General features: G+C 34.6%; 57 protein-coding genes (2 of these 57 running past the window's edge). 9 read left to right on the top strand and 48 right to left on the bottom strand.

What is annotated here, in order from left to right:
- Positions 1 to 36: the end of a DEAD/DEAH box helicase gene (locus BLV35_RS07665; RefSeq protein ID WP_091087401.1), read on the top strand. It extends 1,314 nt beyond the left edge of the window; only the last 36 of its 1,350 coding nucleotides appear in the window; its start codon lies off the left edge, out of view; it ends in the stop codon at positions 34 to 36.
- A 261-nt stretch (positions 37 to 297) separates the two neighbouring features.
- Here the strand turns inward: BLV35_RS07665 and BLV35_RS07660 are convergent, their stop codons facing one another.
- From BLV35_RS07660 to BLV35_RS07640, 5 genes are all read right to left on the bottom strand, one after another.
- On the bottom strand, positions 298 to 876 hold the full coding sequence (locus BLV35_RS07660; RefSeq protein WP_091087397.1) for a PhnA domain-containing protein: 579 nt from the start codon (positions 874 to 876) through the stop codon (positions 298 to 300).
- 223 nt (positions 877 to 1,099) lie between these two features.
- Positions 1,100 to 1,555 carry a pantetheine-phosphate adenylyltransferase gene (gene coaD, locus BLV35_RS07655; protein ID WP_091087394.1) on the bottom strand — a complete coding sequence of 152 codons (456 nt, stop codon included), beginning with the start codon at positions 1,553 to 1,555 and terminating at the stop codon, positions 1,100 to 1,102.
- A gap of 62 nt (positions 1,556 to 1,617) precedes the next feature.
- Positions 1,618 to 1,959, bottom strand: coding sequence for a DUF5615 family PIN-like protein (locus BLV35_RS07650; protein WP_091087391.1), 342 nt, complete (start codon positions 1,957 to 1,959; stop codon positions 1,618 to 1,620).
- Complete coding sequence (locus BLV35_RS07645; protein WP_091087388.1) at positions 1,956 to 2,180, bottom strand: DUF433 domain-containing protein; 225 nt, start codon at positions 2,178 to 2,180, stop codon at positions 1,956 to 1,958. Before BLV35_RS07645 ends, BLV35_RS07650 begins: the two co-directional genes overlap by 4 nt.
- A 38-nt stretch (positions 2,181 to 2,218) precedes the next feature.
- Positions 2,219 to 3,193, bottom strand: a complete 975-nt coding sequence (locus BLV35_RS07640) for a D-alanine--D-alanine ligase (RefSeq protein ID WP_091087385.1) — start codon at positions 3,191 to 3,193, stop codon at positions 2,219 to 2,221.
- A 382-nt stretch (positions 3,194 to 3,575) separates the two neighbouring features.
- Between BLV35_RS07640 and BLV35_RS07635 the strand changes: the two genes are divergently transcribed.
- The 3 genes from BLV35_RS07635 (at position 3,576) to BLV35_RS07625 (ending at position 9,497) form a co-directional block, all read left to right on the top strand.
- A complete protein-coding gene (locus BLV35_RS07635) occupies positions 3,576 to 4,193 on the top strand; it encodes a PASTA domain-containing protein (RefSeq protein WP_091087382.1) in 618 nt (205 codons plus the stop codon).
- Entirely contained in the window at positions 4,183 to 5,223 is a 1,041-nt protein-coding gene (locus tag BLV35_RS07630; protein ID WP_091087378.1) for an RluA family pseudouridine synthase, read from the top strand. Before BLV35_RS07635 ends, BLV35_RS07630 begins: the two co-directional genes overlap by 11 nt.
- A 236-nt stretch (positions 5,224 to 5,459) precedes the next feature.
- Positions 5,460 to 9,497, top strand: a complete 4,038-nt coding sequence (locus BLV35_RS07625; RefSeq protein WP_091087374.1) for a PAS domain S-box protein — start codon at positions 5,460 to 5,462, stop codon at positions 9,495 to 9,497.
- A 283-nt stretch (positions 9,498 to 9,780) separates the two neighbouring features.
- On the opposite strand, the gene BLV35_RS07620 is transcribed toward BLV35_RS07625, so the two are convergent.
- The 9 genes from BLV35_RS07620 to BLV35_RS07580 form a co-directional block, all read right to left on the bottom strand.
- Entirely contained in the window at positions 9,781 to 10,290 is a 510-nt protein-coding gene (locus BLV35_RS07620) for a hypothetical protein (RefSeq protein WP_091087371.1), read from the bottom strand.
- An 18-nt stretch (positions 10,291 to 10,308) separates the two neighbouring features.
- The gene (locus BLV35_RS07615; RefSeq protein WP_091087367.1) at positions 10,309 to 10,875 is read right to left on the bottom strand and encodes a hypothetical protein; all 567 of its coding nucleotides are present in this window, start codon (positions 10,873 to 10,875) and stop codon (positions 10,309 to 10,311) included.
- A 136-nt stretch (positions 10,876 to 11,011) separates the two neighbouring features.
- The gene (locus BLV35_RS07610; RefSeq protein WP_091087363.1) at positions 11,012 to 11,599 is read right to left on the bottom strand and encodes a hypothetical protein; all 588 of its coding nucleotides are present in this window, start codon (positions 11,597 to 11,599) and stop codon (positions 11,012 to 11,014) included.
- Positions 11,600 to 11,682: 83 nt separating this feature from the next.
- Positions 11,683 to 11,943, bottom strand: coding sequence for a hypothetical protein (locus BLV35_RS07605; RefSeq protein ID WP_091087359.1), 261 nt, complete (start codon positions 11,941 to 11,943; stop codon positions 11,683 to 11,685).
- Between the two features lie 97 nt (positions 11,944 to 12,040).
- Positions 12,041 to 13,885, bottom strand: a complete 1,845-nt coding sequence (locus BLV35_RS07600; RefSeq protein ID WP_091087355.1) for a hypothetical protein — start codon at positions 13,883 to 13,885, stop codon at positions 12,041 to 12,043.
- Between the two features lie 164 nt (positions 13,886 to 14,049).
- On the bottom strand, positions 14,050 to 14,661 hold the full coding sequence (locus BLV35_RS07595; protein WP_091087352.1) for an alpha-ketoglutarate-dependent dioxygenase AlkB family protein: 612 nt from the start codon (positions 14,659 to 14,661) through the stop codon (positions 14,050 to 14,052).
- Positions 14,637 to 14,885 (bottom strand): Ada metal-binding domain-containing protein, encoded by a 249-nt coding sequence (locus BLV35_RS07590; protein ID WP_091087349.1) that lies wholly within the window; start codon positions 14,883 to 14,885, stop codon positions 14,637 to 14,639. The genes BLV35_RS07595 and BLV35_RS07590 overlap by 25 nt, the downstream gene beginning before the upstream one ends.
- A 110-nt stretch (positions 14,886 to 14,995) precedes the next feature.
- A complete protein-coding gene (locus BLV35_RS07585; protein ID WP_091087345.1) occupies positions 14,996 to 15,511 on the bottom strand; it encodes a GNAT family N-acetyltransferase in 516 nt (171 codons plus the stop codon).
- A 3-nt stretch (positions 15,512 to 15,514) separates the two neighbouring features.
- Positions 15,515 to 16,360 (bottom strand): bifunctional helix-turn-helix domain-containing protein/methylated-DNA--[protein]-cysteine S-methyltransferase, encoded by an 846-nt coding sequence (locus tag BLV35_RS07580; RefSeq protein WP_091087342.1) that lies wholly within the window; start codon positions 16,358 to 16,360, stop codon positions 15,515 to 15,517.
- A gap of 225 nt (positions 16,361 to 16,585) precedes the next feature.
- Here BLV35_RS07580 and BLV35_RS07575 point away from each other — a divergent pair, with 225 nt between their 5' ends.
- Positions 16,586 to 19,075, top strand: a complete 2,490-nt coding sequence (locus BLV35_RS07575) for a zinc-dependent metalloprotease (protein ID WP_091087339.1) — start codon at positions 16,586 to 16,588, stop codon at positions 19,073 to 19,075.
- Positions 19,076 to 19,122: 47 nt separating this feature from the next.
- Here the strand turns inward: BLV35_RS07575 and BLV35_RS07570 are convergent, their stop codons facing one another.
- The 4 genes from BLV35_RS07570 to BLV35_RS07555 form a co-directional block, all read right to left on the bottom strand.
- Entirely contained in the window at positions 19,123 to 19,986 is an 864-nt protein-coding gene (locus BLV35_RS07570) for a transglutaminase-like domain-containing protein (RefSeq protein ID WP_245712029.1), read from the bottom strand.
- 303 nt (positions 19,987 to 20,289) lie between these two features.
- On the bottom strand, positions 20,290 to 21,642 hold the full coding sequence (locus tag BLV35_RS07565; protein WP_091087331.1) for a TIGR00341 family protein: 1,353 nt from the start codon (positions 21,640 to 21,642) through the stop codon (positions 20,290 to 20,292).
- A complete protein-coding gene (nhaA, locus tag BLV35_RS07560) occupies positions 21,623 to 22,813 on the bottom strand; it encodes a Na+/H+ antiporter NhaA (RefSeq protein ID WP_218133005.1) in 1,191 nt (396 codons plus the stop codon). Before nhaA ends, BLV35_RS07565 begins: the two co-directional genes overlap by 20 nt.
- Positions 22,814 to 23,134: 321 nt before the next feature.
- Entirely contained in the window at positions 23,135 to 23,659 is a 525-nt protein-coding gene (locus BLV35_RS07555; RefSeq protein ID WP_091087328.1) for a GNAT family N-acetyltransferase, read from the bottom strand.
- 179 nt (positions 23,660 to 23,838) lie between these two features.
- On the opposite strand from BLV35_RS07555, the gene yaaA reads away from it, so the two are divergent.
- Positions 23,839 to 24,597, top strand: a complete 759-nt coding sequence (gene yaaA / locus BLV35_RS07550) for a peroxide stress protein YaaA (protein ID WP_091087324.1) — start codon at positions 23,839 to 23,841, stop codon at positions 24,595 to 24,597.
- A gap of 57 nt (positions 24,598 to 24,654) precedes the next feature.
- Here the strand turns inward: yaaA and BLV35_RS07545 are convergent, their stop codons facing one another.
- The 4 genes from BLV35_RS07545 to BLV35_RS07530 are packed head-to-tail and all read right to left on the bottom strand — an operon-like array spanning position 24,655 to position 29,282.
- Entirely contained in the window at positions 24,655 to 26,241 is a 1,587-nt protein-coding gene (locus tag BLV35_RS07545) for an MDR family MFS transporter (RefSeq protein WP_091087321.1), read from the bottom strand.
- 1 nt (position 26,242) lies between these two features.
- Positions 26,243 to 27,322, bottom strand: coding sequence for an HlyD family secretion protein (locus BLV35_RS07540; RefSeq protein WP_091087318.1), 1,080 nt, complete (start codon positions 27,320 to 27,322; stop codon positions 26,243 to 26,245).
- A 12-nt stretch (positions 27,323 to 27,334) separates the two neighbouring features.
- On the bottom strand, positions 27,335 to 28,660 hold the full coding sequence (locus tag BLV35_RS07535; protein ID WP_091087314.1) for a TolC family protein: 1,326 nt from the start codon (positions 28,658 to 28,660) through the stop codon (positions 27,335 to 27,337).
- The gene (locus BLV35_RS07530; RefSeq protein WP_091087310.1) at positions 28,650 to 29,282 is read right to left on the bottom strand and encodes a TetR/AcrR family transcriptional regulator; all 633 of its coding nucleotides are present in this window, start codon (positions 29,280 to 29,282) and stop codon (positions 28,650 to 28,652) included. Before BLV35_RS07530 ends, BLV35_RS07535 begins: the two co-directional genes overlap by 11 nt.
- Before the next feature lie 222 nt (positions 29,283 to 29,504).
- On the opposite strand from BLV35_RS07530, the gene BLV35_RS07525 reads away from it, so the two are divergent.
- Both BLV35_RS07525 and BLV35_RS07520 read left to right on the top strand, forming a co-directional pair.
- On the top strand, positions 29,505 to 29,909 hold the full coding sequence (locus BLV35_RS07525; RefSeq protein ID WP_091087306.1) for a hypothetical protein: 405 nt from the start codon (positions 29,505 to 29,507) through the stop codon (positions 29,907 to 29,909).
- A gap of 182 nt (positions 29,910 to 30,091) precedes the next feature.
- The gene (locus BLV35_RS07520) at positions 30,092 to 30,643 is read left to right on the top strand and encodes a DUF4494 domain-containing protein (RefSeq protein WP_091087302.1); all 552 of its coding nucleotides are present in this window, start codon (positions 30,092 to 30,094) and stop codon (positions 30,641 to 30,643) included.
- 99 nt (positions 30,644 to 30,742) lie between these two features.
- Here the strand turns inward: BLV35_RS07520 and BLV35_RS07515 are convergent, their stop codons facing one another.
- The 26 genes from BLV35_RS07515 to BLV35_RS07390 all read right to left on the bottom strand — a co-directional run bounded on the left by BLV35_RS07515 (position 30,743) and on the right by BLV35_RS07390 (position 56,511).
- Positions 30,743 to 33,154: a TonB-dependent receptor gene (locus BLV35_RS07515; RefSeq protein WP_091087298.1), complete on the bottom strand. Its 2,412-nt coding sequence runs from the start codon at positions 33,152 to 33,154 to the stop codon at positions 30,743 to 30,745.
- Positions 33,155 to 33,303: 149 nt separating this feature from the next.
- On the bottom strand, positions 33,304 to 34,569 hold the full coding sequence (locus BLV35_RS07510) for a sensor histidine kinase (protein WP_091087295.1): 1,266 nt from the start codon (positions 34,567 to 34,569) through the stop codon (positions 33,304 to 33,306).
- Positions 34,562 to 35,239 carry a response regulator transcription factor gene (locus BLV35_RS07505; protein ID WP_091087292.1) on the bottom strand — a complete coding sequence of 226 codons (678 nt, stop codon included), beginning with the start codon at positions 35,237 to 35,239 and terminating at the stop codon, positions 34,562 to 34,564. The genes BLV35_RS07510 and BLV35_RS07505 overlap by 8 nt, the downstream gene beginning before the upstream one ends.
- Before the next feature lie 134 nt (positions 35,240 to 35,373).
- Entirely contained in the window at positions 35,374 to 36,135 is a 762-nt protein-coding gene (gene trpA, locus BLV35_RS07500; protein ID WP_091087289.1) for a tryptophan synthase subunit alpha, read from the bottom strand.
- 53 nt (positions 36,136 to 36,188) lie between these two features.
- A complete protein-coding gene (locus BLV35_RS07495) occupies positions 36,189 to 36,509 on the bottom strand; it encodes a gamma-glutamylcyclotransferase family protein (protein WP_091087285.1) in 321 nt (106 codons plus the stop codon).
- Positions 36,510 to 36,716: 207 nt separating this feature from the next.
- Entirely contained in the window at positions 36,717 to 37,898 is a 1,182-nt protein-coding gene (gene trpB / locus BLV35_RS07490; protein ID WP_091087282.1) for a tryptophan synthase subunit beta, read from the bottom strand.
- Between the two features lie 17 nt (positions 37,899 to 37,915).
- A complete protein-coding gene (locus tag BLV35_RS07485) occupies positions 37,916 to 38,539 on the bottom strand; it encodes a phosphoribosylanthranilate isomerase (RefSeq protein WP_449403927.1) in 624 nt (207 codons plus the stop codon).
- 137 nt (positions 38,540 to 38,676) lie between these two features.
- The gene (gene trpC, locus BLV35_RS07480; protein ID WP_091087279.1) at positions 38,677 to 39,459 is read right to left on the bottom strand and encodes an indole-3-glycerol phosphate synthase TrpC; all 783 of its coding nucleotides are present in this window, start codon (positions 39,457 to 39,459) and stop codon (positions 38,677 to 38,679) included.
- Positions 39,460 to 39,542: 83 nt separating this feature from the next.
- Positions 39,543 to 40,535, bottom strand: a complete 993-nt coding sequence (trpD, locus tag BLV35_RS07475; protein ID WP_091087275.1) for an anthranilate phosphoribosyltransferase — start codon at positions 40,533 to 40,535, stop codon at positions 39,543 to 39,545.
- Between the two features lie 224 nt (positions 40,536 to 40,759).
- Complete coding sequence (locus BLV35_RS07470; protein ID WP_091087272.1) at positions 40,760 to 41,377, bottom strand: anthranilate synthase component II; 618 nt, start codon at positions 41,375 to 41,377, stop codon at positions 40,760 to 40,762.
- Positions 41,378 to 41,455: 78 nt separating this feature from the next.
- Positions 41,456 to 42,856: an anthranilate synthase component I family protein gene (locus tag BLV35_RS07465; RefSeq protein ID WP_091087268.1), complete on the bottom strand. Its 1,401-nt coding sequence runs from the start codon at positions 42,854 to 42,856 to the stop codon at positions 41,456 to 41,458.
- 333 nt (positions 42,857 to 43,189) lie between these two features.
- The gene (locus BLV35_RS07460) at positions 43,190 to 43,756 is read right to left on the bottom strand and encodes a YceI family protein (protein ID WP_091087264.1); all 567 of its coding nucleotides are present in this window, start codon (positions 43,754 to 43,756) and stop codon (positions 43,190 to 43,192) included.
- A gap of 39 nt (positions 43,757 to 43,795) precedes the next feature.
- Entirely contained in the window at positions 43,796 to 44,428 is a 633-nt protein-coding gene (locus BLV35_RS07455; protein ID WP_091087261.1) for an NAD(P)H-dependent oxidoreductase, read from the bottom strand.
- 10 nt (positions 44,429 to 44,438) lie between these two features.
- Entirely contained in the window at positions 44,439 to 44,894 is a 456-nt protein-coding gene (locus tag BLV35_RS07450) for a MarR family winged helix-turn-helix transcriptional regulator (RefSeq protein ID WP_091087256.1), read from the bottom strand.
- A 573-nt stretch (positions 44,895 to 45,467) separates the two neighbouring features.
- Positions 45,468 to 46,037, bottom strand: a complete 570-nt coding sequence (locus tag BLV35_RS07445; RefSeq protein WP_091087253.1) for a DUF4256 domain-containing protein — start codon at positions 46,035 to 46,037, stop codon at positions 45,468 to 45,470.
- 39 nt (positions 46,038 to 46,076) lie between these two features.
- Complete coding sequence (locus tag BLV35_RS07440) at positions 46,077 to 46,616, bottom strand: GNAT family N-acetyltransferase (RefSeq protein ID WP_091087249.1); 540 nt, start codon at positions 46,614 to 46,616, stop codon at positions 46,077 to 46,079.
- A gap of 252 nt (positions 46,617 to 46,868) precedes the next feature.
- The gene (locus BLV35_RS07435) at positions 46,869 to 47,501 is read right to left on the bottom strand and encodes a nitroreductase family protein (protein WP_091087247.1); all 633 of its coding nucleotides are present in this window, start codon (positions 47,499 to 47,501) and stop codon (positions 46,869 to 46,871) included.
- A 24-nt stretch (positions 47,502 to 47,525) separates the two neighbouring features.
- A complete protein-coding gene (locus tag BLV35_RS07430) occupies positions 47,526 to 47,984 on the bottom strand; it encodes a MarR family winged helix-turn-helix transcriptional regulator (protein WP_091087243.1) in 459 nt (152 codons plus the stop codon).
- 1 nt (position 47,985) lies between these two features.
- Positions 47,986 to 48,417, bottom strand: a complete 432-nt coding sequence (locus BLV35_RS07425; protein WP_091087239.1) for a DoxX family protein — start codon at positions 48,415 to 48,417, stop codon at positions 47,986 to 47,988.
- 137 nt (positions 48,418 to 48,554) lie between these two features.
- Positions 48,555 to 48,791 (bottom strand): hypothetical protein, encoded by a 237-nt coding sequence (locus BLV35_RS07420; protein ID WP_091087235.1) that lies wholly within the window; start codon positions 48,789 to 48,791, stop codon positions 48,555 to 48,557.
- A gap of 71 nt (positions 48,792 to 48,862) precedes the next feature.
- Positions 48,863 to 49,528 carry a hypothetical protein gene (locus tag BLV35_RS07415; protein WP_091087231.1) on the bottom strand — a complete coding sequence of 222 codons (666 nt, stop codon included), beginning with the start codon at positions 49,526 to 49,528 and terminating at the stop codon, positions 48,863 to 48,865.
- Positions 49,529 to 49,955: 427 nt separating this feature from the next.
- The gene (locus BLV35_RS07410; protein WP_091087227.1) at positions 49,956 to 50,141 is read right to left on the bottom strand and encodes a YgaP family membrane protein; all 186 of its coding nucleotides are present in this window, start codon (positions 50,139 to 50,141) and stop codon (positions 49,956 to 49,958) included.
- A gap of 166 nt (positions 50,142 to 50,307) precedes the next feature.
- Positions 50,308 to 50,613, bottom strand: a complete 306-nt coding sequence (locus BLV35_RS07405) for a hypothetical protein (RefSeq protein WP_091087224.1) — start codon at positions 50,611 to 50,613, stop codon at positions 50,308 to 50,310.
- Positions 50,614 to 50,671: 58 nt separating this feature from the next.
- Complete coding sequence (locus tag BLV35_RS07400) at positions 50,672 to 53,917, bottom strand: efflux RND transporter permease subunit (RefSeq protein WP_091087220.1); 3,246 nt, start codon at positions 53,915 to 53,917, stop codon at positions 50,672 to 50,674.
- Between the two features lie 137 nt (positions 53,918 to 54,054).
- A complete protein-coding gene (locus BLV35_RS07395) occupies positions 54,055 to 55,143 on the bottom strand; it encodes an efflux RND transporter periplasmic adaptor subunit (RefSeq protein WP_091087682.1) in 1,089 nt (362 codons plus the stop codon).
- Positions 55,144 to 55,197: 54 nt separating this feature from the next.
- A complete protein-coding gene (locus tag BLV35_RS07390) occupies positions 55,198 to 56,511 on the bottom strand; it encodes a TolC family protein (protein ID WP_091087217.1) in 1,314 nt (437 codons plus the stop codon).
- Between the two features lie 706 nt (positions 56,512 to 57,217).
- Here BLV35_RS07390 and BLV35_RS07385 point away from each other — a divergent pair.
- Positions 57,218 to 57,671: the 5' portion of a PAS domain S-box protein gene (locus BLV35_RS07385; RefSeq protein WP_091087214.1), read on the top strand. The gene runs 5,903 nt beyond the window's last position; 454 of the gene's 6,357 nt are visible here — the first part of the coding sequence; its start codon is at positions 57,218 to 57,220; the stop codon falls past the right edge of the window.

Here is a 57,671-nt window from a genome sequence, read left to right as displayed (position 1 = left end):
GCTAGGAAAGTGATTAAAAAAGAAGAGGAGTCTTAGCGCAGTCTTCATTCTCAGTTGGCAGTATTCAGTGATCAGTTTTATGGAAAGTGATCAGTGATCACTTTTTTTAGTATTCAGTTATTGATTGCGCTGAAATGAAAACGCTCACTTGAAATGATCGAAAAGTATAAAAAAAACGTTAGCAGAAAATGTACTGCTAACGTTTTTTTGTTTTAAAATGTGAATGATCACTATTTTTACTGACCACTGATTACTATGAATTCTTCACTGACCACCAAAAGAGCTGATCACTTAATACTATAGTTTCTTCACGTATTGTGTAATAATCACGATCGTTTGTCCGTCTACTTTACCTTCAATGAATTCCGCATTTTCATGATCCAGTCTGATGTTACGCACTGCAGTTCCCTGTTTTGCTACCATACTAGAACCTTTTACTTTTAAATCCTTGATCAAAACCACTGAATCACCAACTTCTAAAATAACTCCGTTGCTGTCTCTGTGAATGACTTTATTTTCATCTTCTTCGCCTTCACCGGTTGCTTGCGCCCAGGCTAAAGTATCTTCGTCAAAATACATTTGGTCGATTAATTCTTGTGGCCAACCCGCAGAACGCAAACGGCTCAACATTCTCCAAGACACCACTTGTACTGCAGTATGCTCGCTCCACATGCTGTCATTTAGGCATCTCCAATGGTTTAGATCTTCATTACCCGGAGTTTCGATTTGGTCAATACAGGTACTGCAAGCCATTATACTCTCGTCCAATCCACCTTTTTTGGTAGGTAGTACTTCGTATACTTTTAGGTTTTCAGTTGCTGCACAAAGTTCACATTTCGATCCGCTTCTTTTGTTTAATTCTCTTTCTATGCTCATTGTTGAAATTTGTTATGATTGTGCGAAAATACGGTTATTAAGTACTTTCTGCAAGTTTGTGATTTTTAGTATTTGTTTGCGGATTGAAAAAGTAAGCGATATTTTTTTTAAAAAACATAGAATCATAGATTTTGAACCGTGATTAAAGGCATTTCATTTTGTTTAGAAAGCATAGCTTTAGTTGTTTACTATAACCCGAAAGCTGAACACTGCAAACGGAGTATTACTTAACTCTCACGGCTTTTGGAACTAACATTTGGTATTCTCCTCCATTGCGGATTACGTCCCTTACAATACTCGAACTAATGTACGAAGTACGAGCTGCAGTTAGTAAAAACACGGTTTCTATTTTTGATAAATGTCTGTTTGTGTGTGCGATTGCTTTTTCGAATTCAAAATCGGCGGGGTTGCGCAAACCACGCAGAATGAAATCCGCTTTGATTCTATGGCATAAATCAATCGTTAGGCCTTCATAAGTTATCACTGTAACCTTAGGTTCGTCTTTAAATGTTTCCTCGATAAAACGTTTTCGCTCTTCTAGGGAAAACATGTACTTTTTTTCGGCATTGACTCCAATTGCAATCACTATTTCGTCAAAAAGAGAAACCCCTCTTTTTATGATGTCTTCGTGTCCTAATGTTATAGGATCAAAGGATCCAGGAAATATGGCTTTTCTCATTTGATATTGAGTTTCAAGTTTAAGGTTTCAAGTTATTTATCAATATAAGTTTCTTGAAATAATTATTTAATTTCTAAACAAGCAATCTCAGAATAGGAATCGCTGCGAATAAATTCTTTAATTAATATTTTTTTTGAATTGATAATATCCGCTAAATAGTCGGTTTTAGTATTACCAAAACGAAACCAAATTATTTTTGGTGGATGCCCTTTGAGATTGGATAAATCAAAAAAATCAGCATCAAAACTTACAATCGTAAAATCATTCTCTTTTGCGAATTTCCAAATTTCCAAATCGGAGTAGTTTTCAATTCCGAGTTGACGAACTTGTTTTGCTTGTGGAAAATTAGTTTCGATTTTAGAGATGAGTCTAAAAGAGATGTTTTGGTCAAATAATAAGTTCACGATGCAATTTGGATTTTGTGTTCTCTGTCGGCAGCGTAGGCTAGGCAAGCTTTTATTTGAGTTTCATTTAACTCTGGGAAATCTTCAATAATATCATTAAAAGACAGTCCGTTTGCCAACCAATTTAAAACATCAAAAACCGTGATTCTAGTACCTATTAAAATAGGTTTACCAAAACGAATTTCAGAATTAATTGTGATATGTTGTTTGTAGTCAATCATAATGATGTTGTTTTATACAAAGTTAACCAAATTATTAGTTATTTAACCAAAGCCAGTTCTATCGCATTTGCAAACAAATCTTCCAGTGAAATTCCTGCAGCCAAAGCCTGTTGTGGTAGTAAGCTTTCATTAGTCATTCCAGGAACAGTGTTCATTTCTAGCATAAAGGGTTCGTCGTTTACGATGATAAATTCGCTTCTAGAGAATCCTTTCATTTTTAGTAATTCGTATGCGCGTTTTGCAATAGCACCTACTTTCTCTGTCATTTCATCAGAAATACGAGCTGGGGTAATTTCTTGTGATTTACCTAGGTATTTAGCTTCATAGTCGAAGAAATCATTCTCAGAAACAATTTCAGTAATAGGCAAGACGGTTATAACTCCTTTATAATTGATAACTCCTACTGATACTTCAGTACCGTCAAGAAAGCTTTCTATAATGATTTCGTTGTCTTCTTGATAGGCCACTTCAATGGCGATGGGTAGCTCAGCTTCTGTTTTTACTTTTGAAATTCCAAAACTAGAACCTGCTTTATTGGGTTTTACGAAACAAGGTAATCCTACTTTTTTTACAATTTCGTCCGTATAGATTTTGTCTCCTTTATTTAAGTAATAGGAAACCGCACTTTTGATACCGTAAGGTTTCAACACAGAAAGCGTGTCTCTTTTGTTGAAGGTAAGTGCTGCTTGGTAATAGTCACAGGAGGTTTGTGGAATTTCTAGTAATTCTAGATAGGCTTGCATGAGCCCGTCTTCACCTGGAGTTCCATGGATTGCATTGAAAACACAATCAAAATTGATCTTAGTTCCGTCAACAGTTACCGAAAAATCATTTTTATCGATTGGAAATTCGGTTTCGGAATCGTCTACATAAACCCATTTTTCTTTGAATATGTGGATGCAATATCCGTTGTATTTCGTTTTATCCAGATATTGGTGTACGAGATTCCCGCTAATTAATGATATTTTATATTCACTGGAATAACCGCCCATGATAATGGCAATGTTTTTCATTCTTTTTTGTTTAAGGTTTCAGGTTTAAACTTTTAGATTTAAACTCAAATTTAGGATTTATTGTTTTGATAACGAATTGAACTAGCCCCGATAAAAGCGGCATCCTTTTCTTGTTCTCGTTTTTTAACGAGGACAAGAAAAGATATAGCGGATAGCGGGAAATAGCTCCTAATTAATGTCTGCTCTACACAAGTTACAATTTTCTTTGAACTAGTACCACATTAATTAAAATGAAGGGTATTAATCTCGATTTCTTAATGGTTCAAAAGTAGAAATGTTTTTTTACTTTCTCTAAAGACTAACGTTAAATAGTATTAAACAAAATTATCATTTTTTTTGAAACGAATAAGGTATATCTTTGCCGTATTATAAAAATAAATTTATGAGTTTACGTAAATATCTTACTAGCCGTGTGTTTCTTGTTCAAGTATTTCTAGCCGTTTTGATAATTGCCGTACTGGGATTTCTCTTTATGCACTGGTTGACTTTTACGACAGATCACGGAAATGAAATTACAGTTCCTAATTTGAGTAAATTAACAGAGGAGCAAGTCGAGGAAAAACTAGATGAGTTAGATCTTGATTATGTATTGCTGGATAGCGTAAATTATAAAAGCGATTACCCTAAGTTTTCTGTGGTACAGCAAGATCCTTTGCCAGGTGCTAAAGTAAAAGTAGGAAGAAAAGTCTATATTAAAATTAACAGTTCTGGATTTTCGTCAGTGAAAATTCCGGATTTAATCAATAAAACCTATCGTGAAGCGGTTCCTACTTTAAAAGCATTGGGACTGGAAGAAGGAACAATTACCTATGTGCCAAATCTTGGAAAAGACATGGTGCTGGAAATGCGTTTCCAAGGTAGAAACATAAAACCGGGGGACAAAGTCTTGAAGTCTTCTAAAATCGATTTGGTTTTAGGTGACGGAAAAGCGAGTTATGAAGAAGATTTAGGAACGGATGAGAGTGCAAATCCAACAGAAGAATTACCAAATGAACAATAATGTAGAGTCAGTTGACTTAGAAGAAGAATTATACGAACACTTTAAATTTGAAGTTCCTAAAGGGCAAGCGCCTTTGCGAATTGACAAATACTTGATGAGTTTAATTCAAAATGCAACCCGAAACAAAATTCAAATTGCAGCTACGGAAGGGAATATTTTTGTGAACGACGCCACAGTAAAGTCGAATTACAAAGTAAAAGCTTTTGATGTAGTACGTGTGATGCTGACGCATCCACCTTATGAAAATCATATTGTACCGGAAAATATTCCACTGGATATTGTTTTTGAAGATGACACCTTGTTGTTGATTAACAAAAAGCCAGGAATGGTGGTTCATCCCGGACACGGAAATTATACTGGAACTTTAGTTCATGCCTTGGCTTATCATTTTGATAATTTGCCAATGAACAGCAGCGAACGACCGGGACTGGTTCACCGAATTGACAAAGACACTTCAGGTTTATTGGTCATTGCTAAAACGGAAGCTGCGATGTCACATCTGGCTAAACAATTTGAAGCTAAAACATCCGAAAGGGAGTATGTGGCTCTTGTATGGGGGAATGTAGTTGCCGAGGAAGGAACAATTGAAGGAAATGTAGCTCGTCACGTAAAAGACCGTATGCAAATGGCTGTTTTTGCTGATCCTGAAATAGGGAAGCCAGCAGTTACACATTACAAGGTGTTGGAACGCTTTGGTTATGTGACATTGATTTCATGCCAACTGGAAACAGGAAGAACACATCAAATTCGTGTTCATTTAAAGCACATTGGACATACTTTATTTAATGACGAGCGTTATGGCGGTCATTTGATTTTGAAAGGAACAACGTTCACTAAATACAAACAGTTTATAGACAATTGTTTTAAAATATTACCAAGACAGGCTTTACATGCCAAAACGCTTGGATTCGTTCATCCTACAACGGGTGAGATGATGCGTTTTGATACAGAATTACCTCAGGATTTTCAGGACTGTATTGAGAAATGGAGAGGATATTCTAAAACTAATTTATCCGAAGAAGTAGAGTAAGAATCTCACTCTACAATAAAACTGTCTGAGATATTGACATAAATGAAAATCCCTCTTGATTGTAATCGAGAGGGATTTCTTATTTTTTTTTCTTTTGTTATGGGTATCAGTAAAATAGTGGGTTGAGGCAGGAGTTTAAATCTAGGCTGCCAGTTGCTTATTGTTAAAGGTGTTGTATATTTAAACTATATTTACAGATTAGAAATAGCGTTTAATAATAGCAATTGTTAAAGAGCATGAAAGAAGATAAACCAACTTACGAAGCCTTACTCAAAAAAATAAAAGAGCAAGAAATTGAAAATCGACGACTTCTTGAAAATGAGGGGTTCAGAAACGGTTTTGAATTTTATTTTAAAGAATCAGCAGATTTAGTATGTTTCGCTGGGACTGATGGATATTATAAAAAGGTAAATCCTGCCTTTATAAATACTCTAGGCTACTCTAAAGAAGAAATTTTAAGTTCTCCCATAATCTCATTTATACATCCCGAAGATTTAGAGAAATCTATTGCAGAGCTTGCCGTTTTGTCACATGGTGTTACCTCAATAAATTTTGAGAATAGGCTAATTAAAAGGAATGGAGAAGCTGTATTAATCCAATGGTCTACTACTGTAGATGAATCAAAAGAATTTATTTATTCCATTGGTAGAGATAATACCGATCTGGAAAAATCAAAAGACTTACTCAATAAGACATTTGATCGTATAACTGATGCATTTATAGCACTTGATACTAACTTGTGTTATACTTATATGAATAAAAAAGCAGGAGAAATTTTCAAAATAAATTCGGCTGAAATGATTGGTGAAAGCCATAGAAAGATATGTCCAGAAGAGTCAAATCTCCCTTTTTATAAGGCATGTCTTGATGCTATGGATAACCAAAAGTATTTGTACTTTGAAAATTATTATGAGGCTGATGAATTATGGTTTGAAAACCATATTTATCCATCATCTGATGGGTTGTCTGTATTTTTTAGGGATGTAACGGATGAAAAAAAATCAGAGATAAAATTACAACAAAGCGAAAAACGTTTTCACGCTCTAGTAGAAAACAATGAAGCTATTATCTCATTGATTGATAGAGATAAAAGGAGTTTGTTTAGAAGTTCTTCCTCTTCTAAGTTAACTGGATGGACCAATGAAGAATTTGACGAAATCCCTGAAAACGAATTTTTTCACCCAGATGAGTTTGCATATATTCAAGAGTTAAAACGAAAGACATTTACTAGTCCAGGAGTTTTAATACCAGCTTTATTTCGAGTGAAACATAAAGAAGGGCATTATATTTGGCTAGAGGGCACTCTAAACAATATGTTTCAAGATAAGGACCTTAAAGGTATAGTTGCAAACCTAAGGGATGTGACAGAAAGAATTGAAGCAAATCGAAAAGTCATTAAAACAAATCGTCTTTATTTATTTATCAGCCAAATCAACCAAATGCTTGTTCGCACCACTGACGAACAAACTCTTTTCATGGAGGTCTGTGACATTGCTGTAAACATTGGTGGTTTTAAAATGGCATGGGTTGGAATTATTGATGAAGTTAATAAAAAAGTTGTTCCCGTGATGGTTGCAGGAGAACACCAAGGGTATTTTTCAATAATTAACCCTATTCCAATTGATATTGGACCGGAGAGTAAAGGCCCCGTTGGGACTGCTGTTAGAGAAGAAAAGTATATTGTTTGTAACGACATTGAAAATGCATCTTGCATGGATCCATGGAAAGATCCAGCTTCTAAAAGGGGGTACGCTTCGTTAGTGTCGGTTCCTATAATAAAATTTGGAAAAGTAATTGGCGTTGTTTCCTTTTATTCTAAAGAGAAAAACTTTTTTGATGAGGAAGAAGTTGCATTATTGGAAGAGGCAACCAGCGATGTTGCTTTTGCACTTGAGAATTTTGAAAAAGAAGAGGTAAGGAAGAAAGCAGAAGACGCAATCTATGAAAGTGAGAAGAAGTATCAAACCCTTACGGAAGTATCTCCTGTAGGGATATATAGAACAGATGTGTTTGGAAATACTACTTTTGTGAATTCACGTTGGTGTAAAATTTCTGGGTTGACTTATGATGAATGTATAGGTTTAGGTTGGCAAAATGCGATTCACCCTGAGGATCGAGAGTCAATAATAAAAGAGTTTGATCAGGCATTAGAAGATAAGGCAAAAGTTAATTTGTCTGAATATCGTTTTCTTCGTCCAGACGGTAGCACTTCATGGGTAATCGACCAAGCTATACCGGAGCGAAATGTTACTAATGAGATTGTGGGATATATTGGTACCGTAACAGATATTACTGAAAGGAAACTTGCCGAAGAAGAGATTAGAAAAATAAACAAAAAAATGGAGGCGGTCATTGATGCCATTCCTGATTTAATGTTCGAAGTTGATATTGAAGGTAGAATTTATAACTATCATGCTAGAACGGATGATTTATTAGCGGCCCCAGCAGAAATGTTTTTGGGAAAAAAAATTGTAGAAATATTGCCTCGGGAAGCGGCCAATATTTGTCTGGCAGCAATACAAGAAGCCGCAAGAAAAGGATTTTCTTCGGGTACTCACTATAAATTAGATTTACCACAAGGTCAGTTGTGGTTTGAGCTTTCTATAGCGCCAATGGAACGATCTGAGGAACATGATCTTCATTATATATGCCTTTCACGTGACGTTACTGCCGTTAAGCTTGCTGATGAGATCGTTCATAAAAGTGAAGAAAGGTATCGTGGACTTTTAAATAATCTCGATGCTGCAATTATCGTTTTTGCAAAAGACGGGTCAATAATTGCCCATAATCCTAAATCCAATCAAATATTTAATTTACAAGAAGAAAAATTAATAAGTAAAAAAGATATCTATTCAAACGGCGAATTTTATAGTGAAGAAGGTGATTTAGTAGGAGAAAGAAATTCTCCATTTATGAGGATTCGTTCTAATCAAGAACCTATTAAAAATTTAACGTTAGGATTTAAAAATTTTAGAGCAAATAAATTATTTTGGATTTTAGTAAATGGATACCCCATTTTTGATAAAAAAGGGAATGTTATTGAGATTGTTATTAGTTATATTGATATAACCGAAAGGAAATCGATGGAAATCGAAATCATTAATAGTAAGAAACAAGCCGAAGCAGCAAACAAAGCTAAATCAGATTTTCTGGCAAATATGAGCCACGAAATTAGGACTCCCTTAAATGGTATAATTGGTTTTACGCATTTGCTGTTGCAATCAAATCTGGATAAAAATCAATCGGAGTATATGACTACCATTAATGAGTCTGCATTTTCATTAATGCAGATTATTAATGATGTTTTGGATTTTTCTAAAATTGAATCTGGAAAATTAGAATTGAATACTGAAGAACTTGATTTGTATAAATTGACAAACCAAGTTATTGATTTATTTATATACCAGGCAGATTTTAAAAAAATAGAATTAATACTTAATGTAGATAAAAGTGTACCGCAATTTATCGTAGTAGATTCTGTCAGATTAAAACAAGTGCTAGTAAATCTAATAGGCAACGCCTTGAAGTTTACAGATTTTGGGCAAATACAATTGGATATTAGTGAAGTAGCTGTTGCAGATGAAAATTGGTCAACCTTGAGGTTCTCAGTTAAAGATAGCGGTATTGGGATCAAGGACGAGAACAAGAAAAAAATATTTCATTCTTTTGTTCAAGAAGATAGTTCTACGAATCGAAAATTTGGAGGAACTGGTTTAGGCTTGGCAATTTCAGATCAGCTATTGGCTTTAATGGACAGTAAGTTGCAATTGATGAGTATTTATGGAAAAGGAAGCGATTTTTTCTTTGAAATTAAAGTCCAAAAAACAGAACTTAAAGAAAGCGTAGAGCCTGAAATCGCTATTGCAAATGATAGTGAAACTGTTTTTCCGGAGTTTCTCAGTAATTTAAAAATTTTAATAGTTGAGGACAATAAAATTAATATGCTTTTGGCAAAAACACTAATGAAAAAATTAGTGGATAATTGTACGATTTTTGAAGCAGAGGGTGGAAATGAGGCAGTAGCAATTTGCAAAAAAGAAAAGTTGGATATCATTTTGATGGATATTCAAATGCCTAATAAAAATGGTTACGAAGCAGCCCTAGAAATAAGGGAATTAGAGGGTGAAAGTAAAATTCCAATTATAGCAATCACAGCAGGAATAATGCCTGAAGACAAACAGAAATGTTTTGAATCTGGAATGAATGATTATTTGTCGAAGCCAATTGTTGTTTCTGATTTAAAGGACATGTTAATTAAGTGGCTAAAGAAATAATTAAGTAATTAAATAAATGCCAAAAGACAAAAAATCTAACATGGTGTTTTTTTGTCTTTTGACATAAATCTATAAAATAACTGCCCTCTCGTTACTCTATTGATAAGGTTGAATTCAACTATTTTAGTGTTAGATGTTATTCATTTAATGGTGCTGTAAATAGTCTCTAAGAGCTAGAACAACATTCTAACGACTCCGTTTGAATGCTGAAAATGGATTTTTCAACACTATTGCTTTAGTGCAATGGTTTCCTGGCCAGAGCAAAATGATTAGGCGAATTAGGTTATTTTTCTAATTCTTTTAATAATGAGTAATTAGCTATTTTAAAAGTGCGGATTAAATTGTTCTTTTCATTTCCGGCAGTCATATTTTTATAATTGCTGTTTATTGTATGGACTTTAGGATCATTTTTTAAAGTATAGTTTATGGTTGTTTTCATAGTAGCTGACGATAAGTTAAATACCCATAAAATTTCAGTTACTTCGGCATCAACATTCATTTCAGAAGTACTTGTAGTATTGCTTGTTTCTTTGAATTTTAAATCTAATTTCGTTTCGTATGCCAACTCTTCAATTGATTTTTTAAACGCTTCTTTAACGTCAGGTTGACGCTCAAATCCAGCTCTAGGCCCAGAATAACTTACATTCATTTTACTCTTTTCATTCAGAGTAAAAGTGATTGTTTTATTTTTAAAAAAGTCATTTTTTAGATCGTTTTTCGCGAAATTACTTGTCGTTGCACAACTAATTGAAGTAAGGGCGATTAAAAAAGACAGTATTTTTACTGTTTTCATAAGTGTTGTTTTTCTTTTTTATTTAAATCTATATCCAATTCGCAAGTGTAAATTTACGGCAACGTCGCTTTTGTTTTCAGCATACCCAGCGTCCTTGGCAAAGTAATATAAATACCCAATTCCAATTCCAGTTTCGTACGTAAAGTGGTTACCAATATTTCTTCTAATACCCCAAGTAGGAACGATTGAAATATCACTTACAATACTCATGTTGTCGTAGTTGGAAATTACGAACCAATCGGGATGATAACTAGTTTTTAGAGAGATAAAATTCCCGCTGTTTCCATCAATTCGTCTCTCTTTTTTTACACGTTTGTTTAAGTTGTAGTACCAACGAGGCTCCATAGTGATTACTGGTACCAATATAACTCCGGTTTTGTCATAGAAACTTCCGGCCCAAATTCCCGTGTCAAATCCGATTTCAGTTCGTAGAGCAATTTGGTTTGATAATTTCGATTCATTATGTCCCCAAACCCCTAAGAATCCAGTTTGGACTCCAAAAGTTGATTTTTCGACGCTTGTGTTTTGTGATTTTGCAATTGTGGTTAGTCCGCAGCAGATAAGGGTTAAAATAATTTTATTCATTTAGTTCGGTCCGTTTTTATGTTAGATTTTTTATTCAAGTGTTGCATAACTGGTATATAAGCCTGATAAAATCAGAGTTTATTAATAATAAAATAGTACAAAATATCAGAGATGTTTTTATTTGTTGATCGTTTCTTTATAATGCATATCCTATCCTTAAATGCAGATGGGGTGTGTACTGGTTTCTATTATAAGCGCCATCAACATTTTGTACAGTACCACTTTGTTGGTTTTCTTTTAAGTAAACCATGCGATACCCTAAACCAATTGCAGTTTCATACGTAAAATGAGTTCCTATTTGGCGTTTGAGTCCCCAAGTAGGGATAATGGCTAAATCATCAGTTTTAGTGTAGTTGTCTGCTAAGTTTAGCACAAACCAATCTGGATGATAGCTGGTTTTAATGGAAAAGTAATTTCCGCTATTGTTAGTGGTTACTTTTCCGTTTCCGTTTCGTTTTTCTAAATTGTAATAATATCTCGGTTCTACTGTTAGTACGGGTTGAAAAATAAATCCGGCATTATCATAATGATCGCCAACAGTGAAGTCATGTTCGATGCCTATTTCGCTTCTTAAAGCGATGCTGTTAGATAATTTACTTTCATTGTTGAACCAAACTCCAACGACTCCAGTTTGAATACTGAAAATTGATTTTTCGACACTATTGTTTTGTGCGTGTGTACCTATACTAAATCCTAAAATTAGGACAGCTGCGATTCTTTTCATTTAATGATTAAATAAGTTTTGTTTTCGGAACTAAAAGTAGGATTATTTGTAGGTTTAACAACTATTGTTTAGTGCTAATGAACTTATTTGGTTTGTTGTAATTCAACTTTTTTATTGTCAACAAACAGTCTACAGCTTACGGAGAAAAAACCCGAGAGATTGGTTTTAATATTTAGTTCTGCTCCATTTTTAGTCTTTAATTTTCCGGTCATTTGACTTGGAGTTATAAAGTTTAATTGCTCATCCTGCAATTCATTATTTATAAATAGTTTTTCGCCAGTAAACCAGCCATTTGTTACTTTTATTTCAGAACCTTCATAGGTTGCGATCCATTCACTTTTCATAGTTGTTCTATTTATTGAGGTTATTTCTTGGTTAGATTTTCGAGACTTAAATTATTAACATACTTGCGTAATGAAGATGTAATGGAGTGATTAATGTTTATTTATTCAATGCTTTTAAAATACGTTCTTCATTTATGATTATATCTCTAAATAGTACATGTGGAAATACTTGATATTTTGAAGTTTTAAATACGTCAACAATTTTTAATAATGTTGATGCGGTAATAAGAGACAAATTCATTTCAGTGTCCATTTCGCAATCAGTAACAAAATCATCACTAAATTCAGGTGCTATTAATAATATTTTTATAATCCTTAAATCATTGTGTAGTGCTAATTTTTGATATGATTTCAACTGTCTTGATACGGTACTAAATTTATTATAGCCTTTTTCTTTACTTGTTTTACACTCCACAATGATAACTTCATTATTTCCAAGATTTAAAAGTATATCTATCATATCTTTATTAGTATTCAATTTTTGTTTAGATTTTTCATCTACATTGAATCCCAGATTTGAAAAGATAACTTTAGTAAGTTCTTCAAATTTTAAACCTAACTCACTTTCTTTTATCGCAATACCATTTTCTTTTAGTAAGTTAAGATCACGATAAGCTACATTTGCGTAATTTTCCAAGTATAAATTTTCAGCATCTTTATAATGCTCCATAATATTTGCAATATCATCCCCTCTTTGTTTTATACCATTATCTTTTATAAAGTTAGACAAATCAGTTTTTACAATTAAATCTAGAATATCTCTAGGTTTAATATTATAATCAAGTAGAAAATCTGCTTTCATTACAAACTCATCTTGAAGCTCAAATTTATTTTTTAGTAATTTATTTAATGCTGGTAAAGAAGTATTTAGTTCAGTTAGCATTTTATCAAAACCGTCAATAGAAATTCCAACTTTTTCATCTTTTTCAACATTTTCAAAGTATTCAACTAAGCTACTTATTTTTTCTTCTAAAGTACTTCCTTTTAAATTATTGATATTTAAGCTGCTTTCACATAGTTCATTAAGATGTTTTTTCTTATCAGTCAAGGTACTACCTTCTTTATATATATCTGTTGTAAGTAAACTTTTAAATGAAATCCCGCTATTTATGATTTCCTCTATTTTTACTGAATAGTCTAGCTTTCTATCGATATTATGTTTTTTTGCAATTTGATTTAAAATAGGCTCTTTTAATGATTTTAAAGTTCTTCTGTAGAACTTGTCTGCAACATCTTTTTGGCGTAATTTTCTCAAAATCCTTACCATTTCATCTGCAACATAAATTGTATTATCTTTTTTTGAATAAAAAATAACACCAATATTTTTAAGGCTATTGATTACATCATGTATGTCTACCTTTTTAATAGGTAAAATGGAATAGTTTATTAGTTTAACCTCCTCTTGAGAAAGCTGAAGTTCTTTTGCAAGAGTAAGTATTATGGATAATTCATCTGAAGTGATTTTCGCTTCACGATTATTTAGAGCATCATTATTATAGGCTGTTGATAAGCAAGATCTATATATTCTATAATCTCTTTTTCTTTCCTCTCCTAATTCGGATTTTTCATTTTCTAATTCGTTATTTAATTCTTTTATTCGAATTTTTAAATTTTTTATTTCACTTTCGTAAAGTCTAGAAAACCAATCTTGTCTCATGATGCAGTTCCCATCACGAATTATAATGTCAATTAATATATCTAGCTGGGATGTTACCTCTTGAAACTCACATCGTATTTGATTTAAAAAGTCTTCTGAAGTAAGTGAAAAAATATTTGATATGTTTTGATTATCTACAGATTTCAAACCTTTATCAGTAGAGCTTAAAATTTTTTCAATTTCTTTAATACTACTCGGTTTTTTAGAAATAATATTATCAATAATCTTGATAAAAGAATTTTTTTCTATAGAACCAAGTTTGTCTAAGATCTTTTCTAATTTCATGTTTTACTTTTTAAATTGGATTTGTAATTCAGGTTTTAGTTGCCGCTATATAAAATGATTACTAAAAGTTTTTTAGCGTACCCGTAAATAAAAGGATTGTAAAGGTGGAATCCAATACCCACTTTTAGTGATATTATCTATTTTTTCTTACAACATTTAGTAGCTTATTTCAACTCAATTGTTCGAAAAGTAAGGTTCACTCTTGGAGTAGTGACACGGGTAGTAGGAGGTAGGCGGTGCAGCCAGTGTGTTTGGGTTTTGTCTTTCATTACGAGCAAGCTGCCGTGGGCTAAGATTTTTGATACGGTTTCTTTGCTGTCTTTGTGTTTGAAGGCAAATTTTCTTTCCGCTCCAAAGCTTAGGGAGGCAATTGCACCATTCTTCTTTAAGTCTTTCTCTCCATCACTGTGCCAGGCCATTCCTTCGTTGCCGTTATGGTATAAATTGAGTAGGCAGGAATTGTAAGTTTCGCCCGTTTTTTCTTCGACCAATGCTTTTAAGGCTAATAATTCTGGAGTCCAGATTAAGGCTTGTTTGGTCGTGTTAGAATAGGTATAGTTAAAATTAGTGTTGCCATACCAAGCGACTTTTCTTTTGGTGATAATGAGTTTGCCAAAGATGATGGCTTCGTCGTTTTTCCAGGCAATGGTTTGCAGTAAATTTTCCAAGTAGAAGTTGGCTTCCCCAAGCGACATGATGTGGCCGTAATAGAGTACGTTTCCGTCTTTGGGAAGCAAGTTTTGGTTTTCGTCTAGTTCGGTGCTGAATAAATCCATTGTTTGTATGCTGTTTTCATGCAATGACCACAAGGTCGGAAATTGTTTTGAATTGCTTCTGCCTCAGAGGTAAAAAACACTCGATTTTCTTTTTTCATTCGCTTGCCTGATTTGCAGTGCAGGGTTCCGTAAATTTTGAGTTTACTGTTTCCTGCGAAGACAATCTCCTGTTGTTTGATTTTGGATTTTAGTGAGGCGGCTGTTATTTGTTTATGTGCTATCATTGTTTTTGTTTTGCGTGAGGGGTTGCAGTGGAAATCCTCTCTTGTCTCGTTTGTAAAACGAGACAAGAGAGATTGAAACAAAAGACCCGACCCGCAGGGGCACGCCCAACTTATGCTTGCAATTTGATTTCAAATAAACAACAACCTTTAGTCATTTGATAGTGCGCAGGCAATCCCGCTGTGGATTGTAAATCGAATATCCCTAGAAAATCAAAGCCGGCATTGGTATAATGTTCAATAAGTTTGACATTATTGCCCAAGGTGTCTAAACGAACATAATTTTTCTCGATACTTTGTGCATATTCTTTTGCCCATTCGACTAGAATCCCAACAAAATTATGGCCTCTAAAGTCAGGGTTTGTTGCAATGCGATGAATGTATATTGCGGCATCCTGATCTCGTTCTTCCCAGATTTCGGGATCATTGAAAGTTATGGCCCATACACAAGCGATTTGGCCATCGATAAGGAGTTTCCATTGCCGATTTTGGGCTAGTTCTGTCTCGACAAGTTGGCGGTCAAAGTCAGGCCAAACTACGACATTTTTTGTTTTTTGGTATGCCGATGCGATGGCGTACAATCTAAATATTTCATCGATATCTGTAGCAAGGGAGTTTTCTATTTTCATAGTTTAAAGTTTGTTTTTTTGTGCGGATTCCCATCCAATAATTGCTGTTTTGCGGGTTGGTCCCCACATGTAGCCACCCAGTACGCCTGTCGCTTGGATAACACGATGGCAGGGAATTAGAAAGGCTACGGGGTTTTTACCTATTGCGGTACCTACAGCTCTTGAGGCATTGGGTTTTTCTATTTGTTGTGCAATAGCTCCGTAGGTTGCTAACTGTCCCATTGGAATTTTAAGCAACGTTTCCCATACTTTAAGCTGAAAGTCAGTGCCTTTTAAATGTAATTTAATTTGGGGCAGTTGAGAGCCTTTTTGATTAAAAATAAGAAGTGCAGCCTGTTGCAGTGAATCGGTTATTTGCAGAAACTGGGCATTGGGGTAGTGGTGTTTCATCTCTAAGAAAGCGGTTTCCTCGTTAGTATAAAAGGCCATATGGCAGATCCCTTTTTTGGTAGAAGCCACAATGATATCCCCAAACGGACTTTCGGAAAAGCTGTAATTAATAATCAGGTTTTTGGCGCCATTTTTATATTCGGCAGGAGTCATTCCTTCGATGTTGACAAATAGATCATGCAATCTACTGGTGCCGGAAAGTCCCGTTTGATACGCTGTTGCAAAAAGTGTGGTTTGACTCTCTTTTAATAATTGTTTAGCGTGTGCTACACTAATGTATTGTAGAAATTTTTTTGGACTTGTTCCTGCCCATTCCGTAAAAAGGCGTTGAAAATGAAAGGGGCTAAGATTCACTTTGGCAGCGACTACATCAAGATTGGGTTGATCCTTAAAATTTTGCGTGATGTAGGCTATTGCTGCTGCAATGCGGTTGTAATTAGTAGTTTGCTGCTGATTCATTGCATTTCATTTTATAAAGCAAATATCGTAAGTATTTTGTCATTATAAAATCCGAAACTTGCTCTATTGTGTTTTTGAAAAAAATACAATCTGTATAATATATTTTGGCTACGCTAACCATATTCTTGCACAATTGTTAATTCTAAGTTAAATACAGCTATAAAAACGATTAAAGAAAGGGTTACAATTATTTTTGATGCTGATTAATCATTAAACAACCATTAAATGAAGAAAATATTCATTTTGACTACTTTGGCTGCTTTTATTTTTGCGCCAAGTCTAACATTCGCCCAAAAACAGTGGCACAAGGATGAGAAAAAGAATAAAAAGACTGAAGTAGCGCCAGCAGTTACTCCACCAGAAAAAAAACCAGAGGCAACAATTAAACCCTACGATAAGGTAATTACTAAAGGAGCCATCTCTGATGATGGTCTGTTTACAGTACATAAGGTAGATAAAAAATATTATTTTGAAATCCCCAATAAATTATTGAACAAGGACATGCTTTTGGTCAGCAGACTATCGAAGTTGCCTTCTAATTTGGGTGGAGGATATGTTAATGCGGGCTCAGAAACAAATGAGCAATTAGTTGTTTGGCAACGTTTTCAAGATAAAATTTTAATCAAATTAAAGTCGTACACTGCGGTGGCCAATGATAGTTTGCCAATCAGTATCTCTGTAAAAAATAACAATTACGAGCCTACTTTGTATGCCTTTGATATTGCAGCTTTTAGCAAAGATTCAGCCAATACGGTAATTGATGTATCTAAGTTTTACGGAAGTGATGTTAAGGCTATTAGTGGATTATCGGCCAATATGAGAGAGGCTTATAAAGTTAAAGGCATGGATGACTCCCGTAGTTTTATCACGGCGATGAAAAGTTTTCCAATGAATATAGAGGTGATTCAGGATTTTACTTATAATGCGGGCAAGCCACCAGTACTTGAAGATACGGAAACGATTAGTATCCAGATGAACCAATCGATGATTTTGCTTCCTGAAAAAATGATGCAGCCTCGTCTTGCTGATCCAAGGGTGGGTTGGTTTACCATGAGTCAATATGATTATGGAAGTGAGGAGTTAAAATCTGATAGTAAAACCTACATTCGCAGATGGAGATTAGAGCCTAAAGATCCTGTGGCTTACGCCAATGGGGAACTTGTTGAGCCAATTAAACCCATCGTATATTATATTGATCCGGCCACACCAGAGAAACTACGTAAATACATCAAACAAGGTATTGAAGAATGGCGAAAACCATTTGAAACGGCAGGTTTTAAAAATGCTATTATTGCAAAAGACCCTCCGACGAAGGAAGAAGATCCTGATTTTAGTCCGGAGGATATGCGTTATTCTGTAATACGTTATGTAGCCAGTACGACACGTAATGCAGTTGGTCCTAGTGTTTCTGATCCCAGAACAGGAGAAATAATTGGAAGTGACGTAATCTGGTACCATAACCACCTACGTTCGTACCGAAACCGCTATTTATTAGAAACAGGTGCCGCTAATCCATCTGCAAGAACACTAAATACTAGTGAAGAGGAAATGGGAGAGATGATGCGTTTTGTTATTGCTCATGAAGTGGGACATGCTTTGGGTTTTCCACACAATATGGGAGCGAGTTGCGCTTATGATACCGAGAGTTATAGAGATGCGGCTTTTACACAAAAAAATGGAATAGCAGCGAGTTTAATGGATTATGCTCGTTTCAATTATATAGCGCAACCAGGAGACAAAGGAGTACGTTTTATTAGACAAATGGGACCTTACGACCATTATGCAGTGAATTGGGGGTACAGAGTAATTCCAAATTCGGTTTCTCCGGAAGCGGAGGTGCCTACATTAGATAAATGGATTCTTGAAAAAGCGGGAGACCCAATGTATAAGTTTGGTAAACAAAGCAGTAGTTTTGATCCTACTTCTCAAACAGAAGACATCGGGAATAGTTCGATGAAAGCCAGTAGCTACGGACTTAAAAACTTAAAGTATGTTGCGGAACATTTATCAGAATGGACTAGTGATGTAACTAATAGTTATGAGGATTTAGATGAATTGTATAAAGAAATGTTAGACGTATGGAGTAGGTATGTAGGCCATGTTGTGACCAATGTGGGTGGTGTGAATGAAGACACTAAAAAGCCTAATCAAAAAGGAGTGATTTATACGGTTGTTCCTAAAGTACAACAGCAAGAAGCCATGCAATGGTTGCAAACCAATGCTTTTTCTTCGCCTACTTGGCTGGTTAATGTAAAGACTTTAAGAAACACAGATTATTCTGGTTATACAGAGCGTTTCAGAAACTTACAGGCGAGACATTTGAATAATTTGTTGAGTTTTGATCGCATTGGTCGATTAATGGATGCCGAAATTCTGGGAACGGATAATTATACTGCTCTGGATTTACTACGTGACATGCGAAAAGGAATCTGGAAAGAAGCCAATACCGCTACAACAGTGTCTATTTATCGTAGAAACTTACAACGTGCTTATATTGAAAGAATGGAATATCTTATGAAAGAAGAAATTAAACCTAGCCGTTCTGGAGATTATTACAATGTATCACAATCTGATGTACGCGCTTTGGTAAGAGGTGAGTTAGCAACCTTAAAATCGGCATTAGGAACAGCAAAGAATAGTGCTGTAAATACAGAAACTAAATACCATTATGCGGATTGTATTGAGCGAATCGCTTTGATTTTAGATCCTAAATAAAGGTAAATAACAAGTAATAAAGGTCTGCTCATGAGCGGACCTTTTTTTTATATGGCATTAACGGGATAGTTTTCATGACTCTTTGTACGTATAGGTTCTGTCACAGGACTTACTACTTTATATTCTTTGGTTGGAAATTCAAAAGTGTAACTTTTACCTGTGAGATATATTAGTCCGTGGACTATTGATTCTGGCAGAAAACTCAGTTTGTCCAAAAAGTAATCATAGGTTTTATTACAATAATTGGTAATCAGAAAAGGGAATGAGTTAGGGATAAGATAAAGATCTTCGATATATTGTTTATCTACAGTAACTTTTTTGTTGAATTCAAAATAATGAATTTCTTTGTTTTCTTTTTTTAATTGGATTAAATCGAAAACAGATAAAGGTATTTTGGAATTGGTATGGTAAAAAAATATGGATTTTGACACATCAATTATAACCCACTTTTTAAATTCTTTAGAGTATACCTCGTTAAAGGAATGCCCGCCAAGGATAGTATGGTTGTCTGTTATGATTTTTAACCCCCATTCTTTTACTTTTAAATCGTTGATGACACAGAAATTATTATAGACCTGCGACATATCACTACAAACGCCTCCTTCGCCTCTTATCATTTTTCGAAGCGCTTTGTTAGAGGATTTTCCAAGCCCTGGTCCTCCTTTGATATGGTTTCTGAGCCACTTTGCTATCTTTTTGGCTTTTTCAATATCACTTAAATCGGCCTTTGGTTTTGCCAAAATCATGTTGTTCAACTGAAAATAAATAGGAGGAATGTCATACTTAGGATTGATAGCATTGTAGCAAAAGTTTTCAATACGATCCAAGGATGATTTCCGAGAAACCATTCTGAATCTTATTTTAAACAAAAGAGAATGTCTCCTAAAATACCAAAGTAAGGGTTTACTCATAATTTATTTTATTTGAAGATTACACATTCTAAATATAGGGCATTAATGAGCTAAAGCAAAGAACTAATCGTTGAGTATCAGATATACAGGATGAATAGCTTGTGTTGTAGTAAATTTATTAACTACCATGTTTGGCGAACAGCTTTAAGTATTAAAACAAGAAACTCCCAATCTTCAAATAGTTAGATTGGGAGTTTCTTGTTTATTTATGCATAAGAAAGGGCATTGATTAGCTGTATTTCTATATAATCGGAATAAAGTAAGGGAGATTAAATACCAGCTTTGATTAGTATTTAAATTGTGTTATTTTTTCACGACTCCTTTTGGTTCTATTTTATTGACCGCTTTGATAGGTTGTCTGTATACTTCAACATCATCTTTAACTAAGCGTTTTTGCAACCACAGAGACAATTTTTCTACAGAGTTTTCAGGAAGGCCTTTTGTGCTTTTATAAATCAACACAGGTACTGTTTTGGTACTGTCTGTACTTTCGTTGAAGGTATGATTAGACATTGATATATTATCTACCTCAGGAAATAAAATTTTTATTTCAGCTAATAAGGCTTTGTTATCATACTTATTTGCGACAAGTTGTTTTTTTAGGCTTAAAATTGAAACGTCTTTTTGACTTAGCTGTGATTTGTTAAAGCTAATTTCGTTAAGAATATCGCTTTTAAGATCTGTTGTGTCCTGTATTACAGATAGGACAGTATTGTTTATATCATAGGCTTTAAGCCTTAGATTTAGTTTCTTAATTTCATCTACACTATATCTTTTAGAAAGAAATCCGAGCTCCAGTTTTTTTGGGTTTTGATTGAATTTAGTTTTCTTATACAAAATGGCAATTCCTTTATTTGAAAACTCATTATCTGTAAAAAGATCAATCTGGTGTTGGTATTTTTTTTCTTCAATTAAGATGTAGGCAAAATAGATACTAGGTAGCATTAAAACCGTGATCAAGCCTGAAATAATATATTTCACCTGTTTTTGTGCTTTCTCATCCAGTTGCTTTTTGGTAGGATACTTTAAATATTTTACGATGAAAAAAGTAGAAATACAAATGAACACGCAGTTGATAGAATACAAATACATGGCACCAAAAAAGAATTTAAAGCTCCCTAATGCTAAACCGTATCCTGCGGTACAAAGTGGCGGCATAAGTGCCGTTGCTATGGCAACACCGGGTATTGGATTTCCTTTCTCTACTCTTGTAATGGCAATTGCACCAACCAAACCACCAAAAAAGGCAATAAGAATATCGTAGATATTTGGTGAAGTTCTAGATAGTAATTCAGGCTGCGTTTCTTTGAAGGGACTGATATAAAAATAGAGGGTAGAAACGACGAGGCCAACAAGGGTGGCTATCAGTAGATTTTTTAACGATTTTTTCAGTAAATTGAAATCATAAACACCCAGCCCAAAACCGGCTCCTATAATCGGACCCATTAATGGCGATATTAACATCGCACCTATTATCACTGCGGTAGAATTTACGTTTAATCCTATAGATGCCACAACTATAGCACAAGCTAAAATCCATAAATTAGAACCTCTGAAGGAAATATTGGACTTTACGAAATCCAATACTTTCTTCTTTTCTTCCTCTCCTTTGCTTAAATTGATATAAGCAAAAAGACTATTTACTATTGTTTTCATCAATGCCTTCTTTTAAAGTTTTTTTCAAAAAGATAAAGCCTACTAATCCTGCTATTAACGACGAAAGTAAAATGATAAATTTTGCGTTGCTAATTATAGTTTGGTCATCAAAAGCGAGTAAAGTTATGAAGATCGACATTGTAAACCCAATACCTCCCAAAAATCCAACTCCAATGATTGTTTTCCAATTCAAATCAGAGGGGAGTTTACAAATTCCTAAAGAAACAGCCGCAAGTGAAAAGACAAAAATACCTAATGGCTTCCCTACGATTAATCCCAAAGCGATTCCTATACTGTAATGCTGAGCAATAGTTTCTCCAATGTTTGAACTGATAACAATTGCTGTATTGGCTAGTGCGAAGAGCGGGAGTATAAAGAAACCAACTGGTTTATGTAGAAAATGCTGTAAAATAGACGAGGTAGATTCTTTATCTCCATTTCCAAATGGAATAACAAAAGCTAGTAGTACTCCAGTAACAGTAGCGTGAATACCTGAATGAAGCATGAACCACCACATTATAGCCCCACCAATAAGGTAAGGAATTAGGTTTTTAACTTTCATACGGTTAAGTACAAATAACACTAACATTGTACCTAAAGCATAAAACAGATTAGACCAAAGAATAGTTTTAGTATAAAATATGGCAATAACCATAATTGCTCCTAAATCATCTATTACCGCTAATGCTGTTAAGAATATTTTTAAAGAAAGTGGCACTCGATTCCCTAATAGAGACAGAATTCCCAATGCAAAAGCAATATCAGTTGCCATAGGGATACCTGCTCCAGCTTGCGCAATAGTTCCGTAGTTCAGCATTAAGTAAAGTCCCGCAGGAACTAGCATTCCTCCTAAGGCTGCAAATATGGGTAATAGAGCATCTTTTATGTTTGATAACTCACCTTTGTAGATTTCTCTTTCTAATTCTAAACCAATTAATAAAAAGAATATGGTCATTAAACCATCATTAATCCAGTATTCCAGACTTTCTCCTCCCAGTTTCATATGCCAGGTATGGATGTATTGTGACCCAAATATTGAGTTTGCCATAAACAAAGAAAATATGGTGCACGCTATAAGGATAAGACCTGTTGATTTTTCGCTTTCAAAAAATTCATTAAATAAATCTGAATTGTAAATGCGCTTTATTGTTTTTTTCATTTTTGTCTTCATGTATTCTTTTTACCCTAAAACCGGAAGAATTTCCGTTTTGTTACTAATTTAAACGACTAATTCTTAGATTCACAAAAATAGCTAAATAGTTACGAATCTCCTCCTAGAAATTGATAATATTATCAGAGGTTACTGTATTAAAAATCGTAAAACAGGAATTTAAATTCTGTTTTTTTGATAATCCGATACTAATAGAAAGTGGTTGATATACGATTTAGTTGATAGGGTTCTTAAAACGAAACTAATAACGTGGTTGTTTAGGATTACTATAATACTGATGGTGAATGCGGCTTCAATATTATGAAAGATGTTTGTTAAGAGTTATTTTTTTATTTGAAGTTTTAATAATAAGTCGGTTTGTATGTCATCGCCTAATGTGAAAACATGTTTGTCAAATGCGACAAATCCATTTTTAGTATAAAATCCAAGTGCTCGGTAATTCTCTTCCCAAACTCCCAGCCAGATATATTCAACTTGATTTTGCTGCGCTATTTCCAGTACATGATCAACAAATAACTGTCCCACTTTTTTACCGTGGTATTCCTGTAAAACATAAATGCGATGAATCTCCATTGCATTCTCGTGCATTAACTCAGTTTGTGCTTTACCAAAATTGATTTTTAAATAACCAATAATTTTAGCGTCTAATATGGCTAAGTAAAAGGAAGATTCTGGATTAGTCAATTCCTTTGTTATTTGTTTTGCATTAAAACTTTGCGCGATGTAATTTGAAAGGTTTTCAGGAGTATTTACCGCGGTAAATGTTTCGGTGAAGGTTTGCTTGCCAATAATTTGCAGCGATTCTAAATCGGATACAGTTGCTTTTCTAATTTCAATTTTGCTCATGATAAAAAAATCGGTGGTCGTGTCATAAAATTCAGAATCAAAAATAGCATAATTAAAATTTGGAACAATTTTTATTTTCTATTTCGTCATTAAACAAATCGATTTGTATTTGTCTGTTTATTGTTTTTCAATTAGTACTTTTGATTTTATATTAAAAAGAACCTGAAACAGGATTATTTATGAAAATTGTTATATCGCCAGCCAAATCTTTAAACTTCGAAAAGGAATTACCTACTTCACAATATACGGAACCTGCTTTTCTAAAAGAATCAAGACAAATCCAGAAAGTGTTGAAGCAACAATCCCCAAAAGATCTATCTGCATTAATGGATATTTCAGATAAATTAGCAGAATTGAACTGGCAACGCAACAAGGATTGGAAAACGCCTTTTACGCCTGAAAATGCACGACCTGCTGTCTATGCTTTTGATGGAGATGTGTATACTGGTTTAGACGGTTATGCAATTCCAACAGATAAATTAGAAAATTTACAAGATAGTTTACGAATACTTTCGGGTTTGTATGGAGTACTAAAACCATTGGATTTAATTCAGGCGTACCGATTGGAAATGGGGACAAAACTGCCCATTGGAGAAGATAAGAACTTATATGAATTTTGGAAAACTAAAGTAACAAAATCGTTAAATAAAGAATTAGAAGAAGGGGAGTTGTTTGTCAACCTTGCCAGTAATGAATATTTTTCGGCGGTAGATACTAAAGCATTGAAAGTACCAGTAATCACTCCAGATTTTAAGGATTATAAAGATGGAAAACTGAAGATAATTAGTTTTTTTGCCAAGAAAGCAAGGGGGATGATGGTGCGTTATATTATAGATACCGAAGCAAAAACAATAGAAGATTTAAAAGGTTTCAATTATGATGGCTATCAATTTGATGCCAATCTTTCAAAAGGAGATCATTTGGTATTTACTAGATAGTACTTCTAAAATAATTCATAAAAAAACTCCGACTTAGATCGGAGTTTTTTTATGGATTTAATGCATTGCATCTGCCGGATTGATTTTGTTTTTTCCTTTTTTGATAAAGAATATAATTGGAATACAGCAGAGAAACATAATACCCAGATACATGAAAATATCCATATACGATAAAACAGTGCTTTGCTTTAAAACGGAATAATCAATTGCCTGATAGGCTTTTTTCATAGATTCATTTGCAGTGAAACCTTTTGACATAAAACCTTTTTGCAAAAGCAGCAATCGTTGTTGCACTTCAAATTTACTACTATCTAAATGCGCAATTAAATTGACGCGGTGTTCTTGACTGAATCGTGTGATAAAAGTGGTAATAATGGCTATACCGAAAGAACCTCCCAGTTGTCTCATCATTCCTGTAAACGCAGCTCCTTCACCAATATTTTTTCCTGATAAAGTGGATAGCGATAAAGTAGTAATAGGGACAAAAAGTAGTCCTAAACCAACTCCTCTTAAAATTAATGCCCAATACATATGTTCTTCACCCGTATCCGGCGTCATGCTATTGTGCATCATAAAAGTAAATAAAAAGAAAACTAAGAACCCAACACCAATCATGTAGCCTTGTGGAACTCCTTTTTGTATTAATTTACCAATAATAGGCATCATAAAAGCGGTGGTTATAGAACCAGGAATCAATAATAAACCAGCATCTGTGGCAGTCCATCCTAAAATGGATTGTGTATATATTGGAATTATTAATGTGGAACCATATAAACCAAAACCTAGTATGAAAGCCATAAGAGTACCAATTCTCAAGTTCCCGTCTTTTAGAACGCTTAAATTTACAATTGGATACTTATAGGTTAACTCCCTCCAGATGAACAGTATTAATCCAAATAATGAAACGACACTTAATAAAACAATTAAGTTGTTGTTAAACCAGTCATCTTGTTGTCCATGTTCCAGTACGAATTGTAGTGAACCAATGAAAGATGCCAAAAGAATGATTCCAATCCAATCGACTTGATTCGATTTCAGTTTTTCTCCGTATTTTGGACTTCTTACAAAACTTAAAGTCAAAAGGGTAGCTATAATACCTAAAGGAATATTGATATAAAAAATGTAAGGCCATGAAAAATGATCTACAAGATATCCACCTAATGGCGGACCTAGTGTAGGACCTACAATTACACCCATTCCATAGATAGCTTGCGCCATTCCTCTTTTTGCAATAGGATAGCTTTCGGTAATAATCGTTTGTGCCGTTACCAATAAGGCACCACCTCCAAGACCTTGAATAAATCGGAAGGCCACTAATTCCCATATATTGGTAGCGTTACCACATAAAAAGGAAGCAACGGTAAAAATAATGATCGAAACCGCAAAGTAATTTCGTCTTCCAAATTGCTGTGAAAGCCAACTGGTCATAGGGATTACAATTACATTTGCAATTGCATAGGCAGTAATTACCCAGGCAACATCAGTTAATGTTGCGCCAAGGCTTCCTCTCATGTTTGTTAGTGCCACATTGACAATAGTGGTATCTACAATTTCTAGCAAAGCACAAAGTACTGCCGTTATTGTAATAATAACCCGTCTAAAGCCGTATTCGACTAAATCGTCGTCTCCTTGTCCTATTACCATTTTATTTTATATGTACGTCTACATCCACATTCATTCCCGGACGTAGTAGTTTTATTTTCTCAATATCATTGTTTGCATCAATGCTAATTTTTACTGGTAAACGTTGAATCGTTTTTACAAAATTTCCAGTAGCATTATCTGGAGGTAAAATAGAAAAACGCGCGCCAGTTGCGGGAGAAAAAGAAGTGACCGTTCCATTAAAATCATAATCTGGATACGCATCTACTTTGATAGTCACTTTTTGCCCAGTCACCATTTTATTTAATTGCGTTTCTTTAAAATTAGCTACAACCCATGCTTCATTGTTGTTGATAATATAAAAAAGAGATTGTCCTGGTTGAACTAATTGTCCTGGTTGAATGTCAATTTTAGAAACCTGCCCGTCAATTGCAGCGGTGATTGCCGTATAACTTAAATTTAAAATTGCAGAGTCAAGTAATGCTTTCGCTCTTTTAATATTGGCTGAAGCCACATCTGTTTGCTTGTCAGTCGCTTTTGATTTTGCCACAACAACTGATTTTTGAAAAGCAGTTGCTTTTTCTTGCTGTTGCAAAATTCGTACTTGATTTTCAGCTTCTAATTTAGCTGCTAATGCCTGCTCGTATTGTTGTTTTGTAATCGTATGGCTTTTATATAAATTGTTATATCTGTTGTAATCACTGTTAACACGATCTAATCTAATTTTAGCGCTTTCAATATTTCCACCCGCTGATTTTACATTAGCTTCTGATACAGAAATACTGGCCAAAATACTACCGATATCGGCTTTTGTAACTTCTAAATTTCCTTCGGCTGCAGCCAAATTTGCTGTTGCTTCGTCAATTTTTAATTGGTAATCTTTCTTGTCAATCGTAAACAAAGTATCTCCCTTTTTTACAAAATCGTTGTCTTTTATAAACACCTTACTTACATATCCCGATACTCTTGGAATAATTGGGTTCATGTTTTTCTCAATCTGCGCATCATCAGTTCCTTCGTGAGAAAGGGAATGAATATACTTATAGGTTCCATAAATAACACCTAGTAGTACTAATGAAGTGATTATAATGATAAACTTGGTATTGGTTTTTTTCTTAGTCATTTTAGGTATCGATTATATTTTTGAAAGATTGAAAGTTTGGTTTAGTTGCCCGCTTACAGAAAGCAACTCATAGTATTTTTGGATCACATTAGCTCGGGCCAATGTTTTATTGATATTGGAACCTAGTTGTTCCACATCAGCCTCAAGAAGATCATTGGTGTCAGATAAACCGTTATCGTATTTGTCTTTTATGATTCTGTAATTTTCTGATGCTTGTTCCACTGCTTGATTGTAAACTAAATCTTGTTTTAAAGCTAAGTCATAATCCTCAATGGCTTTTTGTACTTGTATTTTAATATAGTCAGTAAGCATCGTTTCTGAATTTTGTATTTCAAGTGCTTTGCTTTCCGCTATTTTAACATTGGTACCGTTTTTCAGAATACCGCTTAAATCATATGAGACACCAACGCCTATATTCATGGCGTTTTGTACCGTAATAACATTTTTTAAATCTAATGCTGTATACCCCCCAATGATCGAAATAGAAGGATAATAACCGCTTTTGGCCATTTGAATAGTAGCTAAACTTGCTTTTTCTTGTAGTCGAATGGATTCTAAATCTTTTCGGTTTCCCAATGCTAGTTCGTCATTCGTTGGAATATTCGTCATTAGGAAGTCGGCAAAATCACTTTCTTTGATTTCTAGTTTTGTCTTGGCGTCCATTTTTAGTAGACTGACAAGCTCAAAATTTACTGTGTTTAATTCACTAATGGCTCGGTCTAATGAAAGTTGTACTTTGGAAACCTGAAGTTGTGATTTTAATAAATCATTTCTTGGAATAATTCCGTTTTTTTCCAATTGAAGGAAATCACTAACACGTTGTTTTGCACTTTTTTGATTTTCTTTTAAAAGCTCCACCGTTTTTTGTGCTTTGTACAAACTCGCATAGTAATTAACGACCATCATCGCCACTTCTTCTTTGGTTTGCATGGCAGCGGCTGTTTCAGCCTGATACATATTATCGTAGGCTTTAATGGTGTTTTGAATTTTAAAACCTGAAAATACGGGAAGACTAGCACTTACCTGTCCTATCATTAATTGATCTACGGCAGGAAGTGGTTGTGCATCGTTACTTTTATTTATTTTGAAATCAATGGATGCCTGCGTTAAGCGCTGGTATTGACCTGATATTTTCAAATCAGGATACTGACTGTTTTTAACCGACTGTAATTCGTGTTTTTTGGTATTTACTTTAGTGTTTGCCAAAGAAACTTCATTGCTTTTGGCCCAAGCCAAATGAATGGCTTCATCGAGCGTTAAACTCGTTTTTTCTTGCGCTTCTATTGACGAAATTCCTATAAAGAATATCCCAAAGAGCATGAGTTGACTAACTTTCATATATCAGAAGTGCTTTTATGGTTTGTTGAATGTGTTTTGTCAGATTGACATTTATATAATTATTGTATAAGTCTTCAGTATTTATATTTAATAAATCCATGAAATACTCTTTATTCATATGGAAATGAAAAAAAGTACCTAGAATAGTAGGGGTTATCAGCGGAATTGAAATGTCTTTTCTAAATACACCTTTATCCTGGCCTTCGGTGATGATGGCTTCTAGCGATTTTAAATTGCTTTTTCGTAAGTCGTAAAAGGATTTAATATTCAGTTCCTTTTTTTGGGTGGCCATCTCAAAATGAAGAATTCTAAAAATCCCTTTATTGGAATTAATCCTATTGATGTATAGGGCAATCAGCTTGTTGATCTTGGCAATGGGTTCTAGATCTTCAACCAACAAGTTTTCGATCTGAATCTTTAAATCTTTAGTTCTGTAAAATATTAGTGATTCCAGCAAACGTTCTTTCGAACCAAAATAATAAGAAACCATGGCGATATTAATCTTGGCTTCTTTTGCGATATTTCGAATGGAAGTTCCATCAAATCCTTTTTCGGCAAATAAGGTTTCTGCCACCAAGAGAATTTGAATTTGTTTTTCGTTAAAATCGGGAGTACTAGACATAGTTGTTTATTACAATACAAAATTAAACAACTGTTTAAATTAAACAGTTGTTTAATTTTTATTTAACATAAAATTAACAAAAATTCAAGTGGTTTTTTGAAAGGGAAAGGTTTTTGTTTAATTTTAAAATTTAAAAGTGTGTAAGAAAATAATTATGATATTTCTGTTTTGTCTTTAGTTTTTTAATACATTAGCGGTAATTATTAGCAAGCAAAATTCATTATGGAAAAGACTAAATTTAACAATACTACTTATTATTGGGCTGTAATGATGATTTTTATTTTGCTCTTAGTGAATAATTTATATGTAGCAATAGTAGGTTTTAGGTTAATGGTTTTACTGCCTGTAGTAATTTTGTCTACTTTGCTTTTTCTAACTATTAGCAAGAATAAATTGGCGAAAAGTGGAATTAAAATTTGGGCCATGATTTTTTTAATTATTGCATCAGGATTACAATTTTTCGGTCAATTTCTTAAAGATATCGCTGACGGATTTGGTAATATCGATTTTGGTTACTACATGAAAACTGGACTATCAGTGTGTTTAGGAGTACTAATTTATATCTATGCGAATAAAACAATTGATATTGTAGCTGTTGATATTAATGAAGAAGAAACAATTCACTAAAATTTAAAACTATACTAAAATATTCGTCTTAACGAAGATGGTGCTGGGCTTTATATTTTTACAGTTAAAAGACTGATAGTAAAAGAGATACATTCTCTATCGAAAATTGTGAATATCTATTTGATGATTACCCTATTTTTTTTTCTTTAAAATCTATCTTTGACATCCTAAAAAATAAAGAGATGAGCACAACTTGGTACGAATGCAAAGTAAAATATAGAAAAACAGATGAAACTGGTGGACAAAAGATTACGACTGAACCTTATTTGGTAGATGCTTTATCTTATACTGAAGCCGAAAGTAGAATTAATGAAGAAATGGCAGCTTACATAAGTGAAGAGTTTAAAATCACGAACATAAAAGTAGCTAATTATGCAGAGATTCATCCTTTTGAAAATTGTGATCGCTGGTTTAAATCAAAAATTTCTTTATTGGCTTATGACGAAGAAAGTGGTAAAGAACGTAAAACCAATATGTATTTTTTAGTACAGGCAAACGATGTAAAAGAAGCTTTTGATAATACAATGGGAATCATGCAAAGTACCATGGGTGAATATAATATTCCAGCTGTTTCTGAATCTCCTATTATGGATGTTTTTCCGTATTTCTCTGGAGAAGAAGAAGATTTGGAAAAAATAGAAAAGTTTAATGCACTGAAGGCATCAAGACCTGAAGTTGTAGCAGAAGCAGAAGATACTATGGAATTTGCCGTTGAAGAAGAAACGGCTTCTTAAGAGTTCTAAATTTAAATAATTACCGAAAATTCGCAAATTATAAAGTCTGTTTAGGTCTTTTTAATTTGCGAATTTGCGGTTTATTTCTGGGTGTTTGTTTTAAAATTTATAGCTATATCCCAATCGTACGACTTGTGTTTCATAATAATCGTTACTGGTATAATTGAAACCTTGACCGTCAATTTGTTTTTTGATGATCATAGTATTCAGTAAGTCGGTTGCATTAAAGAACAATTCTCCTTTTCCTTTTTGAATGGCTTTTTTAAGTCCAAGATCTAATGAAAAACGCGATTGTATTTTCCCTTGCGGAATAATATCAGGGGCTAAATAAACTGCCGTTAGTTGCGCATCAATTCCGTTTGCAAAATGAAAGCTATTGTTTAACTTCAAGTTACCCGAAAACACCTCTTGCTGTGCTGCAGAGAAGGTATGTGTAGTAGGGTATTTATTTTCGACTGTAAAAGCATCAATCTGATTTCTATAAGCGTTCAAATTTACATTAAACGAATATAGTGGAGAAAGTTCTTGTGCCAAAACCATTTCAATACCTGTATTGTAGCTCTTATTTACATTCTGAAAAGTAGCATAAATTAAAGTGCTTGGAGGTACAGTACTCGAAACTCTAGTGATGGTTCCATTTGCAAATCGGTGGTAAAGGGCAGAGTACAAGCTTCCTTTTTCCCAACTTGTTTTGTACCCCATTTCAACCGAATTGGTAAATTGCGGTCGTAAGGCTGGGTTTCCAACTTTGATAATCTCTGCATCATCATACTTTGGAAAAATACGAATGTCCACTTCGTTTGGTCTGTCAACACGTCTATTATAGAAAATAGAAAGCTTATCGTTATCATTAATTTTGTACGCCAATCGCATATTAGGAAATGGTTGGGTGTAATTGTAACCGTCACTTTTATAAACCACATGATCTGGGTTTACATCGTACTGAATTTTGACATATTCCAAACGCAATCCCAGTTCGGCTTCCCATTTTTTATTTTCAAAAATGTAGTTTCCATAAACAGCTGGAATTAATTCCTTGTAGGTCGCCCAGCCACCCGCATTACTATCCAAAACGGAATTTGCACCCGGAATAAACAGCATATTGGTCGGGATATTGCGGTTTCTTAGTTTTAAGCCCGTTTCTATTCTTCCGTATTTTAAAGGTTCAATATAATCTACATTAAAATCATACACTTGCTCATCAGACAATAGTTTAAAAGCATCCGTTCCAGTAGACGATGGCAAATAATTGTCGTAAAAATACTTTTCGTCCTCCCGATGAAAAGTATAGTTAAAACCAGCGTTCAAGATACGTCCAGCTTCTTTAAATTTGTGTTGGTAGCTCGCAGTAGCCATTACGGTTGTTTTTAACTCATCTTCTAGAAACTGCCACAATCTTAGGCGTTCTGAATAATCACTATTAAAAAAAGGCTGATCTCCACGGTCTAATATTTTTTCGCTTCCAAACATTCCAGAAATCGTAAGTGAGTTTTGGTCGTTGATGGCGTAATCAATTCCAGTTTTCAAAGTAGTAAACCGCGTGTCTCTATTTCGTTTTAATTGCGAATTGATAATCGTTCCATCATCGTAATTACGCGTTACAAATTCGTTTTTATTTAGTGTTTCGGTATATAAATAATCGCCTTGAAAAAAGACATTTACTTTATCTTTTCGGTAGTTTAGCGATACACTCGGATTTATTTTTGGCGTAAAAGTATATTGAGGTCTAATCGTGGGTAAGTTCTCTTTTCGAACCCATAATGATCCTAAGCCCGATGTTAATCCTACTTTTCCGTTAAACCCATTTTTTTTATTTTTTTTGTAAATAATATTGATAATACCAGCGTTTCCATTGGCGTCATATTTAGCCGATGGATTGTTGATAATCTCAATACGCTCAATCGCCGATGCTGGAATATTGTCTAAACCAGTTGCGTTTCCAAAACCGGTTAGCGCAGTTTGTTTTCCGTCAATAAGCACGGTTACTTTATCGTTTCCACGCAATTGTACTTTTCCGTCTTGGGTGGTTACGCTTGGTAAATTTTGCATGGCTTGCAAGACCGATCCTCCGTTTTGGCTGATATTATCCGTTAGCGAAAATGTTTTTTTGTCCATTTTATCGCTTATCTCTTTCACTTTTGTTGTAATAACGACCTCATTCAAAGCAGTAGATTCTTCTGTTATTTCAATGGTTTTTAAATCCAAATAATCCGAAAGATTCCCTACATATAAGGTCTGTTTTTTGGTTGCATACCCAATGTAGGAAATTTCTAGAATGTAATTTCCAGATGGTATTTTAGACACTGTAAATCGGCCTTCTTCATTCGTTACTGTTCCGCTCACAAAGGCGTTGTCTTTTTCAGTTTTTACTACAACATTCACGTAAGGTAGGGCACTATTATCGGCTTTTCCTTTGATCAATCCAGATACAGTTACACTTTTGCCTTGAGCGAATAAGTTTGCCGAGAAAAAGCTAATGAATAGTAGCGTGTAAATTAATTTAGTTTTCATTATGATAGGCTTATTTTAATTTTATTTAGAATCGAATATTTTTCAGTTCATGAAAAATACAAGTACAAAGTTGCCATTCAATTTGGAAGAAATTTAGAATTTTTAGGCTTTCGCGAAAGTAAATTTCAAAACATCGATTCGGTTTTGGTTTAGAATTGCACTTTGAATTGATGAAGTTGGTCTTCAAAAGTATAAGAAACAGTCCAATTATTAGTGGTTGCAATTTTCTGGATAATCGCTAAGCCCAAACCATTTCCGTGATCAGAAGGATTTGATTTTGAAAAACGATTGAATAATTTATCGGTAATCAATGCTTTCGATTGTCCCGAATTTGAAAAAAACAAAGCAGCATGGCTGGTATTTACTTCAATAATACCGCCAACTTTATTGTGCTTGATAGCATTAAGGAACAAATTGCTAATCATAATTTCGACCAATACTGGATTCGATTGTACGATTGGATTTTCAGTTAAGTGTAATTGAATCGTTATGTTTTTGGCAGCAGCCTGTTCTGTAAAAAAGTCAATATTTTTGTGAATGACTTCCTGGATAGTAATCGTTTGTTTTTGACTATAATTATCATTTTCTAATTTAGAAAGTAATAGTAAATTCTTATTCAAACGTGTCATGCGACCAATAGCTTCGTTTATAGAACTGAGTTCTTGGTATTGGTTCTCGGTAAAAGTAGCCGTTTGTACAAAGCTGTCTATTTTGACCTGAAAAACGGCCAAAGGGGTTTGTAATTCGTGTGCGGCATTCTCAATAAATTCCCTTTGTGAACGGTAGATTGAGGTGTTTTTGACAATTAATTTTTCAAGACTAGCATTCAAGCGCTTGAACTCAGCTATAGTGGTAGCAGGGAATTGTGGCAAATTAGATTTATCGATTTCAAATTGTTCAATTTGCGCAAGCGTTTTATAAAAAGGCTTCCAGAGTTGGACTGATAATCGTTTAGTAATCACAAACAATCCAAGGAGTAGGAGGGAGATAATGCTTAAAAACAAGATGGCAATGCTTTTCATTAAATCCTCGGTTTCTACTAAACTGATTCGCCCCATGTAAGTGTATGGCTTGTTTTCTATAGTAATTGTAGCATTTAATTCGCGGTACGGTTCGATCTCATTGTCTAAAATATCGTGGTACGATTTATAAAACAGTGTGTCGGTTTTTATGTTTTTAAAAGCTGTTATTTTACTGTTTCGATTGTATTTATTCCAGTTAGCTATTTCGTTCGCTTTTAATGTTGGTATAGTAAATTTTACAAACTCATTTTTATGCAAAATAAGCGTATCATCCGTCTCATCAATGTATAATTTTTTAGTGCTATAATAGAATAAAGGCGCTGAAACTAATAATAGTAACACCGAGAAAAGCACATAAGCTTTGGAGGTTTTATATAGTAAGTTTTTAGTCATTTTGCCATTTATATCCCAGTCCGTACACTGTTTTTATATAATCGTTGCAACCGGCATCCTTGAGTTTATTTTTGAGATTTTTGATGTGTGCGTAAACAAAATCGTGGTTGTCGAGCATGTCTGCCATATCACCCGAAAGGTGCTCAGCAATGGCACTTTTGGACAGTACTTTGTTCAGGTTGCCTATTAAATACAGCAATAAGTCAATCTCTTTTTTGGTTACGGCAACGTGCTTTTTTTTGACTTTTATCGCTTTCGAAAGGGTGTCAATTTCGATTTCGTTGAAAACAACAAGGTTATTACCATTAAAATTTTTACGTCTAATTAAAGCTTGAATGCGCACTAAAAGTTCTGATAAATGAAATGGTTTTGTCATGAAATCATCGGCACCAAGTTGGAAACCTTCTATTCTAGTTTCTAATGTTTCTTTGGCCGAAATGATGATGACGCCTTCGGTTTTGTTCTGCTTTTTAAGTTGTTCTAAAACCGAAAATCCATCGCCATCAGGCAACATCAAATCCAGCAAAATACAATCGTAATCGTAGTTCGAAATCTTATCAATAGCGGCTTGGGTAGTCGCAACCCATTCGCACACAAAATCGTTTGTAGTCAAATAACTGAGCATGCTATTGGCTAGATCTTTTTCGTCCTCAATTAATAATAATTTCATAGCGACAAAGATAAGTATTCAATTTAGAAGAAATTTAGAATGTGTTTGATACAAACAAAAGATACATTTTTCTGCAAAAAAAAACGGTATTTAACTTTAGATTAAATACCGTTTTTAATAATTAAAATGCAGTTTTATCGAATCGCTTTTACAAATTCCGCAATTTTTCCAGTTCCTACTTCGGTTAAGTGCTGGATAAAAGCACTACCTATAATGGCGCCTTTGGCGAATTGTGTCGCTTGGTTAAACGTTTCTTTGTTGTTGATTCCAAAACCAATTACTTGTGGGTTTTTCAAATTCATGTCGGCAATGCGTTTGAAGTAGGCTTCTTGTGTGCTGCCAAAACCAGATTGTGATCCCGTTACACTTGCAGAGCTTACCATATAAATAAATCCGTTAGAAACGCTATCTATAAAAGCAATGCGCTCGTCAGAAGTTTGTGGTGTAATTAGGAACACGTTGATTAGGCCGTATTTTTCAAAAGTGGCTTTGTATTCATCAGCGTATACATCAACTGGAAGATCAGGAATGATTAACCCATCGATACCGATTTCAGCACATTTCTTGCAGAAATTCTCTATTCCGTACTGCAACATTGGGTTGAAATAGCCCATGATTATCAACGGAATCGAAACTGATTTTCGAATGTCTTTTAGTTGGTCAAACAAAACTTGTGTGGTCATTCCGTTGTGTAATGCCGCAGTGGAGCTGGCTTGTATTGTTGGGCCATCAGCCAATGGATCGGAAAACGGCAATCCAATTTCGATCATGTCTACGCCATTTTTTTCTAAATCTTGAATGATTTGAACGGTGTCAGTTAAGCTAGGATATCCAGCAGAAAAATAGATAGAAAGTATCTTTTTGTCTGCCTGTAATTTTTGATTTATTCTATTCATTTTTATTGTTTTATCAGATATTGAATCTGTTTGCAGCTTTTTTATTTAATCGGTTATACTTTGGCGCTGTAAGCCCATACCATTTGTTTGGATTGCAATGGCACTTCAATTCGGGTATAAGAGTTTCCTTCGTAAGTATCAGAAAGGGAGAGTTCTTCTAACGTTAGTTCATACACTATTCCATGAATTGAATCTTCATTATCTTCGGTAGGAACGATAATTGGATAGGTTTCTATTCCGAATTCTTCTTCAATTTGTATTTCTTTTACTGCATATCCTGATAATTTTTCTGGAACCCCTTTTAGGATTCTTCCAAAAACTGTTTTTTGTACTTCTTCTTCTCGTAGGGAACCGTAGGCAAATAAATTTTCCATTTTTTTCTATTTATAATTTATTTTTAAATCTGATCTTCTTGTGTGGATTGCGTTAGGGATGGAAGCGGCATCTCCCGATTTAGAAAAACAAGGCGATTGCCGTAGTTTTTGTTAATCGGGAATATAGCGGACAGCCCGCCCGCTTGCCCTGAAACTTTTTTCAGGGTACGCGGGAACGCCCTAAAAATAATTCAGGATCAATCCATTTTACAATTTAAAGTAGTCAATATACGTATTTAAATCTTTGTCGCCACGTCCAGACAAATTAATCACAACAATATCCTCTGGTTTGAATTTCATTTCGTCGAGAACGGCAAAGGCATGAGCGCTTTCAATCGCTGGAATAATTCCTTCCATTTTAGAAAGTTTTAGTCCCCACTGCATTGCTTGTTCATCAGTAATCGAAATAAACTGTGCTCTTCCTGAGGCGAACAAATGCGCGTGCATAGGTCCAACACCTGGGTAATCCAATCCCGCCGAAATAGAATACGGCTCGGTAATTTGGCCATCTTTAGATTGCATTAATAAAGTCTTGCTACCATGAATAACACCTACTTTACCCAACACAGAAGTCGCAGCGCTTTCACCAGAATCCACTCCGAGACCTGCTGCTTCTACAGCGATGATATTCACATCTTCGTCATCCAGAAAATGGTAATAGGCTCCGGCAGCATTGCTTCCGCCACCCACGCAGGCAATCACGTGATCCGGGTTTTCCTTCCCTTCTTTCTCTAATAATTGTTCTTTTATTTCCTTAGAGATCACCGATTGGAAACGCGCCACCATATCTGGATAGGGATGAGGTCCTACCACAGAACCAATGATATAATAGGTGTCGATTGGATTGTTAATCCAGTCGCGAATTGCTTCGTTTGTCGCATCTTTTAGGGTTCTAGATCCTGAAAGTGCGGGACGAACTTCGGCGCCTAGCATTTTCATACGCGCTACATTTGGCGCCTGACGCTTGATGTCAATTTCGCCCATATAGACGATACATTGTAATCCCATCAAGGCACAAACAGTTGCCGTAGCTACGCCGTGTTGACCGGCACCAGTTTCGGCAATAATACGGGTTTTCCCCAAACGCTTGGCAAGTAAAATTTGGCCAATAGTATTGTTGACTTTGTGTGCGCCAGTATGGCATAAATCTTCTCTCTTCAAGTAGATTTTTGTATTGTATTCTTTAGACAAGCGTTCCGCAAAATAAAGAGGAGTTGGTCGTCCTACATAGTCTTTTAAAAGCGCATCAAACTCTTCTTGAAAGCTAGGTTCTGCGGTTATTTTTAAATATTGCTGGCGTAATTCTTCAATATTTGGATATAACATTTCAGGAATGTAGGCTCCTCCAAATTCACCATAATAGCCTTTTTCGTTTACGTGGTATGACATTGTTTTTATGTTTAAGGTTAAAGTTTCAAGTATTGTTGAAGCTCTCTAACTAATTTTATGTTTTTTAATCCCGGCGCTGTTTCAAATTTACTATTTACATCGATAGCATAAACAGGTAAATTCGTTTTTAATATTTGTTTAACCGCATCTAATTCTTCGATTCCTATACCACCACTTAGAAAAAAGGGTTTTGTCGAAGGATAATTTTCTAATACTTTCCAATCGAAAGTTGTTCCATTTCCGCCAGGTAATTTTCCTTTAGTATCAAAAAGGAAATAATCGCAAACAGCTTCGAACGGCTCTAAAACGCTAAAATCAAATTCATCTTGGATCGAAAACACCTTGATGATTTCGATGCCTTTTGGAAGTTGGTTTCGCAACGCTTCACAAAAGTCGACTGATTCTTTTCCGTGCAACTGAACTGCCTGTAAATCATGTTTCAATACTTTTTCGACAATAACAGCTGCTGTTTCATTTACAAAAACACCAACTTTCTTGATAGACTTGGGTAAGTCTGGAATTATACCGTCAAAATACCGAGCCGATTTTTCCCAAAATATAAAACCCATATAATCGGGCAGGAGTGATCCCACTTCGAGTATGTTATCAGGGTATTTCATACCGCAGATTTTTGTCCCCACCCCGGCCCTCCCCGAAGGGGAGGGAGACGTTGCGTTGTACTTGTTTGGGTTTGTCATTGTCTTAATTTTTTATCACAAAGTTCACGAAGAATGCGCTAAGTTCGCTAAGGGTTTAACAATTCTTTTTGTTCTCAGCCTTAATTTAGTTTCATAATAAATTCCTTCGCTGCTTTTCCTGCATTATCCGTTTTCATGAAGTTTTCGCCTATTAGAAAACCTTTGTAACCAAATGGTTTTAATTCAGTTATCGCTTCAATCGATGAAATACCACTTTCGGAAATTTTCACAAATTCATCTGGTATTTGCGAAGCCAGTTGTTTGCTGAAGTCTAAACTTACTTCAAAAGTTTTTAGATTTCTATTGTTCACACCAATCATATCGAGAGTTGGCATAATCGATTTTTCCAATTCTTCTTGATTATGTACTTCTAATAGTACTTCCAGTCCTAAACTCTTTGCAAATTCCGATAAAGATTTTATCTCTTCTCGGGTTAATACGGCCGCTATTAGTAAAATTAAATCGGCTCCATAGGCTTTGGCTTCCAGGATTTGGTATTCATCTACAATGAATTCTTTTCGCAATAGCGGAATATTTACTGAGGCTCTCGCCAAAAGTAAATCATCTAAAGAACCACCAAAATACTTTCCATCTGTCAATACCGAAATTCCACAAGCACCAGCACTCTCATATCCTTTTACGACTTCTTCCACCGTGAAACTATAATTTATCTCCGCTTTTGAGGGCGAACGTCGTTTGTGTTCTGCAATAATTCCAGAAGTACTATTTTTTAAATTTTCACTTAATGAAATGGTCTTTTTTGAGAAAAAAACGGAGGCTTCTAATTGAGAAACGGGGATGATAGATTTTTTGAGAATAACTTCTCTTCTTTTATCAACTATTATTTTATCTAGGATGTTCATTTGTTTTATTTAAAGTTTTCCTTGTTTAAGGTCTAAAGTTGATTAACGTTCCACCAACTTTAAACCTTAAACTTTAAACTATTTTATTTACTTAACTCTTGTAATTTATTCAAGGCTTTTAATCCTTTTCCAGACAGCAAACTTTCTTTAGCTAATTCAAATCCTTCGAGCGGGGTACATTTTGTTACCGTTGCGATGGCCATTCCGGCATTGGCACAAACCACATTGTTTTGGGCTTCAGTTCCTTTTCCGGAAATGATGTCGGTAAACATTTGGGCTGATGCTTCGATTGTTTTTCCTCCCTCGATTTCACTTTGAGCTAAGAGACTAACGCCAAAATCTTCTGGATTTAGGATTCCTTCCATCGAACTAGTGATAATCTTTGTAGGACCAGTTAATGAAACTTCATCATAACCATCTAATGAATGTAGAATGGTTACATTCACATGCGTATTTTGATATAAGTAAGAATAAATTCGAGCCAGTTCCAGATTGAAAACTCCTACCAACTGATTCTTTGGGAAAGAGGGGTTTACCATCGGCCCCAGCATATTAAAAAAGGTTTTTACGGCTAATTCCTTTCGGATTGGACCTACGTTTTTCATAGCAGGGTGAAATAAAGGAGCGTGTAAAACACAAATACCCGCTTTGTCGATACTTCGTTCTAAGAAATCAGCATCATTACTGAATTTGATTCCCAGTTTTTCCATTACATTACTAGATCCCGAAATAGACGAAACTCCGTAATTACCATGTTTAGCCACTTTTACACCTGCTCCTGCAGCTATAAAAGAGGCTAGGGTAGAAATATTGAAAGTGTCTTTTCCGTCACCACCTGTTCCACATAAATCAATTGTATTGTAATCTGATAAATCAACGCGGATGCACAAGTCCAATAAGGCTTCCCTAAAACCAGAAAGTTCTTCGATGCTAATGCTACGCATCATAAAGACCGTAAGAAATGCGGAGATTTGACTTGGATTATAACTGCCGCTGGAAATATTGACCAAGACTTCTTTTGCTTCGGCCGAGGTAAGCATTTCGTGATTGATTAATCTGTTTAATATATTTTTCATTTTGTTATTTTGTTATCCTCCCCCCGGCCCCCTCCGAAGGAGGGGGTGACTGGATGGTTAAACTTTGTCTTTAAACTTTGTCTTTAAACTTTGTCTTTAAACTTTATGTGTAAACTATGTGTTGAAACCTTGTCTGCAAACATTTTTTGTAAACTTTGTCTTTAAACTTTGTGTTGAAACCTTGTCTGCATTGTTTATCTGCAAACTATGACAGTAAATAATTATCAATTATCTATATCCGTTTTGGCTCCCCCTCCTTCGGAGGGGGTTGGGGGGAGGATATTCACCCAATTTTCCAATATCTTTTTCCCGTTTGGAGTCAATACACTTTCTGGGTGAAATTGTACCCCACGTACGTCAAACGTTTTGTGACGTAACGACATTACTTGACCGTTTTCATCAAAAGAAGTCGCTTCCAGCATTTCAGGCAATGTTGCATCGACAACCCAAGAATGATAGCGGCCCACTTCAAAATCTTTTTCTAGACCATCAAATAAATGTTCATCATTTACAGATTGTGTTACCATTGTGGCAACGCCATGATATACCTTGTCTAGATTTGATAGCGTTCCTCCAAAGACTTCTCCAATGGCTTGTTGACCTAAACACACTCCAAGAATGCTTTTGGTAGCGCCATATTTCCGAATCACATCTTTCAATAGTCCGGCCTCATCAGGAACTCCAGGACCAGGCGAAAGTAGAATCTTATCAAATCCTGCAATCTCATCGATATCAAACTCATCGTTTCTATACACCGTGACTTCACACTCTAAATCTTCCAAATAATGAACTAGATTGTAAGTGAAACTATCGTAATTATCTATAACTAATATTTTTTTCATTTTGTTTTGTCATTGCGAGGCACGAAGCAATCTCACGTTACTATTTTTTTTAGAAACAACTTACGAGTTGTTATTACTTTATATTGTCTCTGCCAAGTCCAGTGCTTTATTCAGCGCAAGGAGTTTATTGTACACTTCTTGCATTTCACTTTCTTCATCTGAACTGGCAACAATTCCGGCTCCCGCTTGGGAATGTAATTGATGATTTTTGCTCAGGAATGTTCGAATCATAATTGCATGATTGAAGTTTCCTTCAAAATCCATAAATCCTATAGCACCACCGTAAAAATTACGGTTTGTTTTTTCATATTCTTCGATGAGTTGCATCGCTCTGTGTTTTGGCGCCCCGCTTAAAGTTCCAGCTGGAAAAGTATCGGCAACTACTTGCATAGTCGTTGCTTTTTCATGTAAATGACCAGTTACTTTAGAAACCAAATGGATTACGTGCGAGAAAAACTGTACTTCTCTATATTTCTCTACATTTACGTTATGGCCGTTGCGACTCAAATCATTTCGAGCCAAGTCGACCAACATGACGTGCTCACTATTTTCTTTTTTGTCTTCGGATAATTGTTTAGCAAGAATGGCGTCTTTTTCATCATCACCGGTTCGCTTGAAAGTTCCGGCGATAGGATGTATTTCAGCTTTACGGTCTTTGACGATAATTTGCGCTTCGGGCGAAGACCCAAATATTTTGAAATCTCCGTAATCAAAGAAAAATAAATAGGGGGAAGGGTTGATGCTTCTCAACGCTCTGTACACATTGAACTCATCACCTTTGAAACCTTGTGTAAATCTTCTTGATAAAACCAATTGGAACACATCTCCGCGGAAACAATGCTTTTTGGCCAAAGCCACATTATGTTTGAACTCTTGGTCTGTTAAATTTGAAAAACCTTCGCCTTCTTTCGAAAATTTATAGGAAGCAATATTTCTCGATTGTAATAATTGTTCAATTTCAGAAATGTTGTTTTTTCCATCTAAACTATGGCAAAATATATAGGCTTGATTTTTAAAGTGATTGATTGCAATGATATTTTGGTACACCGCATAATATACGTCAGGAATGGTATTGCTGTTTTCTTTTTTGGCAATGTTTACTTTCTCAAAATAGCGAACAGCATCATAGGAGATGTACCCAAATAAACCATTATTAATGAATTTAAAGTCGTTTTCTTCTGATTTAAACTGAGCAGAAAACTCTTGGATTACTTGAGGAATGCTCGTGTTAGCATCGATAGCTATTTTTTCTTCAGTGCCGTCTGGGAACGTTTTGTAAATCGTTTCGTTTTCTATTTTTATAGAAGCAATTGGATTGCAACAGATGTAAGAGAAACTGTTGTCACTCCCATGATAGTCGCTACTTTCTAATAAAAGACTGTTCGGAAATTTATCACGTATTTTTAAATAAACACTAACAGGTGTTATGGTGTCCGCGAGAATTTGCTTGTATTTTGTGTTAAATATAAAAGATTTCAATTTTTTTAAATGTTTAAGGTTTAAAGTCTTAAGTTATTTTGAGGATAAAATGAGCATAAAAAAAAGGCTTGTCGTGATGACAAGCCTTTTATATTTATAGTTGATAATACCATAGGAGCTTAGTTCACGACGTTTGACGTAAATTGTTCCACCACCAAGTATTGTTCATTGTTATTTTCATACTACAAATATATAAAGGTAATTTGGTTTAACAATCGGAAAGGAATAAAAAAAAACTAAAATATCAGTCTTTTTTGTTAAATTACTATACTGATTGCAATAAAAAGCCCCAGCAATTGCTTGTTGGGGCTGATGTATTTATTTTGGAAAATATTAGAACTTTAAGGCTACAGCCAATTCAAATTCATTTGAAATTGCTTTGTCTCCTAAATTGTCAAAGAAACTTCCTGAACCATATTTAATGTCATATTTAGTTCTGTCAACATTGAAAGCTGTTGTAGCAGTATTTCCGTTTACAGTAATGTCAAATGTTACTGGATTTGTTTTATCCTTGATAGTCAAGTCTGCAGTTACAGTATATAAAGTTTTAGATTTGGTTGCGATAGTTTTGAATACTAAAGTTGCTGTTGGGAATTTTTCAGTTCCAAAGAAATCTTCTGATTTCAAGTGACCGTTTAATTTTCCTTGGTATTCACCAGTAAGGTCTGTAGCAGTTAATGAAGTCATATCAACAGTGAAAGTTCCTCCAGCTAATTTGTCACCTTTGAAGATTAAAGTTCCCGCTTTCAAATTTACAGTACCATTATGTTGTCCAGTTACTTTTTTTCCAACCCAGTTGATTGTACTTGCAGTTGCGTCTACTTTTTTAGTTTGTGCTGATGCGGTTGCTGTTGCGAAAACTACTACTAATGCTAATGCAATTGATTTTAAATTTTTCATGTGTTTAATTTTTTTGTTTGTATTGAATTTTGATTGTTATTATAATGTGATAAATAAATCTTCGTTTGATTTTCTAACTTTCTTGTAATGTTGAGAGTCATCTTCATCATGTCTGTAACCCAAGGTTGCTATTAAAGAAGCATTAAGACCTAGTTTTTCTAATCCTAATATTTCGTTTACCTGCTCAGGAACAAAGCCTTCCATAGGGGTAACGTCAATTTTTAATTCGGCAGCTGCATTTAGTAAGTTACCCATTGCTAAATAGGTTTGCTTTGACGCCCAAATGTTTTTTGAATCTTTATCTAGAGTTACTATTTTTGATTTCATAAAGTCTGAGTATCCATTTAATGAATCAATAGGGACGTTTCTTGTAGTACTTATATTTTTTACATAACTATCAATAGATTGTTCCGCAATTTGAGTTTCGTTTGCAAAAACGATAAGATGTGAAGCTTCAACTATTTGAGATTGACCCCAGGCAGCAGGTCTGATTTTAGCTCTTAATTCTGTGTTTTCAACAATGATAATTTTGTAAGGCTGTAATCCATAAGAAGAAGAACTTAAACGGATAGCTTCTTTTAAAGTATTTAAATCTTCTTTGTTTATTATTTTGCTGGCATCAAATTTCTTTGTTGCGTATCTCCAATTTTGGTGTTCTAAGAAAGTGCTCATAATTTATATTTTATTGATTTCTGTATTTTTCTAATAATGTATTTAATTGCTCTAATTCCTCTTCATTTAAATTTTTTGAGAAATAATTGCCATGCTCCGTTACTTTAGGGTCTAGTTCATGTAAAACGTCCAATCCTTTTTGAGTAATCAAAACCTCTATTTTTCTTCTGTTTTCTGGACAGACTTTGCGGGTAACCAGTTCTTTCAATAATAACTTATCTACCAGACGGGTGGTGTTACTCGTTTTGGCAATCATGCGTTCCTGAATGACACTCATATTAGCAGGGTTCCCTTTTTGGCCTCTTAATATCCGCAATACATTATATTGCTCTCCAGATAACTCATACGGTTTTAGAACTTCATTGAATTTCTCATTGATCACGTTTTCGGTATACATTACATTTAAAATAATTCGATTTGAATTATTCAAAACGGCTGTAGTTTTTATGATATCTTCAATTTTCATACCAGTATGTTTTTTATTTGTTGGTACAAATGTAACACTTATTTTATTTGTATATACAAATATTTTCTTGTTTTTTTTGTTAAATTTTTAATCTAGCATTACAAAATAGCTTGTATTACATGATTTAACTATTTGTATTTTAGTGTTTTAGTTGGTAGTTTTGAAGGTTAGGCGTAGTTGTTTTTTTAGAGATGCTGATAGGAGTTATAAAAAACGAACCTCTTTTAAATCGTTTTTAAAGAGGTTCGTTTCCATTGTTTTATAAAAGAGTAAGTAGTATTTAGACGTTTACATAGCTGCCAATTATTGTAACTACTGACTTTATCGTCTAGCTTTATTGGTCTCAAATAGAGTTTAAAACTATGTCCTTTCTGTGCATCTCGCTTTAGCTTTTAAAAAATGTTAACACCGCAGATTCGCAAATTTTAAAATAATTTGAGAATCTACGGTATATATTAGCAATACAACATGCAGACTTTAAGTCTGACAACCAAATATATGGACTTTAAGTCCATAGTGGTTTAGATTTTTTAGGGTGCCGATTTCTCTATTAAAAACGAATACATACAAAATTTAAACTCGCAGTACACCGCGGAATCCTCTGGCTGCATAATACGAATCGGCGCCATTGTGATACACAAAAACAGTATTGTAGCGAAAATCACAAAAGAGTGCGCCTCCTAATTTTCTAATTTCGTCTGGTGTTTTTATCCAACTTGATGTCTTGGTGTCAAAATTACCTAGTTGCTGCAATTCCCGATATTCTTGTTCTGTTAAAAGAGAAATTCCCATGGCTGCAGCCACATCAAGGACATTATTTTCTGGTTTGAATTTTTTTCTTGATTCTAATGCTTCTTGGTCATAACAGTAGCTTCTGCGGCCTAGTGAACTTTCTGCGGCACAATCATAAAAAAGAAATTCGTCTGTTTTTTTGTCCTGACCTACAACATCCGGTTCGCCGCCAGTGCTTTCCATTTCATGGAGCGACCATAGTTTTTCTGGATTGATTTCCAGTTTTGCTTGTATCTTTGTCCAATCCAGATCTATATGACGGTTTTTGTTTTTCTCAAAACGGGTTTGTAGTACCATCAGTAGTTCTCGACTTTGTTCTGGTGCTAACTGTTTTTTAGTACTCTTTGTCATAAGGTGTTATTTAAAGGGGCTTAAGGATATTGCAATTAGCTAACTCTGACTATTTAGAATTTCATAGATACTATTGGAAGCGTTGTTTTGATCCTTTCGATTTTCCATAAACTGAAAGCCCGTTTTTTCTAATAACTTTTTAGAATTCTCATTTTTATGGTGTGTGAAGGCTTCGATCTTGTTTAGTTTTAATTCATTGAATCCAAAATCAATAACGCAATTTAGCGCTTCAGTCATAATTCCTTTATTTTGGAATGTAGGATTAAGACCATAACCTACTTCGGCAATGGTATTGTTCTCGGAAATATTCCACAAACAAATTGTTCCTATAAGTTGAGGTTCGTTTTTATAAATGATGCCCCAAGTTACCGATTTATTATTGTGGTAGTCCTGTGTTATTTCATTAATAAATTGGAGTGCTTGATCGAGTGTTTTTGTTTTTCGATGTTCAGGTCGTTCGATGAATTGATTAATTGTTTCGTCGGAGCGTAAGTATAAGATAACTGCATCATCAGATTCTTCCAATTTTCTTAATAAAAGACGTTCTGATTTTATTTCTGGAAAAGATTCGAAGTTCATTTTTGTGTCGTTTTGTGCAGAACGAATATAAGAAATAAACAGGTATAATTAAAAATAGCTTATTGAGAGCAATAAGTAGTTTGAGTATAAAATTTCCTTTAAGACAAAGGAGGAAGCTGTGGTAGCTTTAGGTCTACGTTTTTGATAATGAATTATTTGTGCGGTAGCAGAGTTATGAAGAATAAGACCCAGAACAAAAAAAAGCGGTTTGGGTGCATACCCAAACCGCTTTAGCTCACCTAATTTTAGTTACTAATCAATTAAAGTAACTAAATCTTCTTTACTTTTTCTCACTTTAGTAAGATTAACTAACCAGTCATTTTCAGTGTCTCTGTAACCTACAGGAAGCATAACACAACTTCTAAGTCCTTTGGCTCTTAATCCTAAAATTTCATCCAATGCATCAGCATCAAAACCTTCTAAAGGTGTACTGTCAACTCCTTCGAAAGCAGCAGCAGCAATAGCTTGCGAAAATGCGATGTAAGCTTGTTTAGCGGCGTGGGTAAAGTTTTCCTCCGCATCCTTTTGCGGATAAAGATTTAAAAGCATTTGACGGTAATTTTCCCAACCTTCGTTTTTAAAACCACGAATGGTGTTTGTCAAATCAAACATTTTGTTAATTCTTTCCGCTGTATAAGTATCCCAGGCAGCGAATACAAATAAGTGAGAACAATCAGTAACAACGGATTGGTTCCAAGAAATAGGTCTGATTTTCTCTTTTAATTCTTGATTTGTGATCACAATTACTTCAAATGGTTGTAAACCACTTGATGTAGGAGCAAGTGATATTGCTTCAATAATGTTGTCAATTTTTTCTTGTGATACTTTCGTACCATTCATCGCTTTAGCAGCGTATCTCCAATTTAATTTATCTAATAATTCCATATTCTTTGTTTTTATTTTTTTGTTTTATTCTAAATTTTTGTTGTCTTCTGTTAGTATTTTAATCCATTCATTTAGCATCTCTTTTAACTGCAGCACATCGGATAGGTTGATGTTTTCAGTAAGCAAGACTTTGATGAGTTTGTCAGGAATAGGCTTTGCTTGGTCTTTTAAGCTTTTTCCTTTTTCTGTAAGTTGTACAATGACACTTCTTTCATCTGTAGTGGAACGATTGCGTTGCAGGAGTTCCATTTTTTCCATGCGTTTTAGCAATGGCGAAAGAGTATTGGAGTTCAGTAGTAGCTTCTCGGTAATCTGATTTACAGAAAGTTCATCGTTTTCCCAAAGTACAATTAAGACCAAGTATTGTGGATAGGTAATACCCATTTCGTCTAAATAAGGTTTATAAGCCTTAGTGAGGAGACGGGAAGCGGAGTAGAGCGGGAAGCAAACTTGACTGCTTAATTTTAATTGTGCATCGTCCATATTAGTCTTCTATTTTACGATTTCTCCAAGCTTGATAGGAACCTGCTGACCACAATGCCCATGCGATAAGTACCGGTTGGAAAAATAGACGTATTAAACGTGCTTTATCTGAATTTAATGCTCCAAAAGCATCTTTGTGATCTAAGTATTGCGCAATATTTCCTGGAAACACTAAAACGAAAAATAGTGCCAATGCCCAACCGAAAGTTGCTCGTTCCTTTTTCCAAAAAGCCAAACCGAGTCCCAATGCCATTTCTACGATACCTGATAGTAGTACCACCAAGTCTTTGCCTAGCGGAAGCCAGTCTGGAACTTGTGCTTGAAAATCTACTCTATTAAAAGTAAGGTGACTGAACCCTGCATAGACCATAAAAAAGGCTAATAGTATTCTGAAAATATTTTGTGTCAATGTTGTTTCTATGGTTTTACTCATTTTTTTTAATTTAATCGTATGCGTTTATATCGTGCACGATGCAAAGGTAGTCAATTGTTTTGTATCCAATAATTTATTGGGAAAATATTGTGTGTTTATCTAATTAAGTGATGATTGATTTGAAATCTACAATAGCTTTAGAGAGATGTATCGTAAGACTTAGACTCAGTTTCGTTCATTTCCTTTTTTATTTGTTTTCGATGGCTATATCTAGCCAATAATCCCATAAATAACCCAAAGAATAAAAAGTGAAATAGAAGTTTAAGTATTTCAAAGTCTTGTCCATCAGAATAGTCAAACCCTGCCATAAGTGTTGTGTAAACTAGGCCAGATAGTAAAAACGATTTTATAAATATTTTATTTTCTGCTTTCATTTTTCTAATTTTATACTTCGCTTCCGCACTAAAGGATTCGCATGTGAGCGGAGTTGTCTACAGTATTTTACTTAATAATATATTGTTATTTCAGAATTCGGAAAAGTCAATTTATTATTTCCAGGATAAAAACCGTCCATAGATGGTAAAGCTTTTAATTTTGCAATCATTTCTTTTTTTTCAATTTTTGAAATTTCATTTTCACAATTTTCAGTTTCTTTTTCATAATTAACTTTTCCATTTGATAAATTATAATCAAACGACATGAAGTAATCACAAGGAGAGCCATAACTTACTGCTGCTTTGATTAATTGAAAATCTCCACTTTGATATTTAAATGTATGAGAATAATTCCATTTTTCGCGGCTACCTCCAGAATGATTAACTATGATACAATTTCCTTCAACCGAAATTCCTTCGAATGGGTCTCCCATCATTCCTCCGTGTTTACTTGGTAGTATTGCTCCTACTGATTTATTCCATAACAGCCATTTATCATTGTTCTTTTTGTAAATGTATATTTGTCTCTCTGTTCCAAAATCAGTTTCCTTTTCAGTATCGTAAACTATAACTTTTTCTGGAATTTCATCTTCATCTAAATCTCCTTCTACTTCATAAAAAGTTTTAAAATATTTTGGAGTTTGTATTATTTCTGTTTTTTTATCCTCCTGACTTTTACAAGATATAAATGAAGTAAGAATTAGAAATAAAATAGATGTAGATATGCGTTTTTCCATATTATAGGTAACTTGTCGTTATAGGGCGAGCGTGATATATTATTAGTATAACTAATATATAAAAAAAATTAGTATAAATGATTTAGTAGATTTTATCTTCCGTGAGGGATTTTCAACAGTTTGTTCCACTAGTACTGAATTCGCGCGTTGTCATTGCGAGGAACGAAGCAATCCCATCCTGCTACTCAACTTGTGTGCCTTTGTTAGTGAGATTGCTTCGCTTCGCTCGCAATGACAAACGCTATAGTGTTTTGCGTTAGGGATAATAGCGGCATCCTTTATGGCGTTTCTTTAAGCCATAAAGATACAGCGGATAGCCCGACCGCACCGCAACGGAGTGTAGGTGGGGACACGCCCAAAAAAATAAGCGCATAAAAAACCCCGAGCTGCTTGTGGCAAATCGGGGTTTAGATTTAATAAAAGGGAATTAGTCTTTCAGTCCTAATTTGGATAAAATAGTTTCTAATAAACACCATTTGGTAAAACCGGATTGAATTAAATTGACACCAATAAAAACCGTGAACCACAACCAGTTTTGATTGACGTAAACGGATAATAATAGACTGATTAAGATAAATGATCCTACTAGTATTCTAAAAACTTTGTTTTTCATATTGTTATTTTTTAATTCTGTTATTCATTTTTAAACACATAGAGACATCCATTTTCTTTTGTTAAATAAGAAGCTACGCTTTCAGATAGTTCCACATTGCTATGTGAAAAAATCATTTGATTGCCTTCTTTTTTCTATGATTCTATGTGGTTAAACTTTTTTTTTATTAATTGTGTTTTTCAATATTTAATACTGCTACATGAATGTTTGACAAACTTTCTTGTATTACATTGAATTCGTTTATTTTTTCAATAAGAGTATCTACATTTTCTTTCTTTACAAAGGCATAATATAATATGGAGTCGTTTTCATTCATTTCGCTTCCAAACCAATTACTTTCTATTGATTCTTCAGAAATATCCTTAAATCCTGTTACGGCTTTGTAAGTAAAGGTTTTTACCTCTGCTTGTTTTAGCATTTTCTTGACTGCTGCGTCAAATTCCGCTATGGCAGTTATAATTAGTAGTTTCATTGATTTGTAGTATTAGTCCAGTTAAGCTCCCGAAAAGGGAGGGAACTGGAGTAGTTAATTATATAACATTTTCTTTTTTAGGTTCTGTCTCCCCTCCTTCGGAGGGGCTGGGGGAGGATTCCCATTTCTTTCTCTCCGTCACATAATAAATTATGGGCACTACGATCAATGTTAGAATAGTAGAAACGATGGCTCCAAATACTAATGAAATTGCCAATCCTTGAAACAACGGATCAAATAAGATAATCGAAGCTCCAATAACTACCGCTCCAGTTGTCAATAGAATAGGAGAAGTTCTTACTGCTCCAGCCTCAATAATCGCTTGTTTTAGTGCTATGCCATCATTCAATCTTATTTCGATAAAGTCAATCAGTAAAACTGAATTTCGAACCATAACTCCTGCCAAGGCAATCATACCAATAAAAGAAGTTGCTGTAAAATAAGCGCCTAATAACCAGTGCCCAAACACAATCCCGATTAAGGAAAGCGGAATTGCAAGCATCATCACCATTGGTGTTTTAAAGTTCTGGAACCAGCCCACAATCAACATATAAATAATCACGATAGCTACTAGAAAGGCTACTCCTAAATCACGGAATACTTCTAATGTAATCTGCCATTCACCATCCCATTTTACCGTGAAATCACTTTCATCTGTTGGTTGGTCCATGTATAATTCATTGACTTTGTATCCTTTTGGAATTTTCATTTTATCCAATTTCTCCGTCATTCCCAGAATAGCATACACGGGACTTTCTAATGCTCCAGCCATATCAGCGGTTACATAAACCACGCGTTTTTGATCTTTTCTATAAATGGTTTTTTGTAATGTATCTGTTTTTACTTTTACCAAATCACTCACCGGAATCATATTCCCCTGGCTTCCTTTTATTTTCAGGTTCTGAATGTCTTGCAAGCTCGTTTTGTCTTTGTCGTCAAGCGAAAGAACAATCCCTACATTGTCATTAGAATTTTCATCATACAAATTAGAAACAGGATATTCTTTCAATAGATAAGTCAAATTTCCCACTATTTGTTGAGGTGCAATCCCGTTCAGCATTGCTTTTTCCTTGTCAACTTCTAGTTTATATTCCGTTTGATTGTCTTCTACAGTCCAGTCGATATCTACGATACCTTCTGTTTTATGCAGAATATCTTTTACTTGTTGCGCCACTTTAATTTGGTCTTTGTAATTGGGACCATAAATCTCAGCTACCAATGTTGATAATACAGGAGGTCCTGGCGGAACTTCGATAATTTTTACATTCGCACCATATTTTGCAGCAATTTTTTGAATTTGAGGACGTACATTTTTGGCAATGTCGTGACTTTGTAATTTTCGATCTTCTTTGTGCAATAAATTCACTTGAATGTCGGCCATATTACTTCCACCACGCAAATCATAATGACGAACTAATCCGTTAAAAGTGATTGGTGCCGACGTTCCAATGTAGTTTTGATAATCAACAACCTCAGGAATTGTGGTTAAATATTGTGCAATTTCTTTAGTAACGGCTGCTGTTCTTTCCAGAGTCGCTCCTTCAGGCATATCAATTACTACTTGAAATTCATTTTTATTATCAAAAGGCAACATTTTCACTAAAACTGATTTGGAAAAAAACATACCAACAGAACCAAATAGTAATATAACAGTCACTCCCACAAGCACTCTTCGTTTCATGCTGCTTTCCAATAATGGACGCTCTAGCTTGTTGTACATTTTATAAATGAAACTAGTTTCTAAACCTTCAGCTTCTTTATGTCCTTGCTCGTCTTTTTCTTGCAACAAATGATAGCCTAAATAAGGCGTAACCGTCAAAGCAACAAACAGTGATAATATCATCGCAATAGAAGCGCCTATTGGCATTGGACTCATGTATGGTCCCATCATTCCAGATACAAACGCCATGGGTAAAATAGCTGCAATAACCGTAAATGTTGCTAAAATCGTTGGATTTCCTACTTCATTTATCGCATAAATAGCGGCTTGTTTAAATGGCAATCGCTTCATTTTGAAATGCCTGTGCATATTCTCAGCGATAATGATACTGTCATCGACGACAATTCCCACCACAAAAACCAAGGCGAAAAGCGTGATTCGGTTTAATGTATAATCCAGCATATAATAACTGAATAAAGTCAAGGCAAATGTTAATGGAACCGAGAAGAATACTACTAATCCACCTCTCCATCCCATGGCAAACATTACTAAAATAGTAACGGCCAAAATTGCGATTCCTAAGTGCAGCAACAATTCACCTACTTTATCTGATGCTGTTTCACCATAATTACGAGTTACTTCAACATGAACATCATTAGGTATTATAGTCGTTTTTAAATGTTCTACTTTGTCAATAATTTTCTCCGAAATTTTCATCGCATCGGCACCTTTTACCTTACCAACAGATATGGTTACAGCAGGATATTCCGATTTTGCGTCTTTGTATTTTTCGTTTGATTTACTGTACCCAAAGGATACATAGCTTTTTGCCGTAGACGGGCCGTCTTGAACCGTTGCGACTTGTTTTAAGTAAACAGGCATGTTTTTATTAACACCTACAACCAGATTTTCTACATCGTCAGCTGAGGTTAAGAACTTCCCTGTCGTGATCAAATATTCTTCATCGGTATTGACAAAACTCCCGGATTGCGAGCTGCTATTATTAGCTTGAATCATTCCCATGATACCTAAGGGATCAATGCCGTTCTCTGCCATTTTATCTTTGTCCAAAATCACTTTTAGCACTCGGCTTCTTCCGCCAATTTCTTTGGTGATGGCAACATCTTTTACTTTTTCTACTTCCGAGGTTACTTCTTCGGCAATTTGTCGCAATTGAAAATCGTCCATTTTGTCGCTCCAAAGCGTGATTCCAAGCATGGGTACATCATCAATAGAACGTGTTTTTACCATTGGTTTGTACACTCCTTTTGGGAACATATCTTCGTGTTTTGCCAGTTCGTCATACAATTTCACATACGAACGCTCCACATCCTGACCTACATAAAATTGAACGATAAGCATCGCCTGACCATTCATGGCCATCGTATGCACGTGTTCAACCCCTTTGATGTTTGAGATGATTTTCTCCAGCGGTTTTGCCACACGACTTTCTACTTCGGTAGGGCTCGCTCCTGGATATCCCACCATGACGTCAGCCATCGGGACATTAATTTGTGGCTCTTCTTCTCTTGGAATAAGAAAAGAACTGTAAACCCCAATGATCATCAAACCTATCATCATCAAAATAGTTAGTTTTGAGTTGATGAAAAAGTTGGCAATTTTACCTGAAATTCCTTCTTGCATAATATTTTATTTATTTGGGCGTGACCACAAGGGTCGGGCTATTCGTTACAATCTTTTTGTTTTCAAAAAGAAAACAAAAAGGATTTTCACTGCTATCCCTCACGCACTATTAACTACTATTTTTTACTAAACACCGCTTACTGAATACTAACCTTCGCTCCGTTGAATAATTTTCCTTCGGCAGAGATGATATAGTTTTCATCAGCTGATAATCCGGATAATACTTCCACTTTATCTCCAAATGTTTTTCCTGTTCTCAACCATCTTAGAAGCGCTACGTTTTCATTTCCTACAGTATAGATTCCGGTAAGTTGTCCTTGTCTTACTAAAGCACTTTCAGGAACTAAAACCATCGTATTTAGAGTAGCAGCACTTTTGTTCTCTACTGGGAATTGTACATTGACAAACATTCCAGATAAAACAGCACTGTCTGTTTTGTCTAAATTTATTTTGACTAAATATTGTCCTCCCGTATTCTTAGCAGAAACGCTTACTTCGCTTACTTTTCCAGTCAGTTTTTCGTTAGACGATTTTACTAAAACGGTTACTGGCATTCCTTTTTTGATAGAAGTGATATCACCTTCAGAAACCATTGCTGTTACTTGCAGTTTTGAAGCACCTTCAACACTTACTAAAGGCATTCCAGGATTTGCCATATCACCTTCTTTTACAAAAGTGTTAGTGACCACTCCCGAAAATGGCGCTGTGATATTAGAGTAATTGAATTGTGCCATTACCTCATTTCGCATTTGTTTAGCCCCTTCTAATCCTGCTTTTGCCATTTCATAACGAGCAGTCATATCGTCTAACTCTTTTTGGGAAGCACTTTGTTGTTTGAACAAAGCGACAAAACGATCGTAGTCTTTTTTAGCATTGTTATATCCGGCGGTAGCTTGAAGAATACTAGCATCAACCTGTGCTTTTTTTGCCAGTAAATCAGAATTATTGATGCTGACCAATAATTGTCCTGCTTTTACTTGTTGTCCTATTTGTACATAAACTTTAGTTACATAACCCATCATTCGTGTACTTAAATCGGCGCTGTTCTCTGCTTCAATTTTTCCGCTTGCACTTACAAAATCGCTATTGGAATTTTCAGAAACTCCACTTACTTTAACTGCAATTGCAGGAGATTCCGCCACAGCTTCTTTTTTCTCTCCGTTGCAAGAAATAAGTAGGACAAAAAGGGAAGCGATTATTGTCGTTTTAAATAAAAAGTTCTTCATTATATTGCTTTTAAAATTGAAATTGATTTTTGAAATTGTCATTGAAATTGACTTTTATTTTGTTAAAAACTGTAAATATTCCTGAGTGTAATTGTATTCAAAAACAGCCTGTAAGTATTCCAATTCTTTTTTGAACATCTGCGTTTCAGATTGTAATAAGTCTGTCGTTTTTTCTAAACCTTGAGTAAAACGATTGCTTCTTATTCTATACGCTTCCTGTGATTGTTCAAGATCCAACTTAGAAAGATTGACCTTATTCTCGGCATCATTTAGCTGGCGGTTCGCTTTGTTTAATTCCAGTTGGCTTTTGGCTTTGTATTGTTGAGTTTCAATTTCGGCTTTCTGAAAATCAGCCTTTGCTTTTTCCATTTTTCCAATTGATTTATAACCGTCAAATACATTCCAGGATAATTGAGCTCCTACCACATATCCTTTTGCATTAGTGCCAAAAAGGGTGTCATCGTACAATTCATAACTTCCAAAAGCGTTCAATCGAGGTAAGAAAGTCATTTTGCTCGATAGCAACATTTTTTGATAGGCTTCAGTAGATTGATCCATTGCTTGAATATCTTTTCTGTTTGCCGAAAGGGAAGTGTTAATCGTTTGTATGGTAATGGTGTTTTCTAAAGCTTCGGCAGGTTTGTATACTTTGCCTCCTAGATCTTCATTCAATAAAAAAGCCAAGTAATCAGAGGCGTTTTGCACATTACTTTTTGCATATTGCAATTGGTTTTTTATTTCACTTACACGAACTTGTACGGATAGCAAATCTGTTTTTTGAAGAATCCCTTGTTTGAAATAGTTTCCTATTAACTTCAAGTTTTCTGCCGCAGTTGCATTTGCTTTTTCTAAAACGGCAACAGCTTTATAGGCCAATTGCAATTCCATAAACGATTTGTTTACTTCCAGTTCCAGGTATTCTTTGGTACGTTCCGTCTGTAGCGAATAAGCATTCATCTTAGCTCTTGCCGCCTGTCTTCCATACAATCCGTCTATGTTGATGATGGGCTGTAGAATTTCAATTTTAGTGGCAAAGTTTGTAGTGCGATTTGGATTGTTCAATAAATTAGGATCAAAATCGGAAGCCGTTAGAATTTCTTGATTCAGCTTAGACCCAAAAGCCATTAAAGGATTTGTAGTCGAAATCGCTGTATGTGAAGCAGAAATATTCGGTAAGAAAAGAGAATTGGATTGTCTGTAATCTGCTTGTGCCGATTTAAACTCCTGATCTGCAATCTTAATTTGTAAATTTTTATCGGCCACCTTCTGCCAAAGATCAGTTTTAGAAATAGCCAATGTGTCCTGACCATAACTGAAAGCAGTAATGGAAATGGTTGCTAAGAGTGTTATTAAATTTATTTTCTTCATAATTTGTTTATATCTAATTATTGGACAAAGATAATTTCGCAATAAGGGCTACACAGTAACAAATGTCACACTAGAGAAATTAAATGGAAAAAAGGGCGGTTTATGAGATCAATAGTGCATTAAAATGTAAGCTAGATTGAGGTTAAAGCGATTAAGGGAATAGTAGTAGTTTGCTGTAGAGGATAAAATTTTCATTTTAAGATTAATAATTATATAAATTTAGATTGTTTCTAACAAGTATAATATGATAATTATCAGTAAGACAGTGATTTAAATATTATTTTTTGTCGAGTCAGATGAAGTTAGAGATAATCAATAGTAGCAAAAAGTTTAAAATAGACCTTTTGCTATTAATTTGATTAAATGCAAATCGTACTGGACTACATTGTAGGAAATTTGTAGGTAAAATAGCCATTATTTTTTATCTGAATAGTTGTGGTCACTTAAATTACGAGTTTAATAGGTATAGAATGTAAATTAAATTTCTAAGAATTGATTTATACAGAATTAAATAGTATTTTTAATTTTCAATTGCTAATCGCTGGGTTTCTGACGAAGATTCGGTAAAATTATCCTTATGGAAATCATTAGATGATAGATAATCAATAGCAAATAAAATAGCACTATATCTGCATACAGTGGTTTAAAGATTATAAATAATTATATTCAAAAGCATATGAGCTTTTAATATCTAGTTTAATTTTTTATGAATACAAATTTGCCCCAACCTTCCTACGATGACTTACTCAAGATTATAGAAAATCAAAAAGAGGAGATAAATAACCTAAGTAAAGGGCGTAGTGCCTTCGCCAATTTTGAATTCTATATTAAAGAATCCGAAGATTTGTTATGCGTAGCAGGAATGGATGGTTTTTTTAAAGAGGTTAATCCAGCATTCAAAAAAAAATTAGGGCATACAAAAAAGGAGTTACTCAGCACTAGTTTGATTTCATTTATTCATCCTGAAGATATTGTAAAAACCAATCTTGAAATAGAGCGATTGTCGAAAGGTGAGGGCTCAATGAGTTTCGAAAATAGATATATTAAAAAAAATGGGGCCATTGTAACTATTCAATGGACTAGTAGTGTCGACCAGGCCGGAAAACTTATTTATGGAATTGGAAGAGACATATCCCAAATAAGGGAAGTACAACAGAATT

The organism is Flavobacterium gillisiae, from assembly GCF_900107635.1.
Lineage (GTDB): Bacteria > Bacteroidota > Bacteroidia > Flavobacteriales > Flavobacteriaceae > Flavobacterium > Flavobacterium gillisiae.
The sequence above is the reverse complement of the archived record's forward strand: the minus strand, read 5'-3'. Positions and strand labels throughout refer to the sequence as shown.

Excerpts from the sequence above, each read along its gene's own strand:
- BLV35_RS07630 (WP_091087378.1), top strand. The coding sequence starts at position 4,183 with ATGAACAATAATGTAGAGTCAGTTGACTTAGAAGAAGAATTATACGAA.
- BLV35_RS07580 (WP_091087342.1), bottom strand. The coding sequence starts at position 16,360 with ATGAATCAGCAGCAAACTACTAATTACAACCGCATTGCAGCAGCAATA.
- BLV35_RS07600 (WP_091087355.1), bottom strand. The coding sequence starts at position 13,885 with ATGAAATTAGAAAAGATCTTAGACAAACTTGGTTCTATAGAAAAAAAT.
- BLV35_RS07390 (WP_091087217.1), bottom strand. The coding sequence starts at position 56,511 with ATGAAGAAAATAAATTTAATAACACTCTTAGCAACCATTTCCATTACT.
- yaaA (WP_091087324.1), top strand. The coding sequence starts at position 23,839 with ATGAAAATTGTTATATCGCCAGCCAAATCTTTAAACTTCGAAAAGGAA.
- BLV35_RS07450 (WP_091087256.1), bottom strand. The coding sequence starts at position 44,894 with ATGAAAATTGAAGATATCATAAAAACTACAGCCGTTTTGAATAATTCA.
- BLV35_RS07660 (WP_091087397.1), bottom strand. The coding sequence starts at position 876 with ATGAGCATAGAAAGAGAATTAAACAAAAGAAGCGGATCGAAATGTGAA.
- nhaA (WP_218133005.1), bottom strand. The coding sequence starts at position 22,813 with ATGAAGACAAAAATGAAAAAAACAATAAAGCGCATTTACAATTCAGAT.
- trpD (WP_091087275.1), bottom strand. The coding sequence starts at position 40,535 with ATGAAAAATATATTAAACAGATTAATCAATCACGAAATGCTTACCTCG.
- BLV35_RS07570 (WP_245712029.1), bottom strand. The coding sequence starts at position 19,986 with ATGAGTAAACCCTTACTTTGGTATTTTAGGAGACATTCTCTTTTGTTT.
- BLV35_RS07575 (WP_091087339.1), top strand. The coding sequence starts at position 16,586 with ATGAAGAAAATATTCATTTTGACTACTTTGGCTGCTTTTATTTTTGCG.
- BLV35_RS07415 (WP_091087231.1), bottom strand. The coding sequence starts at position 49,528 with ATGGAAAAACGCATATCTACATCTATTTTATTTCTAATTCTTACTTCA.
- BLV35_RS07440 (WP_091087249.1), bottom strand. The coding sequence starts at position 46,616 with ATGAACTTCGAATCTTTTCCAGAAATAAAATCAGAACGTCTTTTATTA.
- BLV35_RS07420 (WP_091087235.1), bottom strand. The coding sequence starts at position 48,791 with ATGAAAGCAGAAAATAAAATATTTATAAAATCGTTTTTACTATCTGGC.
- BLV35_RS07540 (WP_091087318.1), bottom strand. The coding sequence starts at position 27,322 with ATGACTAAGAAAAAAACCAATACCAAGTTTATCATTATAATCACTTCA.
- BLV35_RS07565 (WP_091087331.1), bottom strand. The coding sequence starts at position 21,642 with ATGAAAACAATAGTAAATAGTCTTTTTGCTTATATCAATTTAAGCAAA.
- BLV35_RS07455 (WP_091087261.1), bottom strand. The coding sequence starts at position 44,428 with ATGAGCACTTTCTTAGAACACCAAAATTGGAGATACGCAACAAAGAAA.
- BLV35_RS07640 (WP_091087385.1), bottom strand. The coding sequence starts at position 3,193 with ATGAAAAACATTGCCATTATCATGGGCGGTTATTCCAGTGAATATAAA.
- BLV35_RS07620 (WP_091087371.1), bottom strand. The coding sequence starts at position 10,290 with ATGAAAACAGTAAAAATACTGTCTTTTTTAATCGCCCTTACTTCAATT.
- trpA (WP_091087289.1), bottom strand. The coding sequence starts at position 36,135 with ATGAATAGAATAAATCAAAAATTACAGGCAGACAAAAAGATACTTTCT.
- BLV35_RS07400 (WP_091087220.1), bottom strand. The coding sequence starts at position 53,917 with ATGCAAGAAGGAATTTCAGGTAAAATTGCCAACTTTTTCATCAACTCA.
- BLV35_RS07645 (WP_091087388.1), bottom strand. The coding sequence starts at position 2,180 with ATGATTGACTACAAACAACATATCACAATTAATTCTGAAATTCGTTTT.
- BLV35_RS07520 (WP_091087302.1), top strand. The coding sequence starts at position 30,092 with ATGAGCACAACTTGGTACGAATGCAAAGTAAAATATAGAAAAACAGAT.
- BLV35_RS07625 (WP_091087374.1), top strand. The coding sequence starts at position 5,460 with ATGAAAGAAGATAAACCAACTTACGAAGCCTTACTCAAAAAAATAAAA.
- BLV35_RS07460 (WP_091087264.1), bottom strand. The coding sequence starts at position 43,756 with ATGAAAAATTTAAAATCAATTGCATTAGCATTAGTAGTAGTTTTCGCA.
- BLV35_RS07510 (WP_091087295.1), bottom strand. The coding sequence starts at position 34,569 with ATGACTAAAAACTTACTATATAAAACCTCCAAAGCTTATGTGCTTTTC.
- BLV35_RS07505 (WP_091087292.1), bottom strand. The coding sequence starts at position 35,239 with ATGAAATTATTATTAATTGAGGACGAAAAAGATCTAGCCAATAGCATG.
- BLV35_RS07425 (WP_091087239.1), bottom strand. The coding sequence starts at position 48,417 with ATGAGTAAAACCATAGAAACAACATTGACACAAAATATTTTCAGAATA.
- BLV35_RS07470 (WP_091087272.1), bottom strand. The coding sequence starts at position 41,377 with ATGAAAAAAATATTAGTTATAGATAATTACGATAGTTTCACTTACAAT.
- BLV35_RS07555 (WP_091087328.1), bottom strand. The coding sequence starts at position 23,659 with ATGAGCAAAATTGAAATTAGAAAAGCAACTGTATCCGATTTAGAATCG.
- trpB (WP_091087282.1), bottom strand. The coding sequence starts at position 37,898 with ATGTCATACCACGTAAACGAAAAAGGCTATTATGGTGAATTTGGAGGA.
- BLV35_RS07410 (WP_091087227.1), bottom strand. The coding sequence starts at position 50,141 with ATGAAAAACAAAGTTTTTAGAATACTAGTAGGATCATTTATCTTAATC.
- BLV35_RS07495 (WP_091087285.1), bottom strand. The coding sequence starts at position 36,509 with ATGGAAAATTTATTTGCCTACGGTTCCCTACGAGAAGAAGAAGTACAA.
- BLV35_RS07605 (WP_091087359.1), bottom strand. The coding sequence starts at position 11,943 with ATGAAAAGTGAATGGATCGCAACCTATGAAGGTTCTGAAATAAAAGTA.
- BLV35_RS07525 (WP_091087306.1), top strand. The coding sequence starts at position 29,505 with ATGGAAAAGACTAAATTTAACAATACTACTTATTATTGGGCTGTAATG.
- BLV35_RS07590 (WP_091087349.1), bottom strand. The coding sequence starts at position 14,885 with ATGATAGCACATAAACAAATAACAGCCGCCTCACTAAAATCCAAAATC.
- BLV35_RS07615 (WP_091087367.1), bottom strand. The coding sequence starts at position 10,875 with ATGAATAAAATTATTTTAACCCTTATCTGCTGCGGACTAACCACAATT.
- BLV35_RS07435 (WP_091087247.1), bottom strand. The coding sequence starts at position 47,501 with ATGGAATTATTAGATAAATTAAATTGGAGATACGCTGCTAAAGCGATG.
- BLV35_RS07635 (WP_091087382.1), top strand. The coding sequence starts at position 3,576 with ATGAGTTTACGTAAATATCTTACTAGCCGTGTGTTTCTTGTTCAAGTA.
- BLV35_RS07430 (WP_091087243.1), bottom strand. The coding sequence starts at position 47,984 with ATGGACGATGCACAATTAAAATTAAGCAGTCAAGTTTGCTTCCCGCTC.
- BLV35_RS07445 (WP_091087253.1), bottom strand. The coding sequence starts at position 46,037 with ATGACAAAGAGTACTAAAAAACAGTTAGCACCAGAACAAAGTCGAGAA.
- BLV35_RS07395 (WP_091087682.1), bottom strand. The coding sequence starts at position 55,143 with ATGAAGAACTTTTTATTTAAAACGACAATAATCGCTTCCCTTTTTGTC.
- trpC (WP_091087279.1), bottom strand. The coding sequence starts at position 39,459 with ATGAACATCCTAGATAAAATAATAGTTGATAAAAGAAGAGAAGTTATT.
- BLV35_RS07405 (WP_091087224.1), bottom strand. The coding sequence starts at position 50,613 with ATGAAACTACTAATTATAACTGCCATAGCGGAATTTGACGCAGCAGTC.
- BLV35_RS07515 (WP_091087298.1), bottom strand. The coding sequence starts at position 33,154 with ATGAAAACTAAATTAATTTACACGCTACTATTCATTAGCTTTTTCTCG.
- BLV35_RS07585 (WP_091087345.1), bottom strand. The coding sequence starts at position 15,511 with ATGAAAATAGAAAACTCCCTTGCTACAGATATCGATGAAATATTTAGA.
- BLV35_RS07530 (WP_091087310.1), bottom strand. The coding sequence starts at position 29,282 with ATGTCTAGTACTCCCGATTTTAACGAAAAACAAATTCAAATTCTCTTG.
- BLV35_RS07595 (WP_091087352.1), bottom strand. The coding sequence starts at position 14,661 with ATGGATTTATTCAGCACCGAACTAGACGAAAACCAAAACTTGCTTCCC.
- coaD (WP_091087394.1), bottom strand. The coding sequence starts at position 1,555 with ATGAGAAAAGCCATATTTCCTGGATCCTTTGATCCTATAACATTAGGA.
- BLV35_RS07610 (WP_091087363.1), bottom strand. The coding sequence starts at position 11,599 with ATGAAAAGAATCGCAGCTGTCCTAATTTTAGGATTTAGTATAGGTACA.
- BLV35_RS07535 (WP_091087314.1), bottom strand. The coding sequence starts at position 28,660 with ATGAAAGTTAGTCAACTCATGCTCTTTGGGATATTCTTTATAGGAATT.
- BLV35_RS07545 (WP_091087321.1), bottom strand. The coding sequence starts at position 26,241 with ATGGTAATAGGACAAGGAGACGACGATTTAGTCGAATACGGCTTTAGA.